Consider the following 57,671-nt stretch of genomic DNA (forward strand, 5'->3'; position numbering starts at 1 on the left):
CCGGCAAGGGCAAGGGCAAGACCACCGCCGCGCTGGGCCTGATGATGCGGGCGCACGGCCGTGGCCTGCGCGTCAAGATGTTCCAGTTCCTGAAGCACGACACTGCAAAATTCGGGGAACACCGCACGTTGGACGCGCTCCAGCTGCCCTATCAGGGGCTGGGCGACGGCTGGACCTGGCGGTCACGCGACCTCGAGAACAGCGCGGAGCTGGCGGCGCACGGCTGGACCCTCGCCAAAGAAGCGGTGCTGTCGGGCGACTACGACCTGATCGTTCTGGACGAGTTCACCTATCCCCTGAAATACGGCTGGGTGGAGTGGACCGAGGTGGAAGCTGCGCTGCGGGCCCGCGACCCCCGGCTGCATGTGGTGATTACCGGCCGGGGCGCCCTGCCAGAGCTGGTAGCCCTGGCCGATACGGTGAGCGAGATTCAGCCGGTCAAGCATGCTTACGCCGCAGGGATTGGCGGGCAACTGGGCATCGAGTACTGATCGTGGGCTCGGCGACATGCAGGAACGCATGAGGCGGCTGGTGATTGCGGCGCCGCACTCTGGCAGTGGCAAAACCACCGTCACGGCGCTGCTGTGCCTGGCGCTGCGCGGACGCGGCCTCACGGTTCAGCCGTATAAATTTGGCCCCGACTACCTCGACCCAACCCACCTGAGCCGCGCGGCGGGATGGCAGGCGCGCAACCTCGATACGTTTCTGCTGTCACAGACGCGCATGAAAGCCCTGTTCCAGCGGTCAGCGGCGGGGGCCGACCTCGCGCTGATCGAGGGCGTGATGGGCCTGTACGACGGCCGTGACCCGAGCAGCGATGAACACAGCACGGCCGACCTGGCCAGTCAGCTGGACGCCCCAGTGGTGCTGGTGATTGACGCGGGCGGCATGGCGCGCACCGTGGCGGCCCTCGCGGCGGGCCTGCGCGACTTCCGGCCAGGGCTCCGGGTGGCGGGGGTCATCCTGAACCGGGTGGGTGGCGCCCGGCACGCCGAGCTGTGCGAGGTCGCCCTGGCGCAGGTGGGGCTGCCGGTCCTGGGTCATGTCTCCCGCGACGCGCATCTGGAGTTGCCCGCACGTCACCTGGGCCTCCTGAGTGCCGAGCAGGCCCACTGGGACGAGGCCGCCGCCCTGAGTGCTGCAGCCCACCTGCGGCTGGACGACCTGTGGGAAGCGGCCGATGTCAGCCCCAGCGGCGACGAGGGACACGCCAGCACGCCAGCCCTGACCTTTCCCACGCCGCGCGTCCGCATTGCCTACGCGCTGGACGAGGCCTTTCACTTTTACTACCCGGACGCGCTGGATGAACTGAGGCTGGCCGGCGCAGAATTGGTGCCATTTAGCCCCCTGCGGGACGCTGGCCTGCCGCCGGGCAGCTCGGGGCTGCTGCTGGGGGGCGGCTACCCCGAAGTCCACGCCGCCGGGCTGAGTGCCAACGCCGCCATGCGGCAGAGCGTGCGCGCTTTTGCCGGCGCTGGGTTTCCAGTCGTGGCGGAATGCGGCGGCCTGATGTACCTCGCCGAGCACCTGGAGACCGGAGGGGAGACGTGGCCGATGTGCGGGGTGGTGCCCTACCGCACCCGCATGGCGTCCTCGCTGACCCTGGGCTACCGTGACGCGCAGGCCCTGCAGGAGTCTCCGCTGTGCCCGGCCGGCGCGGGCGTGCGCGGCCACGAATTCCACTACTCGCACCTGACCCACCCGCCGACCCATCCCGCCTACCAGTTTGCTGGCCGGGGCGGCGAAGAGGTGACCGAGGGGTACGCGCGGGGCAACGTGCTCGCCAGTTACCTGCACCTGCATTACGCGGCGGACCCCGCCATGGCGCGGCGGTTGGTCCAGCGCTGCGCCGAGGCCGCGAGATGAGCCGCCGCGCGCTGCTGCTGGCCCTGACGCTTGACGTCCTGGGCGAGCCACCCGCCGCGCTGCATCCGGTCGTCTGGATGGGCCGCTTCCTGAAGCGGGCGCGCCGGACCTGGACGGCCACCACCCCACGGGGTCAGCTGGAGGAAGGCGCACGGTCCTGGCTGGGCGGCGCGCTGCTGACCGGCGCGGTGGCGACGCTGGGGAACGCGCTGCCCTGGCCGCTACAAGGGGCGCTCCTCAAGCCTCTGCTGGCGCGGAAGGCCCTGTTTGACGCGGCCCAGCAGGTGCAGCGCGCCCTCCAGGGCGGCGACCTGCCCGAAGCCCGGCGACTGCTGGCGTGGCACCTTGTCAGCCGGGAAACCAGCGGCCTCACGGCCAGCGAGGTGGCCGGGGCCTGTATCGAAAGCCTGGCCGAGAACCTGTCGGACAGTGTGGTGGCCCCCCTGCTGGCCTACCGCGTGGGCGGCCTGCCCCTGGCGGCGGTGTACCGCTATGCCAACACCGCCGACGCCATGTGGGGCTACCGCACGCCCGACCTGGAAGACGCCGGCAAGGCGGCGGCGCGGGCCGACGACCTGCTGAACCTCCTGCCGGCACGGCTGACGGCCCTGTGTGCCCTGGCGGCGGCTGGTGGGCGCGGCTGGCGCGTGTGGGCCGCCGACCGCCGCGCGCCCCTCAGTCCCAACGCCGGGCACCCCATGAGCGCCTTTGCCGGGGCGCTGGGCCTGCGCCTGGACAAACGGGATGCGGCGGGACAACCGCTGTATGTGCTGAACGGAGCGGGTCGCCCTCCGCACCACAGCGATATTGCCCGAGCCCTGGTGCTGGCGCGCGGCAGCCTGATGCTGGCCACGGCCGCGCTGCTGCTCTGGCCGTTACACCAACGCAGGCGCCCGGTGGCCCGGTGACCCGCCTGACCCCGGCGGCCCTGCCGCCGCTGCTGCCCCGCGCGGCGCACGGCGGCCCAGGGCAGGTGCCGTTCAGCGGGCTGGATTTCAGCGTCAACAGCAACCCGTTCGGCCCCAATCCTGCCCTGCTCCAGGCGGTCAGGGACGCCGACCGCACCCAGTATCCCGACCCCACCTACCACGCGGTGCGTGAGGCGCTGGCGGCCTGGCACGGCACCACGCCGGCGCAGGTGGCCCTCAGCACCGGGGCTTCCGACCTGCTTCACCGCTGCGTGCGGGCGCTGGTCCCCCCAGGGGCGGCGGTGCTGAGCCTGCACGCGCCATTCGGAGAGCTGGCGCGGGCGGTGGCGCTGGCGCGGTCCCCGCTGTCTGTGCTGGACGACCTGACCCGGCCGTGGCCAGCAGACACAGCGCTGCTCTATGTGGGGCAGCCGCACAATCCCACCGGGCGCATCCTGCCCGCTTCGGCCTGGCCTCTGGTGCTGCGCCGCGCCGAGGAGCAGGGCACCCTGATTGTGGTGGACGAAGCCTACGCCCCGTTCACAACACTGGACCCACCCCCCGCCCACCCACAGGTGCTCCGGCTGCTGTCCCCCGGCAAGGCGCATGGCCTGGTCGGCGCGCGCCCCGCCTACGCGCTGGCCAGCGCCGACCTGTGTGCCCGGCTCGACAACCTCGCCCCGGCGTGGCACCTGAGCGCTGGAACGGCCGCCCTGCTGGAACGGCTGCCGGGCGCCTCGGCCTTTCTGGACGAGACCCTGCCGCAGGTGCAGGCGGGCGCCGCCCAGTTGGCGGGCCAGCTGCGGGCTCTTGGCGAGGTCGAGCATCACGGCACGCCGTTTCTGACCCTCAGGGTAGGGGAGGCTGCGGCGGTCACCAGCCAGCTGTGGGCACGCGGCATCAAGGTCCGTGACTGCGCCAGCTATGGCCTGCCGGGCTGCATCCGGGTCAGCACCCGCCCGCCCGAGCAGAATGCGGCGCTGGTGGCGGCGCTCAGGGCCGTGCTGGCCCCGGCAGAGTCCTCGCAAGCGCTGGGAGGGGAGACACATGAGTAAACGTCCAGGCCGCGCGCTGATGGTGCAGGGCTGCACCAGCAATGCCGGAAAATCGTATCTGTGCGCGGCGCTGTGCCGCGCGCTGGCCAATGAGGGTTACCGGGTCGCGCCGTTCAAGGCCCAGAACATGAGCAACAACGCCGGGGTGACGCCGCACGGTCAGGCCGGGGGAGGGCTAGAGATGGGCCGCGCCCAGCTGGTCCAGGCCCGCGCCGCGCGGGTGGTGCCCGACGTGCGGATGAACCCGGTGCTGCTTAAGCCGGAAGCTGACACCCGCAGTCAGGTGGTGCTGCTTGGGCGGGTGGAGCCTGAAATCACCGCCCTGCCCTGGCGTGAGCGCAAGCCCCGCCTGTGGCCCTTCGTGCAGGAGGCACTTCACAGCCTGCTGGCCGAGTACGACGTGGTCGTCATTGAGGGGGCGGGCAGCCCCGCCGAAGTGAACCTGAGAAGCAGCGACATCGTGAATATGCGGGTGGCGCTTGAGGCCCAGGCCAGCGTGCTGCTGGCCGCCGACATTGACCGGGGCGGCGCGTTCGCGCATCTGCTGGGCACCTGGCACTGCCTGACCCCCGAGGAACGCACGCTCCTCAAGGGCTTCATCCTCAACCGCTTCCGGGGTGACGCCCGGCTGCTCGCGCCCGCGCCCGAGTGGCTCCAGGCGCAGACCGGCGTGCCCACCGTGGGCGTGGTGCCGTGGTTGCACATCCCGCTCCCCGAGGAAGATGGGGTGGCGCTGGACCGGTCTGGCGCGGCCCCGGACCCGTCCGCAGGCTTCGTGGCGATTGCCCGCCTGCCGCGCGTGTCCAATCTTGACGAGTTTGCGCCGCTGGGCGAGCGGGCGCGCTGGGTCTCCACTCCGGCCGAGCTGGAAGGAGCGCGGGCGGTCATTCTCCCTGGTAGCAAAAGCACGGCGGCCGACCTGCGCTGGCTGCGGGAAAGCGGGCTGGCGGCGGCCACCACGCGCCTCGCCGGGCAAGGGCTGCCCGTGTTTGGCGTGTGCGGGGGGCTTCAGATGCTCGGCCAGACCCTGAGCGATCCCCTGGGGGTAGAGGGCGGCGCGTCTGTACCGGGCCTGGGCCTGCTGGATCTCCACACTGACTTCGCTCTTGACAAGACCACCCTGAATACAGACATCACCGACCCCGAAACGGGCTACGCCCTGAGCGGCTACGAGATACACCACGGGCAGACCCGCAGCGGGCCGCAGGTGCAGGAATTGGTGCCTGGGCGGCTGTGGCGTCAGGGGAACGTGCGCGGCACCTACCTGCACGGCCTGCTGGAAAACCCGGCCTATCTGGAGCGCTTTCTCGGCTGGGCCGGGCTGCCTGCGCCGCGTGAACTCGACAGCCTTGACGCCCGCCTGGACGCTATCGCCGCGCAGATCAAAGCCAGCATGGATTGGGACGTTGTGCGGGGGCTTCTGTGACAGCGGCGGACGCGCGGCCAGGGCGCCTCCTCTTCGTGACAGGCGGCGCGCGCAGTGGCAAAAGCCGTTTTGCCGAAGGATTGGCGGCTGGGTCAGGTCTCCCCGTCACCTACCTGGCCACTGCTCAGGCCCTGGACAGCGAGATGGCCGACCGCATTGCCCGCCACCGCGCGGACCGCCCCGCCGGGTGGCTGACCGTCGAGGAGCCGGTGCACCTGACAGCAGCCCTTCATAGCGTTCAGACGCCCGTGGTGCTGCTCGACTGCCTGAGCCTGTGGGTCAGCAACTTGCTGCTGGCCGACTGGACCGAGGACCACCTGGCCAGCGCCACGGCGGACCTGCTGGACGCCGCCCTGAGCCGCCCCGGCCTGAGCATCGTGGTGACCAACGAGGTGGGCCTTGGGATCGTGCCCGACAATGCGCTGGCCCGGCGCTACCGCGATGTGTTGGGCCGCGCCAATCAGGCCTGCGCGGCCAGCAGTCATGAAGCCTGGCTGCTGGTCAGCGGCCTTCCCCTGAAACTGAGAGGTTGAGTATGAATGCTGATTCTTCCCACACCGCTGGCGCGCTGCGCGACCTGATTGACCACCTTCCCGACCCCTGCCCCGACTCTCTGGCGCGGGCCGCCGAACGCCAGGACCAGCTCACCAAGCCGCGCGGCGCCCTGGGCGACCTGGAAGCGCTGGCCATCCGGCTGGCCGGGGTATTTGGCACGGAGCGTCCGCACCCCCAGGGGGCCGCCGTCATCGTGGCCGCCGGCGACCACGGCGTGACCAGTGAAGGTGTGAGCGCCTATCCGCCAGAGGTGACCCCCGCCATGCTCGCCAATTTCCTGGCCGAAACGGAAGCTGGGCCGGGGGGCGCGGCCGTCAACGCCCTTGCCCGCGCCACTGGTACGCGCGTGTACGTCATGAACGCAGGCGTCAATGCCGATTTGCCGGACCATCCGGGCCTCATCCGGGCCGCCCTGCGGCGCGGCAGCCGCAACCTGCGGGTGGAAAGCGCCATGACCGAAGAGGAAACCCGGCAGCTGATTCTGGCCGGAGCGCGCGCCGCCCAGCAGGCCATTGAAGACGGCGCGGATTTCCTTATTCCCGGAGAGATGGGGATTGGCAACACCACACCCGCCGCCGCCATTACGGCCCGGATGCTGGGGGCTGCGCCGGAAGCTGTGACTGGGCGCGGGACGGGCGTGGACGACGAGCGCCTGAGTCATAAGGTGGCCGTGGTGCGCGCCGCCCTTGAGCGCAGCCCGGTGACGGACCCTCTGGCGGTGCTGACCGAATTTGGTGGCTACGAGATTGCCGCCATGCTCGGGATGATGCTGCAGGCCGCGCGTGAGCGGCGCGCCGTGATTCTGGACGGCTTTGTCGAGGGCAGCGCGGCCCTGATTGGCGTAGCGCTCAATTCGAACCTGCGCCACTTTCTTTTTCCGGCTGGCGAGTGCGCCGAACGTGGCCACCGCGCCCAGCTGGAGCACCTTGGTCTCAAACCCATGTTCAACCTGGGCCTGCGGCTCGGTGAGGGAACGGGCGGCGTGCTGGCCGTTCCTCTGCTGCGCGGCGCCGCCGCCACCCTGCGCGAGATGCGAACCTTCGAGGAGGCCGGTATTGCTGCGGGGTAGGTCTGGGGGGTTGATTGTTGAGTTTGAGCAGATCGGGGAATTCGGTGGGTAGCTGATTCAGCCCTTGAAATCTCGCTGGGTAAGATCGTTGGCCTGGGTCAGAGCTAGAGGTGCTGAGCTGAACGTCTCGCTGACGGCGCAGAGACGGCAGGAGCACGCCCTGGGTGAAGGGCATGAATTCTGCCTTCTTCGGAACAAGTGCCAACTCTGCGCCCGGCAGTGGCCATGCTCCCTCTCTCTGGAGCGTTACAGGGCCGTCTCGCTGAGGTGACCAGATTCACTCTGAGCGCCAGCGGTCCCCCTCAAGGCTGTTGGCGCCTCTGCCGCCTTCGGTCACTCCTTTCAGTCGCCTGAGAAGCGGTTGAGGGGATTGTCCTTTCAATCGTTCTGAACGCCACTTTCAGATGACCGAGGTCCCCCCTAATGGGTGCATCGGTCACTTTGCGCGCAGAAGACAGGACCAGCGTGTCAAAGTGACGCTTGACTTTCAGCTGTTCTCCGTTCTGCACCAGCGCCGATGTGGCTCCGGGGACACTGTTTTGCCGGTTGTTCCCCGCCGCCCGCCGCTTCCCGGAGTCACCTGCCTGCCGTGAATCTCGCCCTGCTGCATAGCCTCTTTGTCAACCTCAGCGTGCTGGTCACGTTTTCTTTTCTGCTGAGCCTGACCTACCGCGCCTGGCCGCCGCCGCCCGGCTGGCAGCTCAAGTCCCTGCGCCTGAGCCTGACCGTGCTGACCACCACCGTGCTGTATCTGATGGCCACGCCCGAAGCGTCGGGCGCCCGCATTGAGCTGAGTCTGGTGCCTGTGGCCCTGATGACGCTGCGGTATGGGGGCTGGCTGGGGGTGCTGGTGGGTCTGCCGTCGTCCCTGCTGCCGCTGGCTGGTCCGGCTCACGACGCCCTGCCCAGCGTCCTGAACTTGCTGGCGGTGGTGGGGCTGACCCACGCCCTGCGCTGGACCCTGAATATGGAAGATGCCAAGGGGTCTTTGCAGCGCTACGGCTGGGCGGTGGGCCTGATCTTTCTGCCTATCGAGTGGCCCCGGCTGCTGCTGGGCGACGCCGAGACCCTGATGCGCGTGTATCTGCCCGCACTGGCCTTTCACCTGGTGGGGTTCTGGCTGTGCGCCACCATGATTACCAGCCGTGTGGCCCTACTACAAAGCCGCGACCAGTTCCGGCTTCAGGCCCTGCAAGACGCGCTGTGCGGTCTGCCCAACCGCCGCCAGTTCGAGCTGGACCTCCCCCTGACCGAGCCCGGCGACGCCCTGCTCCTGATTGATCTGGACCATTTCAAGCGCGTGAACGATGAGTTCGGGCATCCGGTCGGCGATGAGGTGCTGGCGGCCGTCGGGCGCGTGCTGGCCGACACCCTGCGGGGCCGTGACCGCGCCTACCGCTACGGCGGCGAGGAATTCGCCGTGATTCTGCGGCGGGTGCCGGGTGACCAGCTGCCGCAGATTGCGGGGCGCCTGCGCGCGGCGGTGTCGGCCCTTCAGTTTGCGCCGCCGCTGGGGGGCGTGACCGTCTCGGTTGGTGGGGCGTCCTTTGGGCCGTGGTCCAGCACGCGTACGCTGTGGCAGGCCGACGAGGCGCTCTATCACGTGAAACAGTCGGGGCGCAACGGCGTGCGGATTGCGGCCCCCACCGCAGGGCTGCCGCCCGCCGAGGAGCTGGAGGCCTGGCTGCGTCAGTCGTCAGGAGCAGTGAGTGGGGAATAGATAGTGGCGAGCGCCTGCCGGGCCGTCCTGTTTGAAAATGAGCTTCAGGGATTTGCTACCCTCTGAACGCTGTGGTTGAGGGCTTTGTTGGAACCGGCCGTCCTCTTTAACGCTGTCTCACACGCTTTTTAAGCGTTGCCACTGAGGTCCAGCGCGGCTGACCTCACGACATGCTCGGTAGACAGCCGCCACACAGGAGTCGGCGGTAGCCCCCTTTTTGCAACGCTCGTTAAGATTGTCCCTCATTTGGCGGGCCCTTTCTGGTCTCACCATAAGGGTGTTCCCGTCCCTGTTCGCCAGCCTCTTCTTTCGCGTTGTCTTCCAATGCTGACGCCGGTCCTGGTCTGATTCAGCTGCCCAGCTCTATCCGTCTTTCCCGCGCCTTCCGGCGCCGCTGAACAGGATGGTGGCTTTCTTGTTCCGTTGCTTCCCGCCCAGGGCGACCGCCGTGGGTTCTGGCTTTTCAAACGCTCTGCGTTTCAGGCCCGTGAAGGGCGAGGCGCGCGCCGCTGGCGCCTCCCGGCTATGAGGTCACCTGGCCGCTCGGCTGCCCGGTCACTCCGGGTTCAGGTGCTGGGGCTGCTGGCGCTGCTGTTCGTGCCCGCTGCCCTGGCTTCACTGGTTCTGGTGCCCAATGTCGTCAGCGCCCGCTTTGCAGCCATTGAGCAGGAGCAATTGCGGCAGGCCACCCAGATTGCCAGCGCCAACTTGCAGGCTGAGGGGCGCCGGGTGGGGCTGTTTGTGCTGAATTTCAGCCTCTGGAGCGAAACCTTTGACTTCGCCGCTGGGCGGAATCCAGAGTACCTCGCCGCCAATCTGGTGCCGGGGACTTTCAAGGGTGGCCGGGTGGATTACTGGGGCATTCAGGACGCGGCGGGCCGTTTGCGCTCGGCCGCGACATTTGAAAGGGAGCGGGTGGTGCCGGCCACCGCGCTGGTCACGGCGCTGTTTGGGCAGTTGCCCCGGCCGCTGCCCGCCGAGGGCGCCGAGGGGGTGGCGCAGCTGGGGGGCCGGGCCTACGTGGTCGCCGCCCGGCCCATCACACGGGACGATGGAAGCGGCAACGGCGGCGCGATGCTGCTGGCCCGCGAACTGACGCCCGCCGTCCTGAGCGGCCTGATGTACGGCGAAACGGCCTTTCGGGTGCGGCTGACTGCCCAGCCGCCGGCCTCTCCTCAGTTGCGGCTGGAGGCGGCCGAGGGGGTGGCCCTCAGCGCCCTGCCAGCCCCCAAGGGCCCAGCCCAGCTGGCCTTGCAGGTGGCGGTGTCCCGCGCCGTGTCGCAGGCGGGACAGGCCACCATCGCGTACTTGCGCCTGGTGACGATTCTCACGGCGCTGCTGCTGGCGGCTGGCCTCCTGCTGTTTCTGAACCGGCGGGTGCTGGGCGTGCTGGAAGGCTATGGGCGCGACACCCAACGAATTGCAGGCGACCCCACGCACCGCCTGGCCAGCCATGACCGCACCGAGTTGGGGCTCCTGGCCGGGACCATCAACGAGCTGCTGGACCACCTGCAGACCCGTGAGGCGCAGCTGCGGGCCCGCGCCCACCACGACGACCTGACGGGCGCCCTAACCCCAGCCGGGCTGCTGGAAGAGCTGGGCGAGGTGCCCCACGCCCGCTGCATCCTGCTGGTCGAGGTCATGCGGCTGCAAGAACTCAGCGGCCTGTACGGCGACAGCTTTGTGGACACACTGCTGGCCGCCCTGGCCGACCGGATGCGGGCGGCCGGGCCGCAGTACCTGGTGGCGCGGCTGTCCACCACCACCCTGGCGCTGGTCTCGCGCGGGCCAAGCGACTTCAAGCCGGCGGCCCTGCTGGCCCGCCTGGCCCAGCCGTTTCCTGTACAGGACGGCGAGGTCTCGGTCAACTTCACGGCAGGCTATGCCGAGGCCCCGGACGCCCTGCCCGCGCCGGCCCTGCTGCGTCACGCGAACATTGCCCTTCAGCACGCGCTGGACGTGCACGAGCCACTGGGCCTGTTCACCGATGAACTGCTGCGGCGCAGCCAGGAAGCCCACCAGCTGGAAATGCAGCTGGCCGGTGCAGCGGCGCGCGGCGAGCTGTCGGTGGTGTACCAACCTGTGGCCGAAGTCGCCACGGGGCGCTGGAGTGCCATGGAGGCGCTGCTGCGCTGGACGCACCCCACGCTGGGGCCGGTGTCGCCCGCCACGTTTATTCCGCTGGCCGAACGCAGTGGCCAGATTTACGCGCTGGGCGACTGGGCGCTGCGCGCCGCTGTGCAGGAGGTGCAGGCGGTCCGTGCCCAGTGGCCCCAGGTGCGTGTCAATGTGAATGTCAGTCCGGTGCAGCTCCTGATGCCGGATTTTGCTGCCCACGTCCTCAGTACGCTGGACGACTTGAAGGCCCCCCCCGACATCCTGACTGTAGAGGTCACCGAGTCCACGGTCATGCAGAACCTCGACCTAGCCTGTGTTCACCTCGCCCGCCTGCGCAGCGCGGGCATTCGGGTGGCGCTGGACGATTTTGGCAGTGGGCATTCCAGCCTGTCGCTGCTCAGCGAACTTCCTCTGGATACCGTCAAACTGGACCGCTCTTTCCTGAGGGCCACCGCCGAGAACGCGGGGCGGCAAGCGCTGCTGCGCAGCACGGTGGGTCTGGCGCGCGACCTGGGGCTTCAGGTGGTGGCCGAGGGGGTCGAAGACCAGGCCATGCTCGACTGGCTGGGCAGCCTCTCGTGCGACTACGTTCAGGGCTACTACATCGCCCGGCCCCAGCCGCTGGCGACCCTGTTGCCGCAGCGGCCAGGGGCAGTGCGTGAGCACACTACCCACACCGCGCCATAGACAGGCGTCAGCCAGGGGCTTGAAAGAAAGCTGTGCGAAAGAGGGGGTAAGCTGGGGGGCATGACACAGGTGGTGCCGGCTCAAGCGTCCTCCGCTCATTACGGTGCGTCGGGCCTGGCCGATATCTGCCCGGTGCTGCTCCACAACGACGAGCAGCTGTACCGTCTGGGCCAGTCGCTGGCCGTCCTGTTCGCCCATCAGGGGTCGTCGCAGCGTGTGCGTATCCTGATTCTCAAAGATGACCCGACCAACCCGCTGGCGCTGCAAGGCGACCGCCTGATGCGCCCCGGCGCCACGCTGGGCCTGAAAGCCGAACTGCGTCACCAGCAGCACCTTCAGGCGCGCTGCTCGGCCGCCCTGGGTGCGGACCCCACCCCGGTGGACCTGCTGACCCGCGACAATCAGGTGTTCGAGCTGGTGAACGGCGAGGAGCAGTCACGGGTGTCCAGCGCCGCGCTGGCCCTGGCAGCCGCTATTGACAGCGCCAGCCGCGCGCCCGCCGCTAAGCCGGTGTCTGGCCTGGGCCGCCTGTTCCGCAAGCCCCAGGATGACGCGCCCCTGAGCAGTGACAAGGGCGCCGTACAGCGCACCCTGGAGGAACTGCGGGAGGCGGTGAAGGGACTGCGCGTGACTCCCTTTGCGACCCTGACCCTGGAGTGGGACGACGTTCCCGATCTGAGCTAAAGGTAAAAGAGAGGCGCGCGCTGAATTGAATGTTCAGCGCGCGCCTCTTCTGATGATCAGCGGCTAGCGGCTCTGGGTATCAGCGGCGTCGCGCAGGGCGTCGCCCAAGAAGTTGAACGCCAGCACCGACACCACAATCAGCACGCCTGGCAGCAGCAGCCACGGGTACAGGCTGAGGGTCTCGAAGTTCTGGGCGTCCTTGAGCAGCAGGCCCCAGCTGGTCATGGGTTCCTTGATGCCCAGGCCCAGAAAGCTCAGGGCACTTTCGCCCAGGATGTAGCCGGGCAGGGCCAGCGTGGCCGTGACAATCAGGAAAGAGGACAGGTTGGGCATGATGTGGCGCAGAATCACGCGCAGGTCGCTGGAGCCCAGTGCGCGGGCCGCCTGCACATAGTCCACCCCGCGCGCCCCGAGCACCTGCCCGCGCACCACGCGCGCCAGTCCCGCCCAGCCAATCAGGGCCAGTACCGCCACGATGCCCAGGTAGACCCAGGTGGAGGGCCACCGGGCCGGAATGATGGTGGACAGCGCCAGCAGAATCGGTAAGCGGGGAAACGACAGCAGCACCTCCACCAGCCGCTGAATCAGGCCGTCCACCCAGCCGCCGTAATAGCCGCTGACGCCGCCCAGGACGATGCCGATAGCAAACGAGATCAGAATGCCGATGAGGCCCACCGTCAGCGACACCTGTGACCCCACCAGCATCCGTGAGAACAGGTCGCGGCCAAACTTGTCGCTGCCCAGCGGAAAGTAGGTGCCGTCCTTGACGCCGAACAGGTGCCACTGGCTGCGAAAGACGCCCAGGAATGAATACCCGAACTCGGCCGGGTCGTCGCCGCGCACGAAGAACAGAATGGGTAGAGGCCGGGTGCGGTCCTCGCTGAAGGTGCTGGCAAAGGTCACGGGGTCGCGGGTTTTCCTGAAGCCGTAGACGAAGGGGCGTGTCAGCTGGCCTTCGTGCACGAGATGCACCGCCTGGGGCCGCTGATAGGGCGCCTCCTCGTGCTGCGCCGTGATGGAATACGGCGCCAGAAACCCCGCCAGCAGCGCCACCAGATACAGCGCGCCCAGTACCCAGGCGCTCAGGACACCGGCGCGGCTGCGGCGAAAGCGGCGCAGGGCCAGCGCCAGTGGGGTTTGACGGCGTGCCGGGGCCGGCGACGCCGTGGGGGAGGGCAGGGCGGTCATACGGATGCCCTCCATTTCCACGCTATCCGGGAAAGAACCGGAGGGTCCTCCAATACCCGAAATCTACCCTCTTTTCCTCTCTGCTGTGCAGTGCTTCGCGGCCTTCCAGTCGAATGAAATTCCATTTGGAATTCGACGGTCATCGCAACCCTCATCACTCGAACCTCACGCGGGGGTCGGCCCAGGCCAGCGCCAGGTCGGAGAGCAGGTTCCCCAGCAGCAGCAGCAGCGCGCTGAACATCAGCAGGGTCATGGCCACGAACTGGTCCTTGTTCAGCAGGCTGTCGTACAGAAAGGGGCCGATGGTGGGCAGGTTCAGCACGATGCTGGCGATGATGGTGCCCGAAATCAGGCTGGGCAGGCTCAGGCCCGCCAGGCTAATCAGTGGGTTGACCGCGTTGCGCACCGCGTGGCCCCATAGCACCCGCCGGCCGGCCAGCCCCTTGGCCTGTGCCGTGCGGACATAATCCTGGTGCAGCACGTCCAGCAGCGAGGCCCGCATCTGGCGCATCAGGCCCGCCACACCCTCCAGCCCAATGGCAATCATTGGAATCCACAGGTGCGACAGCAGGTCCAGCACCCGCGCGCCGCTCCAGGGCGCATCAATGTAATCCGGGCTGAAGAGGCCGCCCACGTTGGTCCCGCCCGTCCTCAGGACCAGGGCAATCAGCAGCAGCGCCACCAGAAAATCCGGTGTGGCCAGGCTGATGTACCCTAGGAAATTCAGCAGTGTGGAGCGCCGGCGGTGGCGGTGAATGGCCGTGTAGATGCCCAGCGGCACCGCGACCACCCATGACACCACCAGCGTCAGGACCGCCAGAAACACCGTCCAGCCCAGCCGCTCCCAGATGAGGCTGCCCACTGGCCGGCCGTTGGCAAACGAGTACCCGAAATCGCCCTCGGTGACGATGCCGCGCACCCAGTTCAGGTACTGCGCCCACAGCGGCTGATCCAGGCCCAGCTGCCGGGTCATGGCCTGCAAGGATTCGGGGGTGACGCGCGGGTCTTCCTTGAACTGATCCAGAAAGCTGCCCGGCTGCAACTGAATCACCACAAAACACACGGCGCTGATGAGCAGTAGCGTGGGAACCATGCCGAGCAGGCGGCGCAGAGCGTAGGTCAGCATAGCGGGGGAAGTGGGGAGGAGGGAGTGGGGAGTGGGAAAAGCACAGAGGTCAAAGCGGGGCTCCTTTCAGTGGCGGGGAAAACAGGTGGGAAGCAGAGCACCTTCCTCTACTTCCCACGCACCATCCCCTCCTTACTTCTGGTAAATCAGGGGCACGGGGTTGTAGCCTGGAATGACCCCGAGGTTGTACATGTAGTTGCCGTATTTGTTGCTGACGGCCCCGATGTTCTCGGGCTTGGCAATCGGGGTGACCGGCAGATTCTGGGCAAACAGGAGCTGCCAGCGCGTGTACAGGGCCTTGCGGGCGCTGGCGCTGGGTTCCACGGCGGCCTTGTTGAAGATCTCGTAGATTTCCTTTTCCCAGGCAGCCATTTTGGCCGTGTTGGCGGGATCGCCGTCCTTGGCCGGCTGCGGCGCGCGGTGCCAGTAGTACAGGCTGCCGCCGGGTTGCCAGATGGGGCGGCGCAGTTCGGGGTCGGGCTGGTCGCCAAAGGCGTGCAGAATCATTTCCCAGTCGCCGCTCTGGCCGGTGGCGAGCAGGCGGCTGGAGAGAATGCCTTTCAGGTTCACCTTGACGCCTACTTTGGCAAAGTCGCTTTGCAAGATGGTGGCGATTGGGGGATACACGGCGCTGTCGGTGCCGTAGGTCAGGTCCAGTTCCAGCGGCTGCCCGTTTGGCAGCAGGCGGACACCCGCCGCATTCTTTTTGCTCAGGCCCATCGCGTCCAGGGCCGAACCCACGGCCGCCAGGTCAAAGTCGCCCAGCTGGCGGGTGGTGTTCGTGTAAAACGCCTTGTTGGCGGGGGCCACGCCGTGCCCAGGCAGGCTGGCCAGGCCGTTGTACACGGCGTCAATGATGCGCTCCCGGTTCACGGCCCCCTGCATGGCGCGGCGGAACTGTACGTCGCTCAGGACCCTGGCCAGCGCCGCGTTCTTGGCGTCAAAGTTGTAGGCCACGAAGGGCGGGCTGCCAAACAGCGCCGTGGAGCGCATGACCTTGAACGGCGCGCCCACTACTTCCTTCTGCTTCAGGTCAGGAAACTGCGCCCCGCTGATGTTCAGCTGGTCCAGATTGCCGGCCAGAAACTGCGCCACCTGCGCCTGTGGGTCGCGGATAATCAGGAAATCCAGGCTGCTGAGGTAAGGCAGCTTGGTCCCGGCGGCGTCCACCTTCCAGTAGTTCGGGTTGCGGGTCAGGGTGACCTTCTGGCCGGCGGTGTAGGTTGCCAGCTTGAAAGGGCCTGTGCCCACCACTTCGCTTTCGGCCACGTTGGTGGGCCACGCCCCGTTGATGTCGGCGGGCTTGGCATCGTTCTCCTGACCGTATTTCGCCAGCTTGTGCTGCGGCATGATGAAGTAGCGCTGCTGCAGCAAGAAAGCAGGCGCGGGCTGCGGCAGGGTAAAGCGCACCGTCATGGCGTCCACCTTGCTGATGGTGACGTTCTGGCCTCCCAGTTTGAAGTTGCCAGGGTCGCCCGCGCGGGCTTCGGGGTTCATGATCATGTTCTTGTAGGTAAACACCACGTCGTCGGCGTTGAAGGCCTGGCCGTCGCTCCATTTCACGCCGCTGCGCAGCTTAAAAGTGTAGACCTTGCCGTCCGGGCTGATCGTCCAGCTTTCCGCCAGGGCCGGCTCGATTTTGTAAGTCGCCAGGTTAAATTCCACCAGGCCGTCGAACAGTTGCTGGGAAATCAGGCCCAGGTTGTTGTCAATGACGCCGTAGTAAAAGAGGCTCTGGGGGCTGTCCCCCAGCGGCAGGGTGTAACTGCCGCCCGCCTTGCCGTTCACGACGCCCAGCGCGCCGTAGCCACTGACCTTCTTGGGAGCGGCCAAGGCTGCGCCGAGCAGAGCGAGAGAAACCAGGGCCAGCGTGCGAGGGACAAACATGGGAAACCTCCGGGGGCGGCGGGGATGAAGCGGCAAACAGCTTGAGACACACCAGCCTAATACCACCCCAGGACCACTTGCAACCTCTGGCCAAAGTGGACTGGAAGTGGTACGGTTGTCCCTGATGCTCGCCTCTCCTCACCTCTGGGCCATGCCCCTGGACGCGGCCAGCGCCACGCCGGTGTACGTGCAGGTGGCGCAGGGGCTGACGCAGCGCATCGAAAGTGGGCAACTGCGCGCGGGCAGCGCCCTGCCGGCCGAACGCGAGCTGGCCGCCGGGCTGGGCGTCTCGCGGGTGACCGTGCGGCAGGCCCTGGCGCTGCTCTCGCAGCAGGGCTTGCTGACCCGCCGGCATGGCAGCGGCACCTTCGTCACGCCGCCGCCGCGCCCCGGCGACTTGCCCAGCCGCACGCTGGGGCTACTGTCGTCGTTTTCTGAGGACGTGCGATCGCGCGGGCAGCTGCCCGGCGCTCAGGTGCTGAGTTTCGAGCGGGTCCGGCCCGGCGCCCAGGAAGCCATGAGCCTGGCCCTGTCGCCCGGTGAACTGGTCTACCGCCTGCGCCGCCTGCGCACCGCTGACGGTGAGGCCCTGGCGGTGGAGGACTCCACGCTGCCCGCCGCGCTGGTGGGCGACCTGGCCCCAGAAGACGTGCAGGACGCCAGTCTGTACGCGCTGCTCTCTGGGCGCGGCCTGAGCCCCGCACGGGCCATTCGCCACCTGCGCGCCGTGAACGCCGACCTGACACTGGCCCCACTGCTGGGCGTGCCGATGGGCGCGGCGCTGCTGACCACAGACCGGGTGTCGTGGCTCTCGGGCGGCCAGCCGATTGAATACGCCCGCGCCCACTACCGGGGGGACCGCTACGACTTCGTGATGGAACTTCAGGGCGGGGCCTGACCGTGCCGGCGCTGACTGGGCGGCTTCTGTCTGGGCGGGCGCCGCGCGTGCTGGGCCTGATGAGCGGCACGAGTGCCGACGGCATTGACGCCGCTCTGCTGGAATTGCCCGACTGGCCTGCCCTGGGCGAAGGGGGAGGCGGCCTCCCTGACCTGACGGGAGCGGCCCCACGCGGGCGGGTGCTGGCCCACACCTTCACCCCGTACACCCCCGATTTGCGCGCGGCGGTGCTGCGGGCCGGGCAGAACGAGGGCACCCCCGCCGAGCTGACACAGCTGCACTGGGCGCTGGGCGAGGCTTTTGCCCAGGCGGCGGCGCCGCTGGCTGAGGACGCCGACCTGGTGGCCAGCCACGGTCAGACGGTGCAGCATCACCCCCGCCCGGAGGCGGCGCGGGGCTGGACCCGGCCCGCCACCCTGCAACTGGGCGAGGCCGCCGTGATTGCCGCCCGCACGGGCAAACCGGTGGTGGCTGACTTTCGCCCCGCTGACCTGGCGGCGGGGGGGGTGGGCGCCCCTCTGGTGCCGTTTGCCGACTGGGCGCTGCTGGCCGAGGCGGGTATAAACCGTGCTCTGCACAATCTGGGTGGCGTCAGCAACCTGACCTTTCTGCCCGGTACCGATCCTGCAGGGGTCCTGGCCTTTGACACTGGCCCGGCCAATTGCCTGCTGGATGACGTGGCAGCCCTGGCCGGCCAGACACAGGACGAGGGCGGCGCGCTGGCGGGAGCTGGGACGGTTCACGAGGCCACCCTGAGCGCCTGGCTGGCCCACCCGGAACTGGCCACTCCACCTCCCAAAGCCACTGGACGCGAGGTCTGGACCCTCTCGCAGCTGCCCCGGCCAGCTTCTTTGAGCCTGCCCGACCTGGCGGCCACCGCCGTGGCCCTGACCGCCCGTACGGTGGGGGACGCTTACCGGCGCTGGGTGCTGCCGCGCGGGCTGGACGAGGTGGTCGTGGCGGGCGGCGGCGCGCGCAACCCCGCCCTGGTGGCGGCCCTGCGCGCCGAACTGCCTGTGCCGCTGCGCACCTTTGCCGACCTGGGCTGGACCGATCACGGCTTCACAGACGCCACGCGCGAGGCCGCCGCGTTTGCCTTTCTCGGTTATGCCCGCGCGCAGGGCTGGCCCAACACGCTGCCGCACACGACAGGCGCCGCCCAGGCCGTCAGTGCTGGCAAATGGACCCCCGCCCCCCTGACCCCCGGAGCGCCCTCATGAGCGACGCGCTGACCCCCCCCGAGTCCAGCCGCCCCACCCCCCAGCTTCGGCCCCCTGACTTCCGGCCAACAGAGGCGGTGCATCCAGGGCACACCAATCTGGACCAGCTGGAGCTGCCGGCGCTGGTGCAGGCCCTGGCCGACGACCAGCTGGGCGCGGTGCAGGCGGCGCGGGCCGCCGCGCCGCAGCTGGCCCGCGCCGCCGAGGCGGCACTGCTAGGTCTGGAACGTGGCGGGCGCCTGCTGTACGCCGGTGCGGGCACCAGCGGCCGCCTGGGCGTGCTGGACGCCTCGGAGTTGCCGCCGACCTTTTCCTGGCCAGAGACACGCGCTGTGGCCGTGATTGCGGGCGGCGAGCGCGCCATTCGGCACGCGACCGAGGGCGCTGAAGATGATGAGGCGGCGGGCGAACGTGACCTGCTGGCCCTGTGTCCCGGCCCTGACGACGTGTTGATTGCGGTGGCGGCCAGCGGCACGACCCCCTGGGTGCTGGGAGCGCTGCGGGCGGCGCGCGGCGCCAGCACCCTCACCATTGGGCTGGCCAACAACCCCGGCACCCCGCTGCTGGCGGCCGCCGACTGCCCGGTGCTGCTGGACACCGGCCCCGAACTGATCAGCGGCTCGACGCGCCTGAAGGCCGGCACCGCCCAGAAAATTGCCCTGAATACCCTGTCCAGCGCCCTGATGGTGCGGCTGGGCAAGGTCTACGGCAACCTGATGGTGGACCTGCGCGCCAGCAATGCCAAACTGGAAGCCCGCGCCCTGCGGCTGGTTATGCACGGCGCCGGCGCCGACGAGGCCAGCGCCCGCGCCGCCCTGAGTGCGGCGGGCGGTCAGGTCAAGCTCGCCCTGGTCAGTCTGCGGCTGGGTGTGCCTGTCGCCGAGGCCGGGCGCCTGCTGGACCAGGCGGATGGTCACGCGCGCCTGGCCCTGGGAGAACAGTGATTCCGGCCACCACTCGCCGCCTGCTGGAGCAGGCCGTGAGCGCTCCCGGTGGGCCTTCAGGCGCCGCAATGGGGGTGGTCAATGCGGCGGGCGAGCGTGAGACGCTGATGCTGGGTCTGGCCCAGCGAGCACCAGAGCCCGTGGCCCTGGCCGCCAGCTTCTGGTGGGACCTCGCCAGCCTGACCAAGCCTCTGTTCACCGCCCGCGAGGTGCTGCGCGCCCTGGAAGAAGGCCTGCTGGACCTGGATGACCCACTGGGCGCCCATCTGCCGGATCTGGCCTGGATGCAGGACACGCCGCTGCGGAGCCGCACTCTGCGGCAGCTGCTGTGCCACACGTCCGGCCTGGGGGCCTGGGCCAAGCTGTACACCTGGGGCGACGCGGCGACCATCCGCGCCCGCTTTGTGCAGGAGCCGTGGCCTGTCGGCGAGGCCGGCCCGGTGGTCTACTCTGACCTGGGGTACGGCCTGCTGGGCCGCGTGCTGGAGCGCGTCCGGGGCCGAGCCCTGCGCGATTTTGCGCTGGACAGTGGCCTGACCTTTGCCCCCGACCCGTCGCAGACCGTGGCCACCGAACACTGCCTGTGGCGAGAACGGCTGCTGCGCGGCGAGACTCACGATGAGAACGCGGCGGCCCTGGGCGGCGTGGCCGGGCACGCGGGGCTGTTCGGCACGCTGGACGGTGTGCTGACCCAGGTGGAGGCGCTGCTATGCGGGGGCTGGCTCTCGGCCCCTGCTCAGGCGCTGGCCCTGCGGCCTGCTGTCCCCGAACGCACCCTGGCTTTTGTGCAGTCCTGTCCTGGCTGGAGCGGCGGCAGCCTGTGCAGCCCGCAGGCGGTGGGCCATACCGGCTTTACTGGCACCGGGCTGTGGGTTGACCCCAGCGCTGGCCTGGCCTGGGTGCTGCTGACCAACCGCGTGCACCCGACCCGGCATAGTGGCTATGACATTCAGGGCCTGCGCCGGGCCGTCGGCAACACGCTGCTGGCCGGGCAAGGCCGCTGGGACTGATCTTGTAGCTGTGTCGCCGCTGGTTCAGCTGGTCGCGTCCGCTTGCTGTTCATCTCGTGGAGGGCGCCAGAAGAATTCCTGCTCCTGGTAGACCCGCACGAATCCTGCGCGCTCGACATTTCGCAGACTCGCTTCGTTCGAGAGGTCCACTTCTGTGGTGGCGACGGTGCAGCCCAGGGCCGACGCGTCGGCCAGGCGGCGCCACAAGAGGGCGGCCTGTAGCCCCTGCTGGCGGTGGTCAGGGTGCGTGATCGCGCCTGACAGGTAAGCGAGCTGGCCCGCCACTGTCAGCTCGGCGGTGGCGATCAGCTGAGTGCCCGCCCAGACGCCGTAACGCGTGCTGTGCGGCCCTGCAGGGCGGCTCATGAACGCCAACACCTCAGCTGGCGCGTCGTCGCCCAGCATCAGGCGTCCAACGGCCTCGCCCTGCTCAGCGGTCAGTGGCTGGACAGCTACAGCGGGCTGGCTCGAAGGTATGTCCAGCCCAGGCAGAGGACGGGCCAGGACCCAGTGGGAAGACCAAGGCGACAGGCCAGCGCCTAGGAGTTGCTCAGGCAGGTCCGCCGGCTCGGCGAAGGGCGTGACGATGACCACGAAGGGCAGGGCGGCGTCCCGAAAAAAGGTCAGTAATTGCGCCAGCACTTCAGGTGTCGCTGGTTCCAGCGTCCCCAGATTCACGATGGTGTTGGCCCCCAGCCACGGGGCGTTGCGCGCGTAGAGGGCGGCCGCGTGTCCGACCTCAAAGGCGCCCAGGCCAAAGGCTTGCCGAGCCGCAGCGTCCCCGTGCTGGCGGTGTGCGGCCCGCTGCTGTCCCAAAGCTCTGCGGGCTAGGGCCAGCTCCCTGGGGCTCAGAGGCGTCATGCTGCTGGTCCTCTCAGAAATGGAGGCGAGGAGGAAAAGGTCAGGTGAGTCGGGCGCATGTTGGGTTCTCCTCAGAGCTTATGGTGGCGGTCAGCTGTTCTGGAGAGGCCACTCATTCAAGGCTGAGGGGCCACCCAGTGGTCGGACGGCAGGCCAAGTTGGTGAAAGAGGTCGGCCCGGTTGTACATATCCGTCACCTCCTGAATCTTGCCATCCCGCAGGTGAAACAGAGAGGTGGCCAGTACGGAGAACGACCGGCCGCCCAGGTCACCGAAGCCCGTGGGTGTGCCGCTGAAGATCCACTGCGCCGCAGCGCGGTCGCCCACCTGAAAAGCATCGAGGACCGTGACGTGGGTGTCGGGGATGCTCCGGACTGTCAGGTCGAGCCAGTGTGCCACCCCGTCCCGGCCTACGTTTCTGGCCTGGAAGGCGAAGTCCTGATACACCCCTTGCTCGGTCATTAGGGCGGCCAGGCCTCTGGCGTCGGCGGTATTCCAGGCTTCGGCCCACTGCTGAACGATCAGGGGAACAGGCCGGTCCGTGGCTGTAGGCAGGGTAACTCTGGTTGGTGCGGGGGCAGCAGAAGTCGGTACGTCGTGTTGGGTGGACATGGGGAGTCTCCTTGGAAGGGAATAAGGGGCTGATGATGAGTCCAGGGGCGGTTACGGTGTCAGCACCACCTTGCCCATGACGGTGCGGGACTCGGCCAATTCCATAGCCTGCCCAATGGCACTGAGGGGAAAGCGGGCGGCCACCTGAGGGATGAGGACGCCCTGGGCCAGCCGCGCCAGCACCTGCCGCAAATCCGCTTGCTGGTGGGCGCGGAAAGTCGCTGGGGCAAGCCGTTTGCCGCCCCAGAAATCGTAGAAGGTGGCGCGGCGACCGTTGGGCAGCAGCGTCCAGGCAGCGATCTGGCCGAGCATCTTGATGAACAGCTGCAGCACTGAGCGGTCCGAATTCACTTCGGCGGCCATGCCGTACGCGACCAGCGTGCCGCCCCTGGCCAGCAGGCTAAAGGAACGGCGGGCGCTGGCCAGGCCCAGATGATCAAAGGCCGCGTCCACTCCGCCGGGCGCCAGCACGCGCACCTGCGCGGCCAGGTCTGTGGCCTGGTAGTCCAGCGGTTCGACACCCAGTTCGCGGAGCGCGCTGTGGTGCCGGGGCGACGCCGTGCCAATGACCCGGAGGCCAGCGTGGCGGGCAAGCTGCACCAGAATGCTGCCCACCCCGCCGTTCGCGCCGTGCACCAGAATCGTTTGGCCTGCCTGGACGCGGGCGCTCCGGTGCAGCATCTGCCAGGCGGTCAGGCCGTTAACAATGACAGTTTCGGCGTCTACGGCATCAACAGTGGCCGGCACAGGCACCAGGTCCGCTGCCGTGATCAGGGCGTGCGTGGTCCAGCCGCCGGTTTTGGTGGCGGCGGCCACCCGCAGGCCGACCAACGCCGGGTCAACGGCGGGCCCGACCTCAAGCACCGTTCCCACCAGGTCATAGCCAGGCACGAAAGGAAATTTGGGCTGCCCAGGGTAGCGGCCCCGCCGCATCTGCTGTTCGGCAAAGGAAATGCCGCTGGCTTCCACGCGCACCAGCGCCTGCCCAGTCCCTGGCCGAGCCACAGGGCGCTGGTGCAGTTGAAAGCCAGAAGGGGCCACTAAACCGGGCAAGATCACATCGGTCGCCTGAATTTGGAACATACGAACCTCCCTATCTTATGAGTGATTAGTCACTCACCAAAAGAGCTGAAAAAAGGGTTTTCCCTAGAAATGTCGAATGCCTTTGGTCAGCAGCTGGGCCCACGGCGCGGCGTTTCCATCAAGTTCAGCCACCACGATGAGGTGACAGAGCTGGCCGTAAGCCATGAACCGCTGCACGGCCTCGGCCGAGGCCCCAGAACGGGTCTGCACAAAGCTGACAATCTGTTCCAGACCCGCACGGAGCGCCGCGGCAATCTCGGGAACGCCCGCTGCGGACTGGGCATGAACCTGCAGCATCAGGAGCGAACGGTCCGTAATCAGATGCGCGTAGGCCTGGCCCATCGCGTCCAGAATGGCGTCGGGTGTTTGTGCGGTCGCCTCCTGAGCACCGTGTTCGAGGGCGTCCTGAATCAGCTGGAAGCAGCGGGAGAGCGCGGCGACGAACACGTCTTCTTTTCGGGGAAAGAGTTTGAAAACGTAGGCGGTAGAAATCTTGGCGCCCTGGGCGACGGCACTGACGGGGGTGCCCAGGTATCCCGAACGCGCGAAGACGGTGATGGCGCTTTGAATGACCACTTCACGCCGGGCCTCAGCGGTGGAGAGGGATGATGTCTGAGGCATGTAGTGAGTGTACAGTCACTCACTTAAGACTGTCAACTGGATTGATGTATGAGTGCATAGGCAGGGCACCTCAACCCTTCCTGGTGGCCTACGCCTAAATCAGCTAAGCCAGGAGAGAGGCACAGCTTCGCCGTTGTACCTGCGCGTCCGACCACAGCTGTCAAGGCTCTCAACGATGTACGGCGCAGCAAGGAAGACTCGAAACCATTCAGCATCTCCTCAAACCCTTGAGAAGTGGGTAGGGCTTATCTAGCACCCAACCTCCACCCGAGGCGGTTGCCAAGCCTTGCCGACCGTCGAACCACGTCTCATCATTCTGTTTTGAGAGAACTCTGTCAGAGGCTCGGGCCTATCCTTGGTCTCCGTCTCTTCGACATTAAGCGTTCTGGTGAACCCAATATCCCCTATGCTCGGCGACTCTCACGACAATCTACCAGCCCTTCAGGATCAAGTGGACGCCCTGAATAACGAAGCGGAAAACGCGCTGTCTTCGTCTATTGAGCAGGCGATGGCACAGGCCCTCGAAGCGTCACGCCGCGCGCAGTTGGCGCCCTATCCGGCGGGGGCTGCCCGCGCCCAGATGCTGATGGGCTACGCCTGGATGCTGCGTGGAGAATTTGGGCAGGCCATCACGACGTTTGAAGACAGCATTGACCAGGCCACCCGGCTGCATCTGCCTGCACTTGCCGCGCGCAGTCTGAATGGGCTGGCTGTTACTCACGCCCGGATGGGCCACTACGGTCAGGCCGCCGAGTATCACTTCCGGGCGCTGCAAATAGTTCAGACGTCCGAAGACAGTGTTGGCCAGGCGCGCAGCCTCAACAACATCGGCAACCTCTACATGGACCTGAGAGAACACGATCAGGCTCTCAAATACCATTCGGAGGCTCTGCTGCTGGCCAGCCGCGCACAGGTGCCGGCGTTGGTCTCGGTGATTTCTATCAATATGGCCATTGATTACCATGATCTTGGCCGCTTTGAAGAAGCGCTGGAGCTGAACCACACGTCGTTGGCGCAGGCTCGGCAGGCCGGATTTCGCCATCACGAGTGCCTGATCCTGACCAATATGGCGGCCAACTGCTTTCAGCTGGGGGACCTGGACGCCGCGCTCTCCTACGCCCAGGACAGCATTGAGCTGTCGGAGGAACTGGGGGAACGGGAGAATCTGTCTGAGGCCCTGACCACACGCGGGCAGATTCTGACGCGGCTGGGGCAACTGCCCGAAGCGGAACACAGTGTGCGTCAGGCATTGGAGGCAGCTCAGGCTCTGAAAAAGCGGCGGGTCGCGGCGCTCAGTGAGCTGTCCAAGGTGCTGGAAGCCCAGGGGGCCTTTGAAACGGCCTTGGGCTACGCCCGCGAGTACGAACAGGAGATTGGCGAGCTGAATGCCGATATTCAGCGTCACAAAACGCAGGTATTGAGTGCCCAGCTGAAGGTCGAGCGCTTTGAATACCAGGCCGCTCAGGAACAGCTGCGCGCCGACGAATTGGCACAGGCCAACGCCGCGCTTCAACAGGCGCAGGCCCGGCTGGCGTACCAGGCGCAGCATGACCCACTGACCGGGCTTCTCAACCGCACAGCCTTTGAAGCGGCGCTGCATGACGCCCTGAGCAGTCAAAAGCCTGTGGGCGTGCTGTTTATAGACCTGGACCACTTCAAGCAGGTGAATGACACGCTGGGCCATCCGGTGGGCGACGCTCTGCTGGTGCAGGTGGCGCAGCGGCTGGTGAGCTGTATCCGGGAAGAGGACCTGGTGGCGCGGCAGGGGGGCGACGAATTTACTGTCTTACTGTCCCTGCACACCTACGACGAAGCCGAACTCGTGGCGACCCGCATCCTCGACACCCTCAGCCTGCCGCTGTATCTCGCCGGGCGCCAACTGATTCTTACCGCGTCGATCGGCCTGGCGCTGGCCCCACAGGACGGCACAGATGTCACCACCTTGCAGAAAAACGCCGACCTGGCGATGTACCTGGCCAAGAAAGAGCGGGGCAATGTTCAGCGCTTTCAGTCTGCCCTGAGCGAAGCGGCCATCCGGCGCCTGAATCTGGAACAGGACCTGCGCCAAGCCTTGCCCAACGGCGAACTGGAGCTGTACTACCAGCCGGTCGTGACCAGCGGGGCGCAGCAGCCCGTGGCGGTGGAGGCCCTGATCCGCTGGAATCATCCTGTGATGGGGCTGCTGCCTCCCGACCAGTTCATTCCGCTGGCTGAGGAAAATGACCTTATCTTTTCGCTGGGGGCCTGGGTGCTTCAGGAAGCCTGCCGGCAGCTCAGTGTCTGGCGCCGCCTCTGGCCTGAACTGCGCGTCAGCATCAACGTTTCGTCGCGGCAATTTACGCAGACTGACTTTGCCAGTTCTGTTGCTCAGGCGCTGGCGGTCCATCATCTGCCCGCCAGTGCCCTTGAACTTGAAGTCACGGAAACAGCCACGCTGGATACCGAGAGCCTGGGGGATTACGCGGCCCTGATGTCGGCGGGGTTGCAGTTGGCAGTGGACGACTTTGGCACAGGGTATTCCAGCATCGTGCGGCTGTTCGAGCTGCCTGTGGGCATCCTGAAAATTGACCGCTCCCTGGTGGCCGCGCTGATTCCCAGTCAGGACCGGCGGCGTTCAACCCTGCCCCTCATCCGCTCTTTCGTGACCTACGCCCGCGAATCGGGGCTGCAAGTGACGGCCGAAGGTGTGGAAACACCGGAGCAGCTAGAGGTGCTGAAACAGGCGGGCTGTGACCTGATTCAGGGCTTCCTGATCGCGCGGCCGGCGTCTGCGGCGCAGACCGAACGCTGGCTCCGGCAAACGACGGAGCGAGAGTACGATCCGCAGGCTTAAGCCGGACTCTGTTTGCGACTCCGATTTGGGACGCATTGTCAGGTCCGGCCGGCGCCGTTCGCGGGGCGCGGACAGAAGCTGCCTTAAGGGCCAGTTCAGAGGCACGCCGATGTGGCATGATAGAGGGCCGCCGATTGTGGCCGCGCCGCTTTTGCTGGCCCGGTCATGCTCCGTAAGGAGACGACCAGGCGCCCAGGACGGTTCATGACTCAAACTCAAAATAAACCCCGGCGTTCGCCGGTTGCCTCTTCTTCTGACCCCAAGACGCCCCTCTCACGCGACTGGCGCGCGCTGCTGGGTGACCGCACCCCCACGCCCGTGCAGGCGCAGGCCATTCCGGCGCTGCTGGAGGGCCGCGACGTGATTACCACGGCGCGCACCGGCAGCGGCAAGACACTGGCCTTTCTGATTCCGGCGGCGGCTCGGGGGTGGGGCCTGCGAGAGACCCGAGGCCTGCGCCCCGAAGTGCTGGTCGTCACGCCCACCCGAGAACTGGCGGTGCAGATTCGGGATGTGGCCCGCGAACTAGGCATGACAGCTGGCCGGATTACCGGCGGCATCACCCCCACCCAGACGCGCCGTGAAGCCAGCGGCAAGGGCCTGATCGCGGGCACGCCGGGCCGCCTGAAAGACCTGATTACGCGCGGCGAGCTGAGCCTGGCTGGCCTGAAGTATGTGGTGCTGGACGAGGCCGACGAACTGCTGTCCCTGGGGTTCCTGCGGGACGTGGGGGATATTCTGGGCGCGGCGCAGCGCCAGAGCCAGGGCGACTTGCAGCTGGCGATGGCCTCGGCCACCTTCCCGGCCGAGATTCGCGCGGTGGCCGAGCGGTTCATGACCCGGCCCGCGCGCATTGACATTGCTCCGGCCGGCGAAACGGCGGCCCCGCAGCAGGACGTGCTGGGCGGCGCCACCGGCGCGACGCACGTGCTGGTCAACACCGAGGCCACTGACTTGCTGCCCCTGGCCGCCGGCCAGATTCAGGAGGCGCTGCGCGAGCCGGGCGGCTGCGTGGTGGTCTTCTGCCGCACCAAGTTTCTCGTCAAGCGCCGCGCCGAGCGCCTGAGCGCCCTGCTGGACGGCGAACTCGTCAGCCCGCTGGAAGGCAACATGGACCAGAAGAAGCGCGAGCGCACCATGACCCAGCTGCGTGAAGGCGAGTCGCGCGTGCTCGTGGCTACCGATATCGCTGGCCGCGGCATTGACCTGCCTGAGGTGCGTCTGGTGATTCACCTCGATATTGCCGCCACTGCTGAAGACCACGTTCACCGCTCTGGCCGCACGGCGCGCGCGGGACGGTCCGGGACCAACCTCGTGCTGCTGATCCCCGAGCAACGCGCCCTGTGGCAGAGCATTCGCCGCCGTCTGCCTGACGCCCTCCATCCCCCGCTGACTCCCGACGAAGGGCGGATTGACAAGGCCATTCAGGAAAAACGGGGCCAGGGCCGGGGTCAGGGAGGCGCATCTGCTGGACGCGGCGCGCCTCAGGGCAGCCGCCAGAACAGTTCGGCGGGGCAGGGGCAGCCCAGAGGCAGCGCGGGTCAGGCCACTCCTCATGCTTCCAGGTCGGGGTCGGCCCGGCCTCAGCAGGCCAGTGGTGGGCGCGCTTCTTCGCCCCGCTCACAGGACAGCACGCCCGGCACGGGTGCAGGCCGCGTCGGCCCCCAACGCCCCAAACGGCGCGGTGGCCGGTAAAGCCAGAGCGCAAGTGAAGTAGAAGCCAGTTATACCGGGTAGGCCGTCTGAACTTCAGGCGGCCTGCTGTCATTTTTGTTGGCCAGAACAGAAGAATCTTGAAGGCAGCATCCAGCATTGTCAGTGGCTCTTGACCGAGTGGTGCCGGTGCAGGCCTATGCCGCTTCGCTTCAGCTCACGGTTCTAGCCACTGACGGCGGCTTTCGAGGGATGGGTGGCACTTTGCCGCCATCACGAGAAGGGAAGATCACTGAAAGTTTGGTGCTGTTCCAGTTTCTCTGCTGACTTTACGGGAGGCTGCAATTGCCGCTGGTGCAACTGGCTCAATCAACAGCCGACTGCAGGCCTCTCTTTTGCGGGCCGGACCTGTACCCCTCTTGGAGAAGCTCAGGTGAACATCGAGCTGAGTGATACCCCTGAACACCAGGGAAGCCAGAGCTCGCCGTGCTGCCCAGCCGTTAATCGCTGGTCTGGGCTTCTTCACCGCCTCAAGAGCGTCGCGGTGCTTTCTGCCCAGGATCATTCTGGTTGTCCTCAATCGGCGTATTTCAGCAGGAAAACGTTCGGTGGGACGGGATGGCCAAAAATGTAGCCCTGGCCCAGTGGGCACGCCAGCTGGGTCAGCTGCTCGCGCTGCTTAACGGTTTCGATGCCTTCGCCCACCACCGTGATGCCCAGCCGCCGCCCCAGCGTGACGATGGCCTCGCCCACAGCCTGTGACCTCGCCGTTTCACCCAGGCGCCGCACAAAGGAGCGGTCCAGTTTGAGCTGCTGAATACAGAGGTCCTGCATCTGGCTCAGGCTGGAATACCCGGTGCCAAAGTCGTCCAGGGCGACCCGAATCCCCAGGGCCGACAACGCCTGAGAGAGCACCAGCGCGTCCTGCGGCGACGCCAGCATGATGGACTCGTTGACATCCAGCACCAGGCGGCCCGGCGAGAAGCCTGTTTCACGGAGAATCCGCTGCACATGCGTCAGGAAGTTCGGGTCCTGCCACTGTTTGACCGAGATATTCACTGTCAGGTCCCATGAGGCCAGCCCCAGCTGCTCCCACTGCACCAGCTGTTCGCAGGCCGTGCGCAGCACCCAGGTGCCCAGTTCATGAATCAGATGGCTCTCTTCGGCAATAGGCACGAATTCCAGAGGGGAAATCCAGCTGCCGTCCGCCTGGGGCCAGCGGGCCAGGGCTTCAAGCCCCACCACACGACCACTCTGGAGGTTCACCTGCGGCTGATAGTGCAGCGTCAGCTGACCGTCCCGGATGGCCTGGGTTAATCGGGCGCGCAGGTCAAGTCGGCGCTGCGCTCCAAGGGTCATGGCCCGGCTGTAAAACTGGTACTGCGCCTTGCCAGCCGCTTTGGCGGCGTACATGGCGGTGTCGGCGGCCTGCAGGAGGTCACTGGCCTGAAGTTCCGGGTCCTGCTCCTCTGGATTGAGACTGTTGGCCGGGTAGATGGCGATGCCCACACTGGCCGACAGCTCAATGGTCCGTCCGCCAATCTGAAACGGCTGTTTGAGGCAGCTTAGGAGCTTCTGGGCCACGCCCGCCGCGTCAAAGGGTTCGGCCAGCTTGGGCAGAAGAATCACAAATTCGTCGCCCCCAAACCGGGCCACCGTGTCGTCACGGCGGATACAGGCGCACAGCCGCCGCCCCGCCTCCTTGAGCAGCTCATCGCCGACGCTGTGGCCCAGCGAATCGTTGACGGTCTTGAAGCCGTCCAGGTCAAGAATCATGAAGCCCACCGAGTCGCCCGACCGCTGCGACTGGTGAAAAGCCAGCTGGGCGCGGTCCAGCAGCCGCAGGCGGTTGGGCAGGCCCGTCAGGGGGTCGTGGTGGGCCAGGTAGGCGCTGCGGTGCTGAGCCGCCTGCCACCGCCGGACCATCAGGCGCAGCTCCAGCGAGTCGATCACGATGGCGGCCAGTTCCCTGAGAAACTGCTGTTCGGCCGCCGTGAAGACGCGCGGCCTGGTGTCGTATACAGCCAGCGCCCCAATCCGGTGGCCATCGCGCGTGATCAGTGGGGCGCCCGCATAGGACCGTACTTTGCCGTGCCTCATCATCCCTTCCTGCTTGAGGTCCGGGTGGCCTTCCAGGTCGGCCACGGTGTAGACCTCACTGCCCGTCACGGCCTGAGAGCAGCAGGTGTGGGCACGGTCAAGTTCCTGAACCGGCGTGCCCTGCGTGGATTTGGCCCAGATGCGGTTCAGGTCCACCAGATTGATGAAAACCACAGGCACGTCCAGAAAGAGCTGGGCAAAGCGGGTGATGTGGTCAAACTCGGCCTCGGGCGGTGTGTCCAGAACCTGATAGCGGTGCAGGGCCTCCAGGCGACTCACTTCATTCTCAGGGCCGGAAGAATCCATAACACTTTATGCGCCCCACAGCGCCCCCGTACATGAGAAAAAAGACTAAAGCAGAGTAAGCCAGACATCAAAAAGCCCCCATTTTCTTCTCAGGGCCAGGGCATCATGTCGCTTTACACAAGGAGCCTTCTCTCTTTCGGGCAAGAAAATCATTCACTATTGAGGCTTTTTGCTGTTTATCTGGCACTTTAACGGGTAAGAGGAGTGGCTGTAAGTAAAATTGCAGAGCTTATTTCGTGTGAAGGTGCACAACAGCTACTCAGCACAGCTGCTCAATCTGGACGACTGTTGATCAGCCTTTTTTGGCTGACGCCGTCTATTTGTTTCCAGAAGAGGCGTTTACATTAGCTTCAACCTTATAGGACTCAAATGCGGCTCACACAGAACTGGGGGTCTGGCCAGACGAGTGCTAGAGGAGAAGTTGCCGGGAACCGCAGACGGCCCACACATTCCATCAGAGGTGCTCCCATGAAAGCAGTGGTGTTTGCTGGAGGCTTAGGTACCCGCATCAGTGAAGAGAGCACCGTCCGGCCCAAACCCATGATCGAGGTGGGTGGCCGGCCCATTCTGTGGCACATCATGAAAATCTATGCCTCTCATGGCATTACTGATTTCGTGGTGCTCTGCGGCTACAAGCAGTACATGATCAAGGAGTATTTCGCCAATTACTTCCTGCACATGTCTGACGTGACATTCGATATGCGCACGAATACGCCGCGCATTCACCACGCTCACGCCGAACCCTGGTGCGTGACCCTAGTTGATACCGGCGAAGAGACCATGACTGGCGGGCGCCTCAAGCGGGCCCGGCCTTATCTGGAAGACGACACCTTTTGCCTGACCTACGGCGACGGTGTGGGCAACGTGGATATCGCCTCGACCATCGAGTTTCACCGGCGCCACCAGCGCCTGGCCACCATGACGGTGGTGCAGCCCCCTGGCCGCTTTGGGGCCGTGGCGATGGAAGAAGGCTTTACCGTCCGCAGCTTTCAGGAAAAACCCACAGGCGACGGTGCCTGGATTAACGGCGGCTTTTTTGTGCTGGAACCAGGGGTGCTGGATTACATCGAGGGCGACGACACGACCTGGGAAGCCGAGCCGCTGCGGCACCTGGCGCGCGACGGTCAGCTGGGGGCCTACCGGCACGGGGGGTTCTGGCAGCCGATGGATACCCTGCGCGACAAACATGTGCTGGAAGAAATGTGGCGGGGGCAGCAGGCACCCTGGAAGGTCTGGTAGTCGCGTGCGCTACGACTATGCAGTGGTGGGCGGCGGCATCGTGGGCCTAGCGACCGCCCGCGCGCTGGGCCGGCAGCACCCTGGGGCCACCATCATATTGCTGGAAAAGGAGATGGGCCCCGCGCAGCATCAGACGGGCCGCAACTCAGGGGTCATTCATTCCGGCATCTATTACACGCCGGGGAGCCTCAAGGCGCAGATGTGCGCGGCTGGTGTGCAGTCCATGACCGCGTTCTGCGAGGAGCAGGGGATTGCCTACGAGCAGTGCGGCAAGGTCATCGTGGCCACCGCGCCCGAGGAGCTGCCGCAGCTGGAGCGGCTGTACCAGCGTGGCCTGGACAACGGTCTGAAGGTGCAGCTGCTCAGTGCCGAGGAGGTCAGGGCCTACGAGCCGCACGTTCAGGCCCTGAAGGGCATCCGCGTGTCGTCCACCGGCATCGTCAGCTACCGGCAGGTCAGTGCAGCGCTGGTGGACCTGCTTCGGGACAGCGGCGCTGAGGTGCGCTTTGGCGTGAAGGTCGAGCGCCTCACGGCCTCGGCCGACGGCTACGACATCGGCACGTCGGCGGGCGACTTTGCGGCGCGCGTGCTCGTCAACTGTGCGGGCCTGCACAGCGACCGGGTGGCGCGGCTGGCCGGGGCCGACCCGCGCAGCAGCATCGTGCCGTTCCGGGGCGAATACTACGAACTGCGGCCAGAACGCCGCTCGCTGGTGCGCGGCCTGATCTACCCGGTCCCCAACCCGGACTTTCCCTTTCTGGGGGTGCATTTCACCCGCATGATTGACGGCTCTGTGCATGCCGGGCCTAACGCCGTGCTGGCGTTTGGGCGCGAAGGTTACCGCAAGCTCGACCTCAACTTGCAGGACTTGCGGGAGGTGCTGGCCAATCCCGGTTTCCGGGCGCTGGCCCGCAAACATCTGCGCGAGGGCGCCAAGGAAATGCTGCGGTCATGGTCCAAAGCCACCTTTGTCCGTAGCCTGCAGCGGCTCATTCCCGATGTGACGGCCGCCGACATCGTGCCGTGTGCGGCGGGAATCCGGGCCCAGGCCCTGTCGCCCGACGGTAAGCTCGTGGACGATTTTCTGCTGATTGACGGCCCCAATGCCCTGCATGTGTGTAACGCCCCTTCGCCGGCCGCCACGTCGAGTCTGGAAATCGGCCGGGCCATCGCGGCGCGGGTGCCTGGGGTCGCCCGCCGCCGCAGCTTCTCGCTGACCCGCCAAGGAGTCCCCGCATGAAGGTTCTGATTACGGGCACAGAAGGGTATCTCGGCGCCATCGTGGCGCCCGCCGTCATGCGCGCCGGCATGGACGTGACCGCCGTGGACACCGGCTACTACCGCAGCGGCTGGCTGTACCACGGGGTGGACCAGACGGCGCCCACGCAGTTCAAGGACATCCGGCAGGTGACCCCGCAAGACTTCGAGGGCGTGGACGCCGTGGTCCACATGGCCGAACTGTCCAACGACCCGCTGGGACAGCTACTGCCCCATATCACCTACGACATCAACCATGTGGGCTCTTTGCGGCTGGCGCGCCTGGCCAAAGCGGCCGGGGTGCGGCGCTTTGTCTACATGTCCTCGTGCAGCGTGTATGGGGAGGCCACGGGCGACGACGTGACCGAACGCTCGGCCGTCAATCCGCAGACGGCGTACGCCAACTGCAAGGTGCTGGTCGAGCGCGACCTGCGCGAACTGGCTGACGACCGCTTTTCGCCCACCTACCTGCGCAACGCCACGGCGTTTGGCGCCTCGCCCCGGATGCGCTTTGACATCGTGCTGAACAACCTCGCCGGTCTGGCGTGGACCAGCCGTGAAATCCGCATGACCTCCGACGGCACCCCCTGGCGGCCCCTGGTGCACGCCAACGACATTGCCCGCGCCATCGTCTGTGCCCTTCAGGCGCCTCTGGAGGCGGTGCACAACGAGGTCTTTAACGTGGGCGACACGGCCCAGAACTACCGGGTCCGCGACATCGCGCAGATTGTGGCCAGCGCCTTTCCAGGCTGTGACCTGAGCTTTGGCGACAGCGGCGGGGACAACCGCAGTTACCGCGTGTCGTTCGAGAAAATCAGCCGTCAGCTGCCAGGCTTTTCCTGTCAGTGGAATGCCGAGCGCGGCGCGGCGCAGCTGGCCGCCCTCTTTGCCCGCATTGACCTGACCAGGGCCGAATTTGAATCCCGCGGCTATACCCGGCTGAGGCAGCTGGAATACCTGCTGTCCACGGGGCAGATTGACCAGGATTTCTTCTGGACCGAGCCCTTTAGCCCCGCCGAGCCTCCGGCGCCTGTCCCGGTGCCCGTCGCTGTTCAGGCCCTCGTGGAGCAGGGACCATGAAGTTCACCGAGACACGGCTGCCGGGTGCCTTCACCGTGGATATTGAGGTGCGCGAGGATGAGCGCGGCCTGTTTGCTCGCACGTTCTGTCAACACGAATTTGAGGCGCACGGCCTGAAGGTGGAGGTCGCCCAGTGCAACCTGAGCGTCAACCACCTCGCCGGCACCCTGCGCGGCCTGCACTATCAGCAGGCGCCTGTGGCCGAGACCAAACTGGTGCGCTGCACGCGCGGCGCGGTGCTGGACGTGATCGTGGATCTCCGGCCGGACTCGCCCACCTATCTGCAGCACGTCGCCGTGGAACTGAGTGAACACAACCGCCGCGCCCTGTACGTCCCGGAACTGTTTGCCCACGGGTATCAGGCGCTGACCGACGGCGCAGAAGTGACCTATCAGGTGGGCGAGTTCTACACGCCGGGCGCCGAACAGGGCCTGCGCTACGACGACCCCCGGCTGGGTATCGCCTGGCCGCTGGCGGTCACGGCCATTTCTGCGAAAGACGCCGCGTGGCCGCTGCTGGCCGCCGAGGGGGTGCTCTCGTGATTCTGGTGGACCGCGCGTTGCAGGCGCGCGAGGCCGCCGGCACGCCCGTCCGGGTGGGCATGATCGGGGCCGGGTTTATGGGGCGCGGGGTCGCCAACCAGATTGTCAATTCGGTGCCGGGGATGCGGCTGGTGGCGATTTCTAACCGCACGCTGGCCGGTGCCCGGCGGGCCTACGCCGAGGCCGGTATGGAAGAGGTCCGGGAGGTCACGGGGCAGGCGGCCCTGGAAGACGCCATTCGCGCCGGGCGACCAGTCGTGACCGAGGACGCCCGGCTGCTGTGCCGCGCGGAAGGCATTGACTGCCTGATTGACGTGACCGGCGACGTGGAATTTGGTGCTCAGGTCACTGTCGAGGCCATCGCGCACCACAAGCACATGGTCACCATGAACGCGGAACTGGACGCGACTGTGGGCCCACTGCTGAAAGTGATGGCCGAGCGCGCGGGCGTGATTTTTACGGCGGCCGACGGCGATCAGCCGGGCGTGCAGATGAATCTCTACCGCTTCGTGCGCAGCCTGGGTCTCACGCCGCTGCTGTGCGGCAATATTAAGGGCCTGCAGGACCCCTACCGGACCCCGACCACCCAGCAGGCCTTTGCCGAGCGCTGGGGCCAGAACCCCTACATGGTCACGAGTTTTGCTGATGGCACCAAGATTTCCTTTGAGCAGGCGATTGTGGCCAACGGCACGGGGCTGCGCGTCTCGCAGCGGGGCATGCGGGGCCTGGATTTTCCGGGCCATGTGGATGACCTCAGGGCCCTGTACGACGTGGATGAGCTGCGGGCCTGCGGCGGGGTCGTGGATTATGTGGTGGGCGCGAGGCCCGGTCCAGGGGTCTTTGTGTACGCGGCCCACGACGACCCCAGGCAGCGCCACTACCTCAACCTCTACAAGCTGGGCGAGGGGCCGCTGTACAGCTTTTACACGCCTTACCACCTGTGCCATTTCGAGGTGCCGCTGTCGGCGGCGCGTGTGGTGCTGTTCGGGGACGCGGTCTTGCAGGCGCTGGGTGGGCCCGTCGTGGACGTGGTCACGACCGCCAAGCGCGCCCTGAAAGCCGGTGAAACCATTGATGGCCTGGGCGGCTACATGACCTATGGCCAGTGCGAGAACGCGGACGTGACGGCCGCGCAGCGCCTGCTGCCGATGGGCCTGGCGGCTGGCGCCCGGCTGCGGTGGGACCTGCCCCAGGACCATGTGCTCACCTACGACGACGTGGTGCTGCCCCCCGACCAGCTCGCCGGGCGCCTGCGGGCTGAACAGGACGCGCTGTTTGCCCCGGCGTCTGCCGTGCCGTCCCGCTGAGAACGGGAGAGGAAGAGGCGTTTTCTCTTACAGGGGCTTTGAAGAGGATGTGGGCCCTCCTAACTAAAACCGCAGTGAAGCAGACCCAGGCCAGAGCCTGGTTACCGGCCCAGAGGGAGACCCATGAAAGACGTGACTGTGACCTCTGGCTTCTCTACTCAGCCGGCGCCACATGTGCCCATCAGCAATTCACGTGTGGTTCTGCGCCTGCGCGGCCCTGCCCTGATTCGCGTCCTCTCACTGACGGCGGCGCTGCTGGTTAGCCTCGGGTTCTGGGGCATCTACAGCGTGACCTACCTGCCCGATTATTTTGCGCGCGACCTGATCGTGTCGCTGACCTACCTGAATGGCGAAACCAACCTCGCCTCTCTGTTCTCAACCTTGCTTCTGCTGCTGGTGGCGGCGGTGCTAGGTGTCATTGCTCTGGCCAAAGCGGCCACCCACGACGCCTACCGCCGGGTCTGGACGGGCCTGGCCCTGCTGTTCGTTTTTCTGGGGATTGATGAAGGGGTCAGTCTGCACGAGCTGCTGATTGAACCGGTGCACCGGCTGGTCAAGGTGGAGGGCGTGCTGTACTACGCCTGGGTGGTGCCTTACGGCCTGCTGGCTCTGGCGGTCATGGTCGCCTGCGCGCGGTTCCTGCGTCATCTGCCCCAGGCGGTGCGCAGGGGCATGCTGCTGAGCGGCGCCTTGTACATCAGCGGCGCCCTGGGCCTGGAACTGGCCGAAGGATACGTGCATACCCTGATGGGCCGGCACACCTTTGTCATGGAGGTGCTGATTACCGCCGAGGAAGCCCTGGAAATGGCGGGAAGCATTCTCTTTCTGGCCACCCTGCTGAGGTATCTGCGGCTCGGGCTGCCGGGCCTTGAACTGCGTCTCAGCCAGCAGCCGGATTGACTGCCGGCGGGTAGTGCGACTGCAATAAGCGCGGGAACTTCCAATCGCGCCGGGATAGCTCTGACCGGAGAAGCCAGAGCCACCCCGGCGTAAGCGTGTAGGCCAAGGGTGCCTAGCGGAGCAGAAGTCTAAGGAAACGACCCATGAAGATGCCCCCCAGTCACCACAGAGCATCTCCAGGGCATCATGGCGCTGCCCTAAAAGCGGCTTTCTAGACGCACTTTTTTCAGATACCTGCGCTTGGCCTACACCCTGGCAGCAGCGCAGCAAGGCGCTACGGATGAACAAGGGCCTCTAATCTACGGAGGCCCCTGTCGCCTACCCCTGCACCGCATTACCCCTCTGGGACGGGGCCTTTCACCTCTACCCCTGTCCTGCGCTGCTCAGGGGGCGCGGCACTCGGGGCTGTTGTAGAAATTGCAGTCGCGGCCCACGGCGCCTGCCACCGCCTTCTGCACCGCCGCCCCAAAGGTATTGCGGCTGACGGTGACGGCCGGGTTGCCGTTGTCGGCGTACACAGCCGTTTCGACGTGATCAAAGCGGTTGTTCTCGATCCGGGTGCGGCCAAATCCCCGGTCAATCAGCACGCCCACCGCTGGGCCGTCAAAGAGGTTGTCGGCAATCGAAACGCCGTTGCTGCCCACGATGACCGCGCTGCGGGCCCAGGGCAGCCGGCCAGTGACGGTGTTGCCGCGCAGCACGACGTTATCGGCTTCAATGCGGATGCCACGCCGGGTGTCCCGGACCTGATTGCCCTCAATCACGATGTTGCGGGAAGGCGGGCCGCTGGCCCAGGTGTTGACCTTGATGGCGTCTTCTGAATACACCTCTGGCTGACCGCCGGTGCCCTCAATCCGGTTGCCCCGAATCTGGCCGCCGTTAACCGAGTGCATCAGGATATAGGCCGAGCCGTCGGGCGCCCAGCTGCGCCGGGCCCGCACGGTGTTGTTTTCGATCACAGCGCCCTCCACGGTGGCCGTGGCGCCGGTGTAGGGCATGACCTTGATGCCGTCTTTGCCAAACACGTCCACCGTGTTGTTGCGGTAGACCACGTGGTGAACGCCTTCCGTTTTGGTGGCCGTGTTCGAGATGTTATTCAGGACATTGCCCTCGGCCAGAAAATCGTCGCCAATGGTGGCGAAAAATCCCAGGCCCGCCAGGGCCTTGCCGCCTGGGTCGCCCAGCCCGATCACGGTGTTGTTCAGCCAGCGCTGATGTACGGTGCGGTGCGACCAGCCGCCTGCGCCGCCCGCCCGCTCCAGCACGTTGCCGCGCAGGGTCACCGTGTCAGTGTCCTCGACCCCGATCCCGTTGGTGGGGGCGTCCAGAATATGCAGGCCGGTCAGGGTGATGTTGCGGCCCTGTGTCACCCGAATGCCGTCAATCACGGTGGCGTAGGGGTTGGCGCCCGGCACACGCTGACCCACGACCTTGAGGTCGCGCACCGTGACGCCCACGGGCCGGTCGAAATGCAGCATGCCTTCAACCTTGCCGCGCTGGTAGTCCGGTGCCGCCCGGATGGTGGCCCCCGGCGCGCCCCGCACCGTCTGGTCTTTGAAGCCGGAAAACACCACAGGGCCCCTGATCAGGTATGTCCCGGCCGGGAACATCAGGTCGCGTCCCGCCGCCTGACTGGCCGCCCGGTTGAGGGCGGCGGTGTCATCGGTGGTGCCGTCGCCCCGAGCGCCAAAGGCCGTGACGCTGACGCTGGGGCGCTGCGGCGCTGCTTGCGCCACTACACCTGCCGGCGCGGTGTCCGTCGCCAGCGGCAGGGCCAGGGAACCGGGCGGGGCCTCCGCCCGCTGCACCAGGCCAGCGCCCAGCAGCAGGCTGGCCCCCAATCCCACCAGCGGCGCGGCGTTCATGCTGGGTTCCGGTGAGCAGCGGCGGCTCGTGTGCCGGTCCTCAGGGCACGGGCGTAAGCCTCCAGGAGCTTCGGGGCCTGATGGTCCCAGGCCAGGGCGTCCTGCATCCGGGCCTGGCCGATGCGGCCCATCTCGGCCCGGCGGGCTGGGTCGGCCAGGAGGGCCAGCAGCTGGCGGGTCAACTCCTCCTCGTCGTTGGGCCGCGCGTAGACAGCCGCGTCGCCGGCTGACTGCCGGCCTTCGGTGAGGTCAAACTGCACGGTCGCCTTGCCCAGCGCCATGTATTCCAGCACCTTGTTCATGGTGCACACGTCGCTGTAGGCCGTCTGGGGGTCGGGCGCCACACACACGTCGCAGGCGCTGAGGCGCTGAATCAGTTCGGTCTGGTCGGTCAGCATGCCAGTAAATTCCACGTAGGGGTCCAGCTTCATCCGGGTGCACAGCTGTTTCAGAGGCTCCAGGGAAGGCCCACCGCCAATAATCATGAACCGGACATCGGTGCGGCCCTGGGCCACCACCCGCTGGGCCACCCGCAGCAGGATGTCCAGCCCGTCCTGAGAGCCCAGCACCCCCACGTAGCCCACCACGTTGGCAAAGCCCGCCCGGAAGTGCTCGCCGCCCGGCTGCGGCGCAAACCGCTTCAGGCGGGGCCCGCTGCGCACCACGAACACGTCTGCTGGGGCTTTGCGCCCACGGGTCAGAGCGAAGCCGCGCAGAGATTCGTTGGTGGCAATCACCACGTCCGCCAGGGCGTAGGTCAGGCGCTCGGCGAGTTTGAGCACCTGGTACACGGCGCCGCGCCGGCCAAACTTGGCCTCGTACATTTCCAGGGTCGCGTCGTGGTGGTCGAAAATCAGTGGTGTCCCGAACAGCGCTTTGAAGGGCGCGGCCACCAGAAACAGCAGGTCCGGCGGATTGCAGATATGAATCACGTCGAAGCCGCGTTCACGCCGAATCCGCCAGGCCAGCCGGGTTTCATGCCACAGGGCCGCCAGATATTCGCGCACGAAGGTCAGGCTGCCCTCGCCCTCGGGCGGCAGGGGATGCCGGTAGATGGCCACCCCTTCCAGCAGTTCAAAGGGCAGGTCCTGGCCGCGCCCCATAGGGCAGATCACCGAGACCTCGTAGCCCGCCGCCCGCAGCGTGGTCGCTTCCATCCAGACCCGGCGGTCCACAGGCACCGGCAGATTTTCCACGATGATCAGCACCCGGCGGCCGGCGGCGCTGGCCCCGTGCTGGGCGCTTGCTCCGACCGCCGCGTCAGTCATGGGCCCCCCGAGGTGCCGTGCGGGTCAGGGTCCGGTAGAGCGTGTCGAGGCTGTGCCAGGTGCGCTGAATGTCAAAGGTCTGCCGCGCGCGGGCGTAGGCCGCTGCGCCGTACTGCTGGCGGACCTCTGGCCGGTTCAGCAGGTCGTTCAGGGCGCCGCACAGGGCGTCCGGGTCGCCCGGAGGCACCAGCCGGCCGCTGACCCCGTCTTCAATGAGGTCGGGAATACCGCCCACCCTGGTAGACAGCAGCGCGAGGCCGCGCGCCATGCCTTCAAGCAGCGCCAGCGGCTGGCCTTCAAAATGCGAGGGCAGCGCCAGGATGTCGGCTGCGTTCAGTTCGGCCGCGACCCCAGCCGGGTCCAGCCAGCCCCGGAAGGCCACGCTGCCCCCCAGGTTTAGGTCGGCCACCAGCCGGTCCAGTTCGGGCCGCAGGGGACCGTCCCCCACGAAGGTCAGCCGCGCGCCGGGTGGGCGCTGGCAGCGGGCCCAGGCGCGCAGCAGCCCCACCGGGTCCTTGCGCTCTATCAGCACCCCCACGAACAGCACCTGGGGAGCGCTCTGGGCCAGCACGCGCGGCTGCGGTGCCAGAGCGACCCCGTTGGCTGCGACCATGACCCGCGCCCCTGGGGCCACCCGAGTAACGGCGGCCGCCAGAGCCGGCGAGAGGGTCACCACCCGGTCAGCCCGGCGCAGCGTGGCGCGCACCAGGGCGCGGGCCAGCGGCGGGCAGCGGCTGTAAAAGTCCTCGAACTCGCCCGCATGCAGGTGCAGCACCGCTGGCACCCGGAACAGCCCGCGCGCCGCCCACAGCAGCAGGGCCTTGCGCACAAAGCTGCCGTACGCCGCCGAGTGCAGGTGAATCAGGGCGGGCCTCGCGGTCAGGCAGCGCCAGACCAGGGCGCCGGCGCCGCGAGCAAACAGCGCCAAGCGCCGGGTCGCCGGCCCGTCGTCATGGGTGACGAGGCGGCGGATGTGCCAGTCGGCAAACAGAGAGGTGGCTTCCAGCGCCTGGGTGTAGCCGTGGATGCCGCCGCGCGCCGCCGTGGCAATCCAGAGGGTCTGGGGCGCGCCCGTCCGGGTACCTGCCCGGCGCTGACGGGCAAGGGGCGCGGCGCCTTTGGGCCAGAGGTCCTGGGTCATGCGGGCACCAGCTGTGGCCGCGCCGCGCCCAGCCACAGTTCCAGGCACAGAGCCGTCCAGGCCAGCTTGGCGCCGCCGGTGGTGGCCAGCGCCTGGGGTGAGAGGAGCTGTTCAAGGTCCGCCGCGCCCAGCCACTGGCGCAGCTGGGCGCCCGGCGCGAGCAGGTGGTCGTGGGTCATAGCCCGCAGGCCGGGGTCGCCCCGCAGCCATTCGCCCAGCGGCAGCCGAAACCCGCTCTTGGGCCGTTCCAGCACCTGCCGGGGCAGGCGGCGGGCAAAGGCGCGGCGCACCGGCATCTTGCCGCGCAGGCCACTGAGTTTCTGGCTGTCCGGCAGCGCCACCGCCCACGGGGTCAGCGCGAGGTCCAGCATCGGCACCCGCTGCTCAATGGACGCCTGCATGGTCGTGTAGTCGCCCCGGTGGAGCAGGTTGTTGGGCAGCCAGGCGTCCAGGTCCAGCACCTGCATGCGCTGGAGGTCGCTCCAGCCGGAAGGGTAGCCAGCCAGGCGGTCTTCCACCCAGGTCAGGGCGCGGCTGGGCTGCGCGCCGCCGGCCAGCAGGGCCGACACCAGGCCGGGCGGCGCGGCGTCGTTTTCAAACCAGCGCATCCACCGCACGGCGCGCTGGGGCTCGGCCAGGGCGTCGGCGGCGATGCCCAGGCGGCCGCGCCGGCCCAGGGGGGTGCGGGCCAGTTTCATGGCGGGCCCCAGCAGCCCGGCGTAGCGGTCTGCGGCGTATTTTGGGTAGCCAGCAAAGGCCTCGTCCCCCCCTTCACCAGACAAAACCACCCGGACATCATTGGCGGCGGCCAGCGACAGTTTGAGCATCGCCACGTCGGCCGGGTCGGCAAAGGGGCCGTTGCGGCTGCCAGACAGGACGGGCGCCAGGTCAGCGAAATCGGCCGGTCCCACCTCGACCTCGTGCAGCTCGGCGCCAATCGCCGCCGCGACGGCGCGGGCGTGCGGCAGCTCGCTGACCTCGCTCTGGGCGCCCCGGAAGCCCACCGAATAGGCCCGCAGCGGCCCGGCGCAGTCCACCGAGAGGCGCTGGGCCACGACGCTGGAATCCAGGCCGCCACTCAGAAAGCAGCCCAGTGGTACGTCGGCAATGGTGTGGTGCGCCACGCTGTCGGCCACCCGCGCCTCGACCTCGTCGGGGGTGACGGCGCCGGTGCTCTGGCGGCAGCGCTCGATTTCCTCACTCAGGCTGACAAAGCGCACCTGACGGACCATGTCCAGCCGGTCATCCACCACCAGGGCGGTGCCGGGCTCCAGCCGCTGCACCCCCTGATACAGGGTGTGGGTGCCAAAGGCGTAGCGGTGGGCCAGCGTTTCGAGGACCGAGGTCAGGTCCAGTTCGGGGTCCAGGCCCGCCAGCGACAGCAGCGCCCCGACCTCCGACGCAAAATGCAGGTGCCGGGCCGTCTGGGTCCAGAACAGGGGCTTGATGCCAAACGGGTCGCGCGCCAGGACCGTGCAGCGGCGCCGGTGGTCGTGCAGCGCGAAGGCGTACATGCCCCGCAGCCGGGCAAAGCCGGGCACGCCCCATTCGAGGTAGGCGGCCAGAATAACCTCGGTGTCGGACTGGGTGGCAAAGCGGTGGCCTGCCCCCTCCAGTTCACGGCGCAGGGTCCCGTAGTTATAGATTTCGCCGTTAAAGACGACAGTGTTCAGCCCCTGCACGTCGCTCATGGGCTGGGCGCCGCTGGACAGGTCAATGATGCTCAGGCGGGTGTGCCCCAGCACGGCGGTGCCCAGCGCGCGGCTGTGCTGTGCGTCGGGGCCCCGGTGCTGCAGTGGGCGCAGGTCCAGCGGCGAGGGCAGAACGTCACGGTCAGCAATGGTGCCGAGAATCCCACACATGTCAGTCTCCTCCTGCGCGCAGCTGTGGGCCCAGGGCGTCTGCGAACAGTGCGCCAAAGGCGGCGGCCATCTGCGGCACCGAAAACAGCCCTTCGGCCCGCGTCCGGCCGGCCTGACCCAGTCGCAGGGCGCCCTGTGGGTCCTGCGCGATCGCTTGCAGGCAGCCGGCAAAGGCGTCCAGGTTGCCGTCCTGCACCAGATAACCCGTCTCGCCGTGAACTACGAGTTCGCGGGGGCCGAAGTCAATGTCAAAGGCCACGGTGGGGAGGCTGCAGGCCATCGCTTCGACGAGTACATTGGCAAACCCCTCGGCGTGGGAGGTCAGGACAAACACGTCCCGTTCCTGCAAAAAAGCCAGCGGCTCCGCGACGTAGCCCAGAAACCGGACTGTGCCCTCAAGGCCCAAGTCCCGTGCCTGCCGCTCCAGAGCCGCCCGCTCGGGGCCTTCACCGCCCACGTCAAGCTGGAACCTGACTCCGCTTTGCCGCAGCCGCTCAGCAATGGCCAGCAGGCGCTCAAAGCCCTTGTCCGGCACCAGTCGGCCCATCGCGGCGACGCGCAGGGGCGAACTGGGCGCGCGCCGCGCCGCCGGAGCTGGCAAGGGCGTGGCGTTGTAGATGACGCGGCCCCGCGGCGCCGGGGCGCCCAGGCGCACAAACTGGTCGTGAAGGCCCTGGGTGGGCGCCACCCAGCGGTCAGCCTGGCCCACCACCCAGCGGCGCAGCCAGCGTTTGGCCCGGCCACGGTCAATGTGGCTGTGCAGCGAGTTCTCCTCGTTGGCGACATGCACAAACTCCAGTCGCCGGCGGGGCAGGCTGCCGACCGCTGCCCCCGCATACCACAGCCGCGAATACACGATGTCGGGCCTGGCGGCCTTGATGTGCTGCTGGAGGCGTCGGCGCGCCCGCCAGAGGTTGCGGGCGGCGTGCCAGGCGCCCATGGGTTGGTCGAGGGCGGGCGCTATGCCCAGGTCGGTCCAGGGCAGGCCCGCCTGCGCCAGCCGCTCGCCAAGGGCGTTCTGCTGGGGCACGGTGAACAGGGTGACCAGTTCGCAGTGGTAGTCGCTGGCTGGCAGGTTAAGTAGTAGGTGAACGAGCTGCATCTCGGCGCCGCCGGGCCACAGCGAGGGCAGAACGGCGAGAACCTTAAGGGGACGGTGGGGGCGGGACTGCCGGGAAGTGTGCGGCGCGGTCAGACGCGGTCCCCCAGACACACCGGGTAAAGAGGTCAGCTGCGTCATAGCACTCCTGTAGAACCTTGAGGCAGTTCGTGCAGACCAGGCATCAAAAAAACAGAGGATGTCGCTGCTGAGTCCGCTGGCAGGGCATCCGTCCCTATTGTGGGTGCCTGGGCTTCAGGCTGTGAGATGAGCGACGGGTGCCCAGCCCTGATGAGCGGTTGCTCAGATGGCCGTCTGAAGCCAATTCGACTGTTCTTTAGATTCTTCTGGCGTCAGCACTTGACCAAGCCAGGCGATCTCAGTCGCTCATCTTGCCTCTTCAAGCTCTTGAATGAGAGAGGGCGCGATTTTCTTAGAAGCAGCACCCATTTTTCATGAGTAACAGCTGGCCAGAAGGTGACCAGCTGTTATTCACCTGTGCAGTCCTTCTACCCTACATGAATCGCAGGGCGAATCTTCATCTTTCTCTTCATTGTTCGCTTCGGCCGCGTGATTTCCGCAAGCAAAGACACGAACAGCACAGGGGCGCAGGCTCACAGGGGGGCACATGAACATCACCATCGTTGGAACGGGGTATGTGGGGCTGGGCACCGCCATTATGCTGGCGTACCTGGGCTATCAGGTGACGGGCCTGGACAGTGACGAGGGAAAAATCAGCAGCCTGAAAGCCGGCGCCCTGCCCATCTATGAGCCGGGGCTGGACGACCTGCTGCAGGCGGCCAGTCCCAACCTGCGCTGGACCACCCAGTACAGCGACGCCATCCCGGACGCCGATTTCATCTTTGTCTGCGTGGGCACGCCGCCGCTACCCGACGGCCATCCCAATCTTCAGTATCTGGAAGGGGCCGTGCGCAGCATCGCGCAGCATCTGGATGGCAAGCCGCAGATTATCGTCAACAAAAGTACCGTTCCTATCGGCACGGGCGACTGGGTGCTGCGCATTCTGGAAGAACACGCCGCGCTGTACGCCACCAGCCACTATGAGGTGGTCTCCAACCCCGAATTTCTGCGCGAAGGCACCGCGCTGGGCGACAGCCTCTACCCGGACCGCATTGTGCTGGGCGGCAGCAGCTGGGCCACCGGGCAGATGCGGACCCTCTACGCTCCCCTTATCGAGCAGAGTTTTGAAGCGCCGGCCCATGTGCCCCGGCCCAGAGGCTATGAACGCCCAGCGGTGGTAGAAACCACGCTGACCAGCGCCGAGATGATCAAATATTCCGCCAACGCCTTCCTGGCCCTCAAGATCAGTTACGCCAACGAGATCGCCGGCCTGTGTGAATGCGTGGGGGCCGATATTCACGAGGTGGCGGCCGGCATCGGGCTAGACCACCGCATCGGCACGCGGTTTCTGGCGGCGGGCGCCGGCTGGGGCGGCAGCTGCTTTGGCAAGGACACCAGCGCCCTGATTACTACTGGCCAGGACTACGGCTATAGCATGCCGATTCTGCGCGCCGCCATGACGGTCAACGAGCGCCAGCGCAGTCTGGTCATCGAAAAACTGCAAAAGCATGTGCGCCTCCTGAAAGGCAAACGGGTGGCCGTGCTGGGCATGGCCTTCAAGCCTGACACCGACGACCTGCGTGACGCGCCCGCCCACGATTTCATCCTGCGGCTGGGCCGGCTGGGCGCCACCGCGGTCGCCTACGACCCGGTGGCGATGCCCCGCGCCCGCCGCGAATGGACCCACCTGCACTATGTCGAGGCGGTCTCGGCGTCGGCGGCGCTGGCCGGCGCTGACGCGGTCATCGTCGCCACAGAATGGAGCGAATTCCGCAGCCTGAACTGGGAAGAAGTGCTGGCCACCATGCGGGGGCGCGTGGTGATCGACGCCCGCAACATCATCCGCGAGCCGCTCGCCGCCCCTGCTGTTCTGGAACAGATTGGCCGGGAGCAGCCCCAGTCGGCTTTCCTGCCGGCGTCCGGGCTGGCGGCCGTCAAAGTGGGCGCATGAGACTGCTGCTGACCGGCAGCGCCGGGTTTATCGGCAGTCACCTGGCGGCCTCTTTGCTGACATCTGGCGCTCAGGTGATCGGGGTGGACAACTACCTGAGCGGTCAGCCCGCCCACACCGAAGCGCTGAAGCGGCATCCCGGTTTCACCTTCTTTGAAGCCGATGTCAGTCAGGGGCTGCCGCTGGTGGCTGGCCCCCTGGACTGGGTGCTGCATTTTGCCTCGCCGGCCAGTCCGCCCCACTATCAGCAGTTTCCGGTCGAGACCCTGATGGTCGGCGCCCAGGGCACGCAGCACGCCCTGAACCTGGCCCGCCGTCAGGGCGCCCGCTTTCTGCTGGCTTCCACGTCCGAGGTCTACGGCGACCCCCTGGTTCACCCGCAGCCCGAAACCTACTGGGGCCACGTGAATCCCAATGGCCTGCGCAGCTGCTACGACGAGGCCAAGCGCTACGCCGAGGCCATCACCATGGCCTATCACCGGGCTCACGGCCTGGACACCCGCATCGTCCGCATTTTCAATACCTACGGCCCCCACATGCGAGCCGATGACGGCCGGGTGGTGACCAATTTCATTCACCAGGCGCTGGCCGGCGAGGCCCTGACGGTGCAGGGCGACGGCCAGCAAACCCGCAGTTTCCAGTATGTCAGCGACCTGATTCGCGGCGTAAGGCGCCTGATGGACGTGACCTATCACGGCCCGGTCAATCTGGGCGGCACAGACGCCATCACCATGCAGCGGTTTGCTGAGGTGGTGCGCGCGGCCATCAATCCAGGGCTGCCGATCCGCTTTGTGCCGCTGGCGGCCGACGATCCCCGCCAGCGCCAGCCGGACATCACCCTGGCCCGCACGCTGCTGGGCTGGGCCCCGGAGGTCAGTCTGGATGAGGGCCTAAAACGCACCATTGCCTCTTTCCGGCAGCAGGCCAGCCCGGCTGGGCCGCTGCCCGCCGCTGACCTGCCGCTGCACCACCCCGCCACCTGACCCATAGCTCTATAAGCCCCCGGACCAGTCACCCTTCAGGGTGCCCTGGACCCTGCCCTTTGCCGCCAGGAGGCCCCCCCCGTGCTGACCATCCGCGCTGAACGAGTTCTGCCGCAGGCCGCCCAGTCTCTGGCCCTGCTGTATTTGCGCCGCCGGGTGCTGAACGGCACCATGCTGCTGGCCGGCGACTTGCTGGCCCTGGAAGTCTCTTTGCGCCTGGCGGGCAGCCTGCGCCGCCTGCTGTTCGGTGAACTGTTTTTGCCGTCCTGGAGCGGGCTGCTGGCCGCCACCTGGCTGCTGGGGGCTTACCTGAACAAGCTGCTGCCCAGCTGGGGCCTGGGGGTGGTGGAAGAAGTCCGGCGCATCATCGGGCTGGTGGCGCTGGTGTTTGGGGTCACGGTGCTGGCCATCGTGCTGGTGGGGCAGGTCAGCGATGTCAGCCGGCTGGTGCTGATTCTGGGCGCCCTGCTCGCCTGTCCCCTGGTGCTGCTGGCGCGCTTTGCCGTGCGGCACCTGCTGATGCGGGCGCGGCTGTGGGGCGTGCCCACTGTGGTCTACGGCGCCCACGAAGGGGTCATCGCGGCCCTGCAGGCCACGCCGGGCCTGGGCTACCTGCCCGTCGGCGTCTTTGACGACGTGTCGTCGGGCCGCGTGCTGGGGGTGCCGGTGCTGGGCCACCTTCAGGAGCTGGACCTGGGGCGGCCAGTGGCGCCGGTCGCTATCGTGGCCCTGCCACAGCTTCAGCGCGACGAATTTACCCTATTGATCGAAGGCACCCTGCGCGCCTACCGCAAGGTGGTGGTGGTCTCGGCCATGGCGGACCTGCCGTCGCTCTGGGCGATGTCGGTGGACATGGGCGGCATCCTGGGCCTTGAACTCACGCGCAACCTGCTGGACCCGGCGGCCCGGCTGCTCAAGCGGGCCTTTGACCTGACCAGCGTGCTGGTCACGGCGCCGCTCTGGGTGCCGCTGTGCCTGCTGCTGGCGGCGGGGCTGTGGCTGGAAACCCGGACCTCGCCCCTCTTTTTGCAGGAACGCATCGGGGAACACGGGCGGCGCTTCTTTACCTGGAAATTTCGCACGATGGTGCCCTGCGCTGAGGAGGTCCTGCAGCGCCACCTGGCCGACAACGCCGCGCTGCGCGCCGAGTGGGAAACCCACTTCAAGCTGCGCGTGGACCCCCGGATTACCCGGCTGGGCGGCCTGCTGAGGAAAACCAGCCTGGACGAACTGCCGCAGCTGGTGAACGTGCTGCGCGGCGATATGAGCCTGGTTGGCCCCCGGCCCCTGCCGGCCTACCACGAGGCGCAGCTGCTGCCCCGCACCCGGCAACTCAGAACTCAGGTGCAGCCGGGCATGACGGGACTGTGGCAGGTGTCGGGCCGCTCGGCGGCTGGGAACGCAGGCATGGAACGCTGGGACCCCTATTACGTGCGCAACTGGTCGCTCTGGCTGGACCTCGTCATTCTGGCCCGGACCTTCCGGGTGGTGCTGCTGGGGTCCGGGGCGTACTGAATCAGTGGGCCAGGCAGGTTGGGATGGACTTGAGCGGGCACCATTGCTCAGCGTATCGAGTGGAGCGTGGCCGGCTGGCTGCTGTGCCGGGCCGCGTTCAGGCTAAGGTGAGCGGCAGCAAAATGACATCGGCCACCCAGGCGGTGTCATGTCTGCTCTAGAGTGTTCAGCCTCTACCGCTGCGTACCCCACCCTCCTTCAGGGAGATGCCCCTCTGTCCTGGGCAGCTCCCGCGTCTTCTCGGCCGCCTGTTTCTGAGGATGTAGGGCCCTGGCAACGGTGACCCTCGAAAGACATGGACGGCCCTGAAGGTTAATCCAGACTGCCGTCACAGCGCGGTCTCTACAATGCCTCCAGCTATGTCCCTTCTCTCAGCCGCTGCCGCGACACCTTTTGATGTGCTGGTGGTGCTTCCTTCCGCTGATGGGACGGCGGCACTCGCGGCCATCTTGATTGACCTGCCCACTGACCTGTCGGCTTCGGTGCTGATCGGGGCGTCCTTCGGTGAGCCAGCGGCGATCATAGGAGAGTTGCAGCGCCACACCTCGCTGCCTGTTCACTGGGCGCAACAGGGCACGGTGCTTCAACCGGGGCACATCTATGTCAGCCCGCCACAGTTGATCTTGGAAGTGAAACTGGGTGGCCGCTGCGCCCTCACGCCGCCGGTGGGTGAACTGGCGTCAGAACGCCCGCTGGATCAGCTGCTGGCCTCTCTGGCGGTCAGTTTCGGGGCGCGCACCCTGGCGGTCATGCTGGCGGGCCTGGGGGCCGACGGGAGGCTGGGCGCGCGCGCCTTGCGCGGCGCCGGAGGGCTGGTCGTGGCGCAGGCCCCAGGCTCGGCGGACACCCACCATGAGGCGGAGACAGCGGCTCTGGTGCAGACGCTGGAAGGGCTGGGCCGCACGGCGGCCGATCTTCTGACAGGCCAGCCGCCTCGCCCGCTGCTGAATGGGGAACGCTGGCTGCCTTCTTCGGCAGACGCCCTTCAGACAGTGCTTGAAGGGATTGATGACTTCTTCTACGCGCTGGATGCCGACTGGCGGTTGCTGTTTGCCAGCCGCTCTGCACTCGACCAGTGGGGCAAACAGGGCGCTGATGTGCTCGGCCAGCCCTTCCTTCAGGCTTTTCCACAGGCCGCCGGGAGCGCTGCCTATGAAGCGCACGAGCGCGTTATGCAGACCAGAACGCCGGAACGCCTGGAGACGGTGTCACCGGTGCTGGGCCGCTGGATCGAGATTCATTTGATGCCAACCCCGCAGGGTGGCCTGTCCGTCGCATTTAGAGATATCCAGGCGCGCAAGCAAGCAGAGCAGCGGCAGGCCTTCCTGCTTAAGCTCAGTGACGCTCTGCGTCCCCTGACCGGCAGCGCCGAGATGGAGGGCACGGCGGTGCGGCTGCTGGGCCAGGAACTGGGCGCCAACCGGGTCTTTTACGCCACGGTTGACCCTGGTGGCGACTTCTGGAGCGTTCAGCACGACTACGCCGATGGGGTGCCCAGCTGCGCGGGCCGCTTCCCCATGTCCGATTTTCAGCGGGGGCGGCTGGCTCAGTGGCAGGCCGGGCAACTGTCCAGCGTGGCCGACAGCGACACTGCCCCTACGCTCAGTGCAGCGGACCGGGCGGCTTACGCGGCGTTCGACACGCGGGCAGTGATTGGCGTGCCGCTGGTCAAGGGTGGCCGCTTCGCCGCGCTACTGTCGGTCAATCAGACCAGACCGAGAGACTGGAGCGAGGCCGAGATCGCACTGACCCTTGAGGTCGCCGAGCGCACCTGGGTGGCTATCGAGCGCGCCCGCGCGGAGGAAGCGCTGCACAGGAGTGAAGAGCAGCTGCGCGCCGTGCTTGATTCGATGGCCGAGGGCTTTGCGCTGCTCGGCGACGACTTCACGATTCTGGATGTCAACGAAGAAACGCTCCGGCTGGATGGCCGCTCGCGTGAGGAACTGATTGGCCGGACACACTGGGAAGTGTTTCCTGGCACCGAGAACTCGCCAGTTGGCGAGCTGCTCAGGCGCGTGGCGCAGCAGCGCACGCCTGATTCTCTTGAGCACGAATACCGCTGGCCTGATAGGCAATCTCGGTGGCTTGAGATGCGCGCCTATCCCATGCAGGACACCGGCGTGGCGATTTTCTGGAGCGACGTGACTGACCGCAAGCGGGCCGAAGAAGCCATGCGGGCCTCGGAGGAAAAGTACCGCACCCTGTTCGAGTCGATTGACGAAGGGCTGTGCGTCATGGAACTCGTCCTTGATGAATCCGGCCAGGTCGCTGATCTCTGCTACCGCGAAACAAACGCGGCATTCGAGCACCAGACGGGCCTCCGCGCTGCCGTGGACAAACGGGCCAGCGAGCTGTTTCCACAGCTGGAGTCACATTGGCTGGAGGCGGTAACGCGGGTTTACCGCACCGGGGTTTCAGAGCGTACCGAGGGCTACAACGCCGACATGCGCCGCTGGATCACCACGCAGTACTCGCGGGTTGGAAGTCAGGGCAGCCCGTTTGTGGCGGCCGTCTTCAACGACATCACCGCACGCAAGGTTGCCGAAAAACGTCAGGCCTACTTGCTTGACCTGTCCGACGTCCTGCGGCCCCTGACCGAGCCGCTTCTCATCCAGCGCGAAGCCAGCCGGTTGCTCAGAACCCATCTGGGTGCCAGTCGGGTGGGCTACGGCGAGGCCAGTGGGGAAGGTATGACGTACACCGTCATGGCCGAAGACGTTGCCGGTGGGCTTGACCCGCTGCTGGGTCAGACCTTCAGCTGGGCCGGTGTCGGTTCATCAGGGCTTGAGGCGCTGCTTGAAGGGCGGCTCATCACCTGCGAGGACGTCCAGGCGGCGGAAGACCTCACCCCAGAGCAGAAAGAGGCTTTGGCCGCCGCCGGCTGCCGCGCCTTCATGGTCGCGCCGCTGATGAAGGCTGGCCAGCTGGCCGCCTGTTTAGTGGTGCATTTCGAGGCTCCCCACAGCAGCGCCCCTGGTGCAACCATGCTGCTGGAAGAAACTGCCGAGCGCACCTGGACCGCTGCCCAACGCGCCCGGGTGGAAGAGGCCCTCACCGAGTCGGAAAGCCGCCTGCGGGCCCTGGTTGAGCACCTGCCTGGCGGCGCGGTCTTTGTGGTAAATCACGACCTGCAGTACGTGCTGGCGCAGGGTGAAGCCCTGATCGCCGCTGGCGTGACCCCGGAAGATCTGGTCGGCCGTTCTGTCGCGCAGGCCATGCCCCCCGAGCTGGTGGCCGACTACGAGATGCGCTACCGTCAGGCGCTGGCGGGCGAAAGTTTCGAGGTGGAGCATACCGCGCATGGCCGCGCGTTCATTACCCGTGGGGTGCCGCTCAGAACTCCGTCAGGGCGCATCTCCACGGCGCTGGCCGTTTCCTATGACATCACGGACCGTCAGCAGGCAGAGGAGGCGCTGCGCCAGAGCGAGGCGCGGCTGGCGGCCATCTTCGAGGTGCTGCCGGTAGGCGTTGGCTTTACCGATACGGCGGGCACGCTGCGGCTCAGCAACCAGGAACTGCACCGCTTCTTGCCCACAGGCCTTCTACCTTCCCTGGACCCAGAGCGGCAGGCACGCTGGATTGGCTTTGGGGCCGAGGGCCAGCGCGTGGAACCGCACAACTTTCCCGGCGCGCGGGCCCTGCGCGGCGAAAAGGTCGTGCCGGGGATTGACATGCTGTACACCCTGGACGACGGCACGCAGATCTGGACGCAGGTCTCGGCGGTGCCGCTGCGGGACGCTGGGGGCCACATCACCGGGCAGGTGCATGTGGTGACGGACGTGAACGCCCTGAAACGCGCAGAAGAGGAGCTGCGTGCGCTCAACACAGGACTTGAAGAGCGCATAGAGGAGCGCACCCGCCGCCTCGCGGACCTCAATGCAGAACTGGGGGCGCTGATTACCCGCACTGCCCGGAACCTCGAAGCCCCGGTGGGCTACTTCAGCCAGTTTCTGGACCCTGGGCGCGCCGAGGAACTGCTGACCGAGCTGTCGCCTCAGGTGCTTTCAGCACTTCAGGATGAACTGGCGCGGCTCCGGGGTGTTGCGCAGGACCTGCGGCAACTCGCCCGCCTGGAAGACCAGGACCTCAACCGGGAACTGGTGCCCCTCCGCGAACTCTTCAATGAGCTGAATGTCACCGCAGCGGCTGTGCGCCCGGCCGAGTGGCTGATTCAACCCTTGCCCATCGTGCGGGCAGACCGGGCGCTGCTGACCCAGGCCCTGACGGTGCTGCTGACCTTCACGCTGAGTGACACGCGGGGCGCGCGGTATGTGGACGTGACCAGTCAGGAGGTCGAGGGCGAAGTGTGGGTGACGGTGCAGGACGACGGGGTGGGCCTGAGCGGCGAGGAAGCGGCCACCCTCTTTGACCTCGCGGTGCGTACCGAGCAGACTGTGCCGCTGCTGGACGGCGGCGGGCTGGTGCAGGTGCGGCGCATCATGGCCCGGCATGGGGGCTGGGCGTGGGCCGAGTCCCGCCTGAATGGGGGCCGGGTTGTCCTCGCTTTTCCCCGCGACGAGACCGTAACGGACCTGGAGTCTTTTCTGCGGGGAGACGCTCCAGGGTCCTGACTGAACTGGCGCAAAGGCCTGTTCAGCTTTACTCTGGCTTGGGCTCTTTGGGCCAGGCGAACCAGAAGGTGGCCCCCTGCTCGACCTTCCCCTCGCCCCAGGCCCGGCCCCCAAAGCGCTCACACAGGCGGCGCACGACCGCTAAGCCCAGCCCGGTGCCCTCATACTGCTCGGCTGGATGCAACCGGCCAAACAGCTCAAAGGCTTTCTCTTTCTGACGCATGTTAAAGCCAATGCCGTTGTCCTCAAGACCAATCCAGTATTCGCTCTGTGTCTCCTGTACCCGGAGCCGCAATTGAGTCTGTGGCCGCGTTCGGGTGAATTTCAGTGCATTGGCAAAGTATTCGTGGAGAATAATCTGGAAGACCTGATGGTCTCCGAGAAGGGTCGGCAGCAGGACGCTGGGCAGATGAATATCTCGGTCGCTTTGCAGTGGCTCCAGATCTTTGAGGACTTCCCGGAGCACCCGGTTTAGGTCCACCGGGCGCAGGCGCGCCCGGATCATCCGGGCCTGCATGTAGCCTTTCAAAGAGGTCAGCAGCCCCTGCGTGTGCTGCACGGCGGCGGCGACGTGGCCCAGTGACCGTTGGCGGTCGTCCGGTTCGGTTTGCCGCTCCAGCAAGGTCAGGAGGTTCTGGGCGCGGGTCAGGGCAGTGCCGAGTTCACGCTCGGCGACCAGCATCACGTCTCTGAATTCCTCGCCCAGCTGTCTGAACCTTGCGGTCTGGTGCCGCAGCTCTTGTTCCAGGCCCTGGGTCGTGGCCAGCAAGGTCTGGTGCGCCGCCTTGAACGCCGTGACGTCGGCGGCGCTGATCTGGCACAGCCGCACGCCATCCGCACGGACATGCAGGCTGGCGGTCAGCACCATCTCCAGCGGTTGCCCGTCTGGGCCAGCAAAGCTCACCTCACTGTGGGGTGCGCCCTGACCACCCAGGACACGGCCCAGCAGTGACGTGAAGGCCGATTGACTGTCTGGCGTCACCGCGCCAACTAGGGGGCGCCCCCGCAGCAGCGCAGGAGTTGACCCCAGCAGCGCGGCGCCCTGGGCATTGACCTCCACGATGCGGCCCTGGTCACTGAGCAGAAAGGCTGGGTGTGGCGCGTCCTGAAAAAGTGCCCTGGCCTGTGCGGCCTCTGCCTGAAGGGCCTGCACCTCAGCCTCAAGCGCCCGGAGCTGCGTGACTGTTGCAGAGAGAAACGAGGGCGGTGCAGACGAATCGTAGGTCATAACGTCACCTGGGGCCAGCGGAGGGGGCTGAAGAGGAAGCAAAGGCCAGACCAAGCTCTGTAGGAAGAGTTACATAATACGCGGTCGAGGGCGTGGACATCGGCCTGAACTTGCTGGCGGCCAGCCAGAGTGGCGAAAGAAAGAAGATTGAGGAAACCGGAGCGTCATCAAGACGCCCCGGACTGTTCGGGCAACTTCAGACTCGAACGGTTGTGTGGTTTGCGTTGACGCTGTCGCGCGCCAGACAGGCTCAGAAGCACTGCAGGTTGCGCGAGCGCGTCTAAAACTAGGGGATTCACACGGCTGGCTTCATTCGACTCATGCGCCTTTTCTGGAGGCGGATGTTGGGGAGAAGAGGGCGAGAGCCATGTCTTGGTCCACTTTCGCTGAGGGCAAATGCGGTGTGGTCGCACCAAGATGAGCTTGAAGCCTGGAATTTGCAGCTCTCTCCTTGAAAAAGATGAAGAAAGATTAAGTAAAGGTGGGGTCTGTCGAGAGAGGTTAGGCTAGTGCTTTCCCGATTCATGGCCGCTGTAGCCGGCATCTGGCTGAAGATCTGGGAAGCAGTGTATGGGTGCCTGTAGCGGCCTCCTGACCTGAGCCGCACAGGTAGCTCCCGCCTTACAGCGACTGGCGGTCCACCACCGTGGTGGGCACGACCTCAAAGGTATCTGGGCCGTGGCTGCTGCGGGGCGCCAGGGTCATATCGGCCACCAGCTGCGAGAGCGCGTCCATGTCATAGGCCACGGTGGTTAAAACAGGCTGGAGATAGCTCAGGAGGGGCTCGATGTTGTCGTAGCCCACCAGGCCGACCTCTCGGCCCAGCACCCAGTCGGGCCGCTCGGTTTCTAGGGAGTGCAGCAGCAGCCGGGCCGTGAGGTCTGACAGGCCCAGCACGGCCACCCGTTGCCGGCGTTCGCCGACCCAGAGGTCCAGTTCGGCCAGCAGCTCCTCGGTGATGGCGGTGCCGCGCCGCGCTCCCCGCACCTCCAGCGCGCCCGGCGTGGCGGCCAGCTGCTCGAACAGATCCGCTGCCTGATGCAGGGCCCGCTGACGCAGGGTAGAGACCGTCTGCGCGTGGTCATGCTCCGGGTTGACCCACATTCGCAGCTCTGGTCTTGGCCCAAAATGACTGTTCAGGACGCGCGCCAGGCCCTCCAGCCGCGCGCCGGGAAACCAGTGGTCGGGGCTGAAGTATCCCAGGTGCAGCAGGTCGTAGCCGCTGTCCAGCGCGCGCTGAATCAGGTCTTCAGATGCGCTGACCCAGTCCGGGGCTACGCTGGGCAGCCCTTCATACCGGCCGATCAGCACCGCTTGCCGGCCAGTGGCCGCCAGCAGCGTCGCCTGATGCCGGGTGTGCCGGCCCTCCCACAGCACCACGCTGCTCGTGACGCCGGACTGCGCCAGTTCGGGCAGGGCGCGGTCGCTGGTAATGGGTGTAATGACAGGGTGGCGCTCGCGCTGCAAGAACGTCCTCATCAGGTACAGGAGCATCTGGGCGTGGTACGGGTTAAACAGCTGCTCGATATCCACACACAGCGCAACAATCGGGCTGCCGTGGCTGCGCCGGGCCTGGGCCACCAGGTCGGGGGTATAGCCCAGCCGGTCGGCTTCATCTTCAATGCGGCGCAGCAGGTCGGGCCGCACCAGATGCCGCGCGTCCGGCCGGTAGGCGCGGTTCACGGTGGCGACCGAGGTATTGGCCGCCATCGCCACGCGGTCACGCGCGCTGATGGTGTAGCGCAGCGCTGCGGCGCTGGTCCTGACCCGTTCCAGGGTCTCGGGTGGCATGGTGCCCCGCAGGGCCAGCGCCTCACGCACCTGATGGGTGGAGAGGCCCGCGTGTTGAGCGATCCGCTCCACATCCCGGTTGGAAATCGACTTTTTCATGCGGCCCCTCCGGCTCTGCGCAGGCAGAGAACCCTGGTATTGACCTCTGAATGTTCGTCTGTTGCCCTGCAGCGGCCCGGTGGCCAGCGGCAGTCCCTACGGTGACGTTCAGCTCCGCTGACGTCATCTCAACCACGGCAGGTTGTGGACATCAGTTAGGCATACGGAAGCCTCAACGTCAAATCTGTCCATGAAGTTTCTCACCTTATGTAAAAGATGAATAAACTCTCTATGGTCGCGCTTGTTCCGGTCGCGTTTGGCTTAGGAATTTGGCGTCTCAGAGGGAAGTCTTCCGCTTTCGTACGCCGAAAAGAACTATGATCCCGAGCACTTAAATCCTTTCGAAGATGAGAGTCACAGACCTTTTCCGCTCAAGAGAAACATGGATTTAGGCCTGCTGAGCGACTGCTTCTCAGTGTGGTCACCTCCCATCATGAGCGGTATCTCATTTGTCTCGTCCCAGTGCCGGGCCAGTGGTTCAGGCGCTGTGGTCCAAGGAGGACGTATGAACCAAAGGAACGGAGCGCTTCTTGCCGTGCTGGCGATGGCTTCGGTGGCGGCGGCCTCGCCGCTGACAGGCGGCGCGCAGACTCTGGTCATGCGTCTGGCCCGGGCCGGAGACGTGTCCATGACGGGCGTGCGGTGGACCGAAGACGGCACCACCAAGGTCGTGTCCCGCGCATTTAACGCCCAGAAATACTGCCTGACAGAGCCGACCCTGAATCTGCTCCAGCGTCAGCCCACCAACGTGGGGGTGCAGGCCATGGTGTTTCTGGAGTTCCGCTGCGTCAACCGCATTCAGGGCAAGGCCCTCACGCCAGAACTGGCTCTCGCGTTTCTGCGCAGCGTCGGGTATACGGTCAGTGGCTCTAACCTGCTGACCAACCTGCTCAATAACCCGCCAGCCGCCAACGCCCTGGCCACCGCCAGTCAGACTGCGGTGACGCCCATGACCCCCCGCAACTGAGGTGACGCTGCCCCGACCCCTCGCCTTGGTCACGGCTGGCCTGATGCTGACCGGAACGGCCGCGCTGTGTAGCGTGGCCGTTCAAGGTTATCTGGCCAGCCGTGCCCGCGACCAGGCCGAAGCCCTGCGCCAGAACGGTGAGTACGACCAGGCCTGGAGCATTCTGGAAGCGGCGCTGCGGCGCACGCCTGCCTCGGCCGAGCTGTGGGCGGAACTGGGGCAGACCTACCGCGCCGCCTGGTTTTTTCGCCTGAAGCCCGAGCTGCTGACCTCGGCCCTGACAGCCTACGAGCGGGCGTCGGCCCTGAATCCTCTGAGCGCCACGGCACCCGCAGAACTGGCCCGCACCCTGGCCCTCTCTGGGGCCTACCGTCAGGCCAATCAGGCGTATCTGCGCGCCCTGGTCAACGACCCCCGGAATCCGGGGCTGCTGGTGGACCGCGCCCAGACCCTCGAAAAGCTGGGGCAACCCTCGGCGGCCCTCAAGGTCTACCGC

43 protein-coding genes (2 of these 43 cut by a window edge) are annotated in these 57,671 nt (G+C 66.7%); 28 read left to right on the forward strand and 15 right to left on the reverse strand.

The features are described from left to right. The 10 genes from cobO to GO986_RS10100 form a co-directional block, all read left to right on the forward strand. On the forward strand, positions 1-491 hold the 3' portion of the coding sequence (gene cobO / locus GO986_RS10055; RefSeq protein WP_439648707.1) for a cob(I)yrinic acid a,c-diamide adenosyltransferase. The gene continues 139 nt to the left of window position 1, outside the view; 491 of the gene's 630 nt are visible here — the last part of the coding sequence; the start codon falls outside the window, past its left edge; the stop codon is at positions 489-491. Between the two features lie 28 nt (positions 492-519). After that, positions 520-1,866, forward strand: coding sequence for a cobyrinic acid a,c-diamide synthase CobB (locus GO986_RS10060; RefSeq protein ID WP_157459162.1), 1,347 nt, complete (start codon positions 520-522; stop codon positions 1,864-1,866). Further along, complete coding sequence (locus GO986_RS10065) at positions 1,863-2,774, forward strand: CobD/CbiB family cobalamin biosynthesis protein (protein ID WP_157459163.1); 912 nt, start codon at positions 1,863-1,865, stop codon at positions 2,772-2,774. Before GO986_RS10060 ends, GO986_RS10065 begins: the two co-directional genes overlap by 4 nt. Beyond that, entirely contained in the window at positions 2,771-3,829 is a 1,059-nt protein-coding gene (locus GO986_RS10070) for a pyridoxal phosphate-dependent aminotransferase (protein ID WP_369409283.1), read from the forward strand. The genes GO986_RS10065 and GO986_RS10070 overlap by 4 nt, the downstream gene beginning before the upstream one ends. Before the next feature lie 19 nt (positions 3,830-3,848). Next, entirely contained in the window at positions 3,849-5,255 is a 1,407-nt protein-coding gene (locus tag GO986_RS10075; protein ID WP_198170583.1) for a cobyric acid synthase, read from the forward strand. Continuing rightward, the gene (gene cobU / locus GO986_RS10080) at positions 5,252-5,788 is read left to right on the forward strand and encodes a bifunctional adenosylcobinamide kinase/adenosylcobinamide-phosphate guanylyltransferase (RefSeq protein ID WP_369409284.1); all 537 of its coding nucleotides are present in this window, start codon (positions 5,252-5,254) and stop codon (positions 5,786-5,788) included. Before GO986_RS10075 ends, cobU begins: the two co-directional genes overlap by 4 nt. Positions 5,789-5,790: 2 nt before the next feature. Next, complete coding sequence (gene cobT / locus GO986_RS10085; protein WP_157459166.1) at positions 5,791-6,879, forward strand: nicotinate-nucleotide--dimethylbenzimidazole phosphoribosyltransferase; 1,089 nt, start codon at positions 5,791-5,793, stop codon at positions 6,877-6,879. Positions 6,880-7,468: 589 nt separating this feature from the next. Then, on the forward strand, positions 7,469-8,599 hold the full coding sequence (locus tag GO986_RS23430; protein WP_198170578.1) for a GGDEF domain-containing protein: 1,131 nt from the start codon (positions 7,469-7,471) through the stop codon (positions 8,597-8,599). A 525-nt stretch (positions 8,600-9,124) separates the two neighbouring features. Further along, on the forward strand, positions 9,125-11,404 hold the full coding sequence (locus tag GO986_RS10095; RefSeq protein WP_157459168.1) for a putative bifunctional diguanylate cyclase/phosphodiesterase: 2,280 nt from the start codon (positions 9,125-9,127) through the stop codon (positions 11,402-11,404). Between the two features lie 60 nt (positions 11,405-11,464). Then, a complete protein-coding gene (locus GO986_RS10100; RefSeq protein WP_157459169.1) occupies positions 11,465-12,088 on the forward strand; it encodes a hypothetical protein in 624 nt (207 codons plus the stop codon). A 63-nt stretch (positions 12,089-12,151) separates the two neighbouring features. Here GO986_RS10100 and GO986_RS10105 read toward each other — a convergent pair whose 3' ends face one another. The 3 genes from GO986_RS10105 to GO986_RS10115 form a co-directional block, all read right to left on the reverse strand. Then, positions 12,152-13,276, reverse strand: a complete 1,125-nt coding sequence (locus tag GO986_RS10105) for an ABC transporter permease (protein WP_157459170.1) — start codon at positions 13,274-13,276, stop codon at positions 12,152-12,154. Between the two features lie 154 nt (positions 13,277-13,430). Beyond that, a complete protein-coding gene (locus tag GO986_RS10110; protein WP_157459171.1) occupies positions 13,431-14,402 on the reverse strand; it encodes an ABC transporter permease in 972 nt (323 codons plus the stop codon). A 132-nt stretch (positions 14,403-14,534) separates the two neighbouring features. Further along, the gene (locus GO986_RS10115) at positions 14,535-16,289 is read right to left on the reverse strand and encodes an ABC transporter substrate-binding protein (RefSeq protein ID WP_157459172.1); all 1,755 of its coding nucleotides are present in this window, start codon (positions 16,287-16,289) and stop codon (positions 14,535-14,537) included. A gap of 124 nt (positions 16,290-16,413) precedes the next feature. Here GO986_RS10115 and GO986_RS10120 point away from each other — a divergent pair, with 124 nt between their 5' ends. From GO986_RS10120 to GO986_RS10135, 4 genes are read left to right on the forward strand one after another with little or no spacing between them, the layout of a single operon-like run. Then, complete coding sequence (locus tag GO986_RS10120; RefSeq protein ID WP_232337718.1) at positions 16,414-17,187, forward strand: GntR family transcriptional regulator; 774 nt, start codon at positions 16,414-16,416, stop codon at positions 17,185-17,187. A 2-nt stretch (positions 17,188-17,189) separates the two neighbouring features. Further along, entirely contained in the window at positions 17,190-18,407 is a 1,218-nt protein-coding gene (locus GO986_RS10125) for an anhydro-N-acetylmuramic acid kinase (protein WP_369409285.1), read from the forward strand. After that, on the forward strand, positions 18,404-19,351 hold the full coding sequence (locus GO986_RS10130; RefSeq protein WP_157459173.1) for an N-acetylmuramic acid 6-phosphate etherase: 948 nt from the start codon (positions 18,404-18,406) through the stop codon (positions 19,349-19,351). Before GO986_RS10125 ends, GO986_RS10130 begins: the two co-directional genes overlap by 4 nt. Beyond that, entirely contained in the window at positions 19,348-20,361 is a 1,014-nt protein-coding gene (locus GO986_RS10135) for a serine hydrolase domain-containing protein (protein WP_369409286.1), read from the forward strand. The genes GO986_RS10130 and GO986_RS10135 overlap by 4 nt, the downstream gene beginning before the upstream one ends. A gap of 24 nt (positions 20,362-20,385) precedes the next feature. Here GO986_RS10135 and GO986_RS10140 read toward each other — a convergent pair whose 3' ends face one another. From GO986_RS10140 to GO986_RS10155, 4 genes are all read right to left on the reverse strand, one after another. Then, positions 20,386-21,222 (reverse strand): GNAT family N-acetyltransferase, encoded by an 837-nt coding sequence (locus GO986_RS10140; protein ID WP_157459174.1) that lies wholly within the window; start codon positions 21,220-21,222, stop codon positions 20,386-20,388. A 116-nt stretch (positions 21,223-21,338) separates the two neighbouring features. Further along, on the reverse strand, positions 21,339-21,833 hold the full coding sequence (locus GO986_RS10145) for an ester cyclase (RefSeq protein ID WP_157459175.1): 495 nt from the start codon (positions 21,831-21,833) through the stop codon (positions 21,339-21,341). A 51-nt stretch (positions 21,834-21,884) separates the two neighbouring features. After that, positions 21,885-22,916 (reverse strand): medium chain dehydrogenase/reductase family protein, encoded by a 1,032-nt coding sequence (locus GO986_RS10150; RefSeq protein ID WP_157459176.1) that lies wholly within the window; start codon positions 22,914-22,916, stop codon positions 21,885-21,887. A gap of 63 nt (positions 22,917-22,979) precedes the next feature. Further along, positions 22,980-23,537 (reverse strand): TetR/AcrR family transcriptional regulator, encoded by a 558-nt coding sequence (locus GO986_RS10155; protein ID WP_157459177.1) that lies wholly within the window; start codon positions 23,535-23,537, stop codon positions 22,980-22,982. A 406-nt stretch (positions 23,538-23,943) separates the two neighbouring features. Here GO986_RS10155 and GO986_RS10160 point away from each other — a divergent pair, with 406 nt between their 5' ends. Then, complete coding sequence (locus GO986_RS10160; protein WP_157459178.1) at positions 23,944-26,370, forward strand: EAL domain-containing protein; 2,427 nt, start codon at positions 23,944-23,946, stop codon at positions 26,368-26,370. A gap of 204 nt (positions 26,371-26,574) precedes the next feature. Next, on the forward strand, positions 26,575-28,065 hold the full coding sequence (locus GO986_RS10165; protein WP_157459179.1) for a DEAD/DEAH box helicase: 1,491 nt from the start codon (positions 26,575-26,577) through the stop codon (positions 28,063-28,065). Positions 28,066-28,599: 534 nt separating this feature from the next. Here the strand turns inward: GO986_RS10165 and GO986_RS10170 are convergent. Then, on the reverse strand, positions 28,600-30,402 hold the full coding sequence (locus GO986_RS10170) for a putative bifunctional diguanylate cyclase/phosphodiesterase (RefSeq protein WP_369409287.1): 1,803 nt from the start codon (positions 30,400-30,402) through the stop codon (positions 28,600-28,602). A 495-nt stretch (positions 30,403-30,897) separates the two neighbouring features. Between GO986_RS10170 and rfbF the strand changes: the two genes are divergently transcribed. From rfbF to GO986_RS10200, 6 genes are all read left to right on the forward strand, one after another. After that, on the forward strand, positions 30,898-31,668 hold the full coding sequence (gene rfbF / locus GO986_RS10175; RefSeq protein WP_157459181.1) for a glucose-1-phosphate cytidylyltransferase: 771 nt from the start codon (positions 30,898-30,900) through the stop codon (positions 31,666-31,668). Positions 31,669-31,672: 4 nt separating this feature from the next. Beyond that, positions 31,673-32,908: an L-2-hydroxyglutarate dehydrogenase gene (gene lhgD / locus GO986_RS10180; protein WP_369409288.1), complete on the forward strand. Its 1,236-nt coding sequence runs from the start codon at positions 31,673-31,675 to the stop codon at positions 32,906-32,908. Continuing rightward, entirely contained in the window at positions 32,905-34,005 is a 1,101-nt protein-coding gene (locus GO986_RS10185; RefSeq protein ID WP_157459183.1) for an NAD-dependent epimerase/dehydratase family protein, read from the forward strand. Before lhgD ends, GO986_RS10185 begins: the two co-directional genes overlap by 4 nt. Then, on the forward strand, positions 34,002-34,547 hold the full coding sequence (rfbC, locus tag GO986_RS10190) for a dTDP-4-dehydrorhamnose 3,5-epimerase (RefSeq protein WP_157459184.1): 546 nt from the start codon (positions 34,002-34,004) through the stop codon (positions 34,545-34,547). Before GO986_RS10185 ends, rfbC begins: the two co-directional genes overlap by 4 nt. Next, entirely contained in the window at positions 34,544-35,854 is a 1,311-nt protein-coding gene (locus GO986_RS10195; protein WP_369409289.1) for an NAD(P)H-dependent oxidoreductase, read from the forward strand. Before rfbC ends, GO986_RS10195 begins: the two co-directional genes overlap by 4 nt. A 123-nt stretch (positions 35,855-35,977) precedes the next feature. Further along, positions 35,978-36,754, forward strand: coding sequence for a DUF8692 domain-containing protein (locus GO986_RS10200; protein ID WP_157459185.1), 777 nt, complete (start codon positions 35,978-35,980; stop codon positions 36,752-36,754). Between the two features lie 383 nt (positions 36,755-37,137). On the opposite strand, the gene GO986_RS10205 is transcribed toward GO986_RS10200, so the two are convergent. Genes GO986_RS10205 through GO986_RS10225 form a run of 5 tightly spaced genes read right to left on the reverse strand, consistent with a single transcriptional unit; the run spans position 37,138 to position 44,130 of the window. Further along, the gene (locus GO986_RS10205; protein WP_157459186.1) at positions 37,138-38,619 is read right to left on the reverse strand and encodes a right-handed parallel beta-helix repeat-containing protein; all 1,482 of its coding nucleotides are present in this window, start codon (positions 38,617-38,619) and stop codon (positions 37,138-37,140) included. After that, on the reverse strand, positions 38,616-39,887 hold the full coding sequence (locus GO986_RS10210; RefSeq protein ID WP_157459187.1) for a glycosyltransferase family 4 protein: 1,272 nt from the start codon (positions 39,885-39,887) through the stop codon (positions 38,616-38,618). Before GO986_RS10210 ends, GO986_RS10205 begins: the two co-directional genes overlap by 4 nt. After that, positions 39,880-41,028 carry a glycosyltransferase gene (locus GO986_RS10215; RefSeq protein ID WP_157459188.1) on the reverse strand — a complete coding sequence of 383 codons (1,149 nt, stop codon included), beginning with the start codon at positions 41,026-41,028 and terminating at the stop codon, positions 39,880-39,882. Before GO986_RS10215 ends, GO986_RS10210 begins: the two co-directional genes overlap by 8 nt. Beyond that, entirely contained in the window at positions 41,025-42,890 is a 1,866-nt protein-coding gene (gene asnB, locus GO986_RS10220) for an asparagine synthase (glutamine-hydrolyzing) (protein WP_157459189.1), read from the reverse strand. Before asnB ends, GO986_RS10215 begins: the two co-directional genes overlap by 4 nt. 1 nt (position 42,891) lies before the next feature. After that, on the reverse strand, positions 42,892-44,130 hold the full coding sequence (locus tag GO986_RS10225) for a glycosyltransferase (RefSeq protein ID WP_157459190.1): 1,239 nt from the start codon (positions 44,128-44,130) through the stop codon (positions 42,892-42,894). A gap of 487 nt (positions 44,131-44,617) precedes the next feature. Between GO986_RS10225 and GO986_RS10230 the strand changes: the two genes are divergently transcribed. The 4 genes from GO986_RS10230 (at position 44,618) to GO986_RS10245 (ending at position 53,090) form a co-directional block, all read left to right on the forward strand. Further along, positions 44,618-46,021: a UDP-glucose dehydrogenase family protein gene (locus GO986_RS10230; protein ID WP_157459191.1), complete on the forward strand. Its 1,404-nt coding sequence runs from the start codon at positions 44,618-44,620 to the stop codon at positions 46,019-46,021. Continuing rightward, the gene (locus tag GO986_RS10235) at positions 46,018-47,004 is read left to right on the forward strand and encodes a UDP-glucuronic acid decarboxylase family protein (RefSeq protein WP_157459192.1); all 987 of its coding nucleotides are present in this window, start codon (positions 46,018-46,020) and stop codon (positions 47,002-47,004) included. Before GO986_RS10230 ends, GO986_RS10235 begins: the two co-directional genes overlap by 4 nt. 81 nt (positions 47,005-47,085) lie before the next feature. Beyond that, positions 47,086-48,519, forward strand: a complete 1,434-nt coding sequence (locus GO986_RS10240) for an exopolysaccharide biosynthesis polyprenyl glycosylphosphotransferase (RefSeq protein ID WP_369409290.1) — start codon at positions 47,086-47,088, stop codon at positions 48,517-48,519. A gap of 359 nt (positions 48,520-48,878) precedes the next feature. Further along, positions 48,879-53,090, forward strand: a complete 4,212-nt coding sequence (locus GO986_RS10245; protein ID WP_198170581.1) for a PAS domain S-box protein — start codon at positions 48,879-48,881, stop codon at positions 53,088-53,090. A gap of 28 nt (positions 53,091-53,118) precedes the next feature. On the opposite strand, the gene GO986_RS10250 is transcribed toward GO986_RS10245, so the two are convergent. After that, on the reverse strand, positions 53,119-54,318 hold the full coding sequence (locus GO986_RS10250) for a sensor histidine kinase (protein ID WP_157459194.1): 1,200 nt from the start codon (positions 54,316-54,318) through the stop codon (positions 53,119-53,121). Positions 54,319-54,939: 621 nt separating this feature from the next. Beyond that, on the reverse strand, positions 54,940-56,208 hold the full coding sequence (locus GO986_RS10255) for a substrate-binding domain-containing protein (RefSeq protein ID WP_157459195.1): 1,269 nt from the start codon (positions 56,206-56,208) through the stop codon (positions 54,940-54,942). Between the two features lie 505 nt (positions 56,209-56,713). On the opposite strand from GO986_RS10255, the gene GO986_RS10260 reads away from it, so the two are divergent. Further along, on the forward strand, positions 56,714-57,175 hold the full coding sequence (locus tag GO986_RS10260; RefSeq protein WP_157459196.1) for a hypothetical protein: 462 nt from the start codon (positions 56,714-56,716) through the stop codon (positions 57,173-57,175). Position 57,176: 1 nt separating this feature from the next. Continuing rightward, a protein-coding gene (locus tag GO986_RS10265; protein ID WP_157459197.1) for a tetratricopeptide repeat protein crosses the window boundary here: on the forward strand, positions 57,177-57,671 show its 5' portion. It continues 69 nt past the right edge of the window; only the first 495 of its 564 coding nucleotides appear in the window; it begins with the start codon at positions 57,177-57,179; its stop codon lies beyond the right edge, outside the window.

Origin of the sequence: Deinococcus arboris, assembly GCF_009755355.1 — a bacterium.
In the GTDB taxonomy this organism is placed as follows: Bacteria; Deinococcota; Deinococci; order Deinococcales; family Deinococcaceae; genus Deinococcus; species Deinococcus betulae.

Bases quoted from the DNA above. Each gene is read 5' to 3' on its own strand.
- GO986_RS10060 (WP_157459162.1), top strand. From the start codon at position 520: ATGAGGCGGCTGGTGATTGCGGCGCCGCACTCTGGCAGTGGCAAAACC.
- GO986_RS10065 (WP_157459163.1), top strand. From the start codon at position 1,863: ATGAGCCGCCGCGCGCTGCTGCTGGCCCTGACGCTTGACGTCCTGGGC.
- GO986_RS10075 (WP_198170583.1), top strand. From the start codon at position 3,849: ATGGTGCAGGGCTGCACCAGCAATGCCGGAAAATCGTATCTGTGCGCG.
- cobT (WP_157459166.1), top strand. From the start codon at position 5,791: ATGAATGCTGATTCTTCCCACACCGCTGGCGCGCTGCGCGACCTGATT.
- GO986_RS10095 (WP_157459168.1), top strand. From the start codon at position 9,125: ATGAGGTCACCTGGCCGCTCGGCTGCCCGGTCACTCCGGGTTCAGGTG.
- GO986_RS10100 (WP_157459169.1), top strand. From the start codon at position 11,465: ATGACACAGGTGGTGCCGGCTCAAGCGTCCTCCGCTCATTACGGTGCG.
- GO986_RS10105 (WP_157459170.1), bottom strand. From the start codon at position 13,276: ATGACCGCCCTGCCCTCCCCCACGGCGTCGCCGGCCCCGGCACGCCGT.
- GO986_RS10110 (WP_157459171.1), bottom strand. From the start codon at position 14,402: ATGCTGACCTACGCTCTGCGCCGCCTGCTCGGCATGGTTCCCACGCTA.
- GO986_RS10115 (WP_157459172.1), bottom strand. From the start codon at position 16,289: ATGTTTGTCCCTCGCACGCTGGCCCTGGTTTCTCTCGCTCTGCTCGGC.
- GO986_RS10120 (WP_232337718.1), top strand. From the start codon at position 16,414: ATGCTCGCCTCTCCTCACCTCTGGGCCATGCCCCTGGACGCGGCCAGC.
- GO986_RS10130 (WP_157459173.1), top strand. From the start codon at position 18,404: ATGAGCGACGCGCTGACCCCCCCCGAGTCCAGCCGCCCCACCCCCCAG.
- GO986_RS10140 (WP_157459174.1), bottom strand. From the start codon at position 21,222: ATGACGCCTCTGAGCCCCAGGGAGCTGGCCCTAGCCCGCAGAGCTTTG.
- GO986_RS10145 (WP_157459175.1), bottom strand. From the start codon at position 21,833: ATGTCCACCCAACACGACGTACCGACTTCTGCTGCCCCCGCACCAACC.
- GO986_RS10150 (WP_157459176.1), bottom strand. From the start codon at position 22,916: ATGTTCCAAATTCAGGCGACCGATGTGATCTTGCCCGGTTTAGTGGCC.
- GO986_RS10155 (WP_157459177.1), bottom strand. From the start codon at position 23,537: ATGCCTCAGACATCATCCCTCTCCACCGCTGAGGCCCGGCGTGAAGTG.
- GO986_RS10160 (WP_157459178.1), top strand. From the start codon at position 23,944: ATGCTCGGCGACTCTCACGACAATCTACCAGCCCTTCAGGATCAAGTG.
- GO986_RS10165 (WP_157459179.1), top strand. From the start codon at position 26,575: ATGACTCAAACTCAAAATAAACCCCGGCGTTCGCCGGTTGCCTCTTCT.
- rfbF (WP_157459181.1), top strand. From the start codon at position 30,898: ATGAAAGCAGTGGTGTTTGCTGGAGGCTTAGGTACCCGCATCAGTGAA.
- GO986_RS10185 (WP_157459183.1), top strand. From the start codon at position 32,905: ATGAAGGTTCTGATTACGGGCACAGAAGGGTATCTCGGCGCCATCGTG.
- rfbC (WP_157459184.1), top strand. From the start codon at position 34,002: ATGAAGTTCACCGAGACACGGCTGCCGGGTGCCTTCACCGTGGATATT.
- GO986_RS10200 (WP_157459185.1), top strand. From the start codon at position 35,978: ATGAAAGACGTGACTGTGACCTCTGGCTTCTCTACTCAGCCGGCGCCA.
- GO986_RS10205 (WP_157459186.1), bottom strand. From the start codon at position 38,619: ATGAACGCCGCGCCGCTGGTGGGATTGGGGGCCAGCCTGCTGCTGGGC.
- GO986_RS10210 (WP_157459187.1), bottom strand. From the start codon at position 39,887: ATGACTGACGCGGCGGTCGGAGCAAGCGCCCAGCACGGGGCCAGCGCC.
- GO986_RS10215 (WP_157459188.1), bottom strand. From the start codon at position 41,028: ATGACCCAGGACCTCTGGCCCAAAGGCGCCGCGCCCCTTGCCCGTCAG.
- asnB (WP_157459189.1), bottom strand. From the start codon at position 42,890: ATGTGTGGGATTCTCGGCACCATTGCTGACCGTGACGTTCTGCCCTCG.
- GO986_RS10225 (WP_157459190.1), bottom strand. From the start codon at position 44,130: ATGACGCAGCTGACCTCTTTACCCGGTGTGTCTGGGGGACCGCGTCTG.
- GO986_RS10230 (WP_157459191.1), top strand. From the start codon at position 44,618: ATGAACATCACCATCGTTGGAACGGGGTATGTGGGGCTGGGCACCGCC.
- GO986_RS10235 (WP_157459192.1), top strand. From the start codon at position 46,018: ATGAGACTGCTGCTGACCGGCAGCGCCGGGTTTATCGGCAGTCACCTG.
- GO986_RS10245 (WP_198170581.1), top strand. From the start codon at position 48,879: ATGTCCCTTCTCTCAGCCGCTGCCGCGACACCTTTTGATGTGCTGGTG.
- GO986_RS10250 (WP_157459194.1), bottom strand. From the start codon at position 54,318: ATGACCTACGATTCGTCTGCACCGCCCTCGTTTCTCTCTGCAACAGTC.
- GO986_RS10255 (WP_157459195.1), bottom strand. From the start codon at position 56,208: ATGAAAAAGTCGATTTCCAACCGGGATGTGGAGCGGATCGCTCAACAC.
- GO986_RS10260 (WP_157459196.1), top strand. From the start codon at position 56,714: ATGAACCAAAGGAACGGAGCGCTTCTTGCCGTGCTGGCGATGGCTTCG.